A 57,671-nucleotide genomic window follows, 5' to 3' on the forward strand; every position below is an offset into this window, starting at 1 on the left:
CCATTTTGTAGAGAAATATGGTCCAAGAAAAGCAGGGTTACTTGCAGCTGTGTTCTTCGGAGTGGGCGTGACAGGTTCCGGACTCGCAGTAGGAATGTCTTCATTACCTATGCTGTATATTTTTTACGGTATGCTAGGTGGAATTGGCTTAGGGGTAGGATATATTGCACCCGTTTCTACACTCGTCAAATGGTTCCCCGATCGCAGAGGGCTAGCAACGGGACTAGCCATCATGGGATTTGGATTTGCTGCAGCCATCAGTAGTCCGATCATGGAATACTTGATCAGCAATGTCGGATTACAGAACACTTTTTATATTCTCGGTGTATCATATTTCTTAATTATGTTACTTTCTTCCCTGTATCTAGAAAAACCAGAAGAAGGATGGGCACCACCTGGATTTATTGAAAAAATTCGTTTAGGGAAAACGGAAGTTAAAGAAGATCTTTCTCAATTGACAGCAAATCAAGCAGTTAAAACAAAACGCTTTTATTATTTATGGCTAATGTTGTTTATTAATGTGACTTGCGGTATCGCCATTCTCTCGGCTGCCAAACCAATGGCGATTGATAGTATTGGCATGACGACTATTCAGGCAGCCGCATTAGTTGGTGTGCTAGGGATCTTTAACGGGGCCGGTAGACTTGGTTGGGCTGCGATTTCGGATTATATCGGTCGTCCCAATACGTATACCACGTTCTTTGTCATTCAACTTGTCCTATTTTCCATTTTACCATTCACCACGAACGCAATTATATTCCAAGTGATTCTAGCCGTAATCTATACATGTTATGGAGGGGGGTTCGCCTCAATCCCGGCATATATTGGTGATATTTTTGGAACGAGACAACTTGGGGCCATCCACGGTTATATTTTGACCGCATGGTCTGCGGCTGGAGTGGCTGGACCGATGTTTGCTGCATGGATGAAAGATACAACAGGCAGTTACGAAAGCAGCTTATTATTCTTCGCCGGCTTGTTCGCTGTGGCTCTAATAATTTCCTTGCTCATTCGAGTGGATATTAAAAGATTACGCAAGGAGAAAGAAGGAATTATTCCAGCTGAACCCGCTATAGCTGCAACAAAATAAAAACTCGCGAACGTCACTTCGAAAAGAATGACGTTCGCGAGTTTTATTTTTCCGTTTGATTAAACGTGTCTCCACCGTCAATAGTTCCTAATTCGAAACCACGTTCGAACCAGTACATTCGTTGTTTTGCTGTACCGTGTGTGAAACTCTCCGGTACAACATACCCTCTCGCGCGTTTTTGAATCGTATCGTCACCAACCGCACTCGCGGCAGTAATTGCTTCCTGTAAATCCCCTTGCTCCAAGTATCCTCGTCCTTTCGCATGATGTGCCCAGACTCCCGCAAAATAATCTGCTTGCAATTCAAATCTCACTAAATATTTATTAAATTCCTTTTCACTCATTTTTTGACGTAGTGGCATCACTTGATCTGAAATTCCAAGGAGCGTTTGCACATGATGCCCTACTTCATGGGCTACTACATAGGCCATGGCAAAATCACCTGGCGCTTTAAATGAACTCTGTAATTCATTATAAAATGCTAAGTCAATATACAGTTTTTGATCACCCGGGCAATAAAATGGCCCTGCAGCTGCACTTCCGTAGCCACAAGCTGTATCCACTTGTCCCGAATAAAGAACTAACTTAGGGTTCTCATATTGAATTCCTTGTTGAGCGAATAGCTCCGACCAAATATCTTCTGTATCTGCAAGCACTACCGAAACAAAATCCGCCAATTCTTTATCTTGTGCAGTTTCCACGTATGGTTGATCAGGGACTGCTGAACTATTATCTAATAAGTCTGTTGGATTTCCACCCAAAATGAGAAATAATATAATACCAATAATTCCAAGACCACCCCCGCCTAATGCAATCGCACCGCCTCCGCCACTCCTTCCTCTTCGATCCTCTACATTTGAACTTTTTCTGCGTCCATCTGTTTTCATACTATCTCCCTCGTTTCGGCTTTATGTGAGCTGAACTTTACATCACTATGTAGTAGCTACTTGATTTCAATTTACCCTATTTCTCACCGAAACAAACAAGACTACCCTCTTAATTGATTGGACGAATTGTTGCGAATTGGCAGTTAGCTATTCCCCATGTATGATTTTTCATATATACTTTACTTTAGAGTTGTAAACTAATGAAGGAGTGATTTTTTTGATTGAGCAAAAGTCTGTCTATAATTTTAACGCGGGTCCATCCGCACTTCCACGCGAAGTTCTTGAAAAAGCACAAGCTGAACTAGTGGATTTCAAAGAATCTGGAATGTCTATTATGGAAATGAGTCACCGCAGTGCTACCTATGAACAAGTACATAATCAAGCAATTGAGCGTTTACGTTCTTTATTCTCAATTCCTGAAAACTATGAAGTACTATTCTTGCAAGGCGGAGCTAGTCTACAATTTGCAATGGTGCCAATGAATTTCTTATCAGAAGGGAAAAAAGCTAGCTACATTATGTCTGGTGCATGGTCAGATAAAGCACTTAAAGAAGCAAAGACAATCGGTGAAGTATACGAAGCAGCTTCTACAAAAAATACAAATTATAATCGCGTCCCTTCTTCTGATGAAATTACATTTGAAGAGACGGATGCATACGTGCACATCACTTCAAATAACACGATTTTCGGCACCCAATTCCATGAGTTCCCTTCTACTGGAAATGTTCCGTTAATAGCAGATATGTCTAGTGATATTCTGTCAAGACCACTTGACGTCAGTCAATTCGGAATGATTTATGCAGGTGCACAAAAAAACCTCGGACCTTCGGGCGTTACAGTTGCGATTATCCGCAAAGACTTGTTGGACAAAGCGAATAGTGAAATTCCAACTATTTTGAAATACCAAACACATTCATCAAGTAACTCTTTATATAATACTCCCCCATCTTTCGGTATTTACATGTTGGGTGAAGTTCTTGGTTGGATGCAACAACAAGGCGGCATAGAGAAGATTGCAGAGCGCAATGAAGAAAAAGCGAATCTGATCTATGACGCGATCGATAACAGCAACGGTTTCTATACAGGACATGCTGAAAAAGGAAGTCGTTCATTAATGAACATCACGTTCCGTGTAGCGGATGAAGAGTTGGAAAAACAATTCTTAGAAGAGGCTAAAGAGGCGGGATTCGTTGGGCTGAATGGTCACCGTTCCGTAGGCGGATGTCGTGCTTCTACTTACAACGCAGTACCATTTGAAGCTTGTCAGGCTCTACAGAAATTCATGCTGGATTTTCAAGAAAAACATAAATAAAACCTAAAAAGCCAAGTCACTTTATAAGTGACTTGGTTTTTTACTGCTCTACAATTAAAAATTCTTTTTGAAATGCTAATTGTAAAGAACTAAATGTTTGAATATTTTTAAAGTCTAAACCAAGCTCTGTCGATGCTTGAGCAATTGCCGGTAAAATGCCCGTAATTGTACATCTCGTTCCTAATAGAGATAACACTTTTGTCACTTGAAAAATCTGCTGGGCTACATGTGTATCAATAACGGTCACACCTGATAAATCAATGAATAAGTGTTCAATACCAGACTCTAAACTTTTCTCTGGAATGCTTTCCAACATACTTTGTGCACGCAGTTCATCCAACTCTCCAATTAGCGGTACCACGCCAATTTCGTCAGTAATTTTGATGACGGGAGAGCTTAATTCATTAATTAAGCTTTGTTGGATATCGAACTTGCCACTAATATATTCATTGTAGGCTTCTGCGAAACTAATGTAGATCCGATCAAATGCATTATTAATGGTTTCACTCCAGCGCATATAATCATCAATTGTAATTTCGTCTTTATGGACCAAATAAAATTCTTTTACGAAGCGCCAATATGTTAAACGAACATTACTCAAAGCTTGAATTACATCTTCTATAGGTGTATTACTTTTCACTCTGCTACGAGCGACAACCGCTGCCCATTTTATTTTATTCTTCTCAAAGATTTCAGGATCATCAAGTAAACTACTGATGACTGTTAAATTTGTGAGTTTATTTTGTTCCCGAAGTGTTTCTTCCATTTCTGGATGTGCAGTTATCGAATAAATAGAGTTTTTTTCCACTTTTCTCATTGCTAGCCAAGAAGTTGTAATTTCAGGTAGCTTTGCTAGTAAATACTCATAAAGCTTAACATCGAGCTGTTTCATCTTACATCCCCCTGGATACATTCCTCTATGTTATCGAATGTATATAATTAATTGATTAGATTCAAAGTCAAATATATTTAATATGACCCCGAGAACCGTTATGTATTTGTATATAGATTCATAATACGTGATCCCGTATTCTTTTTCATATTGCGCAATCGGAAACATATACTGTTCGTCAGTTGGGTTCGGCAAAAATTTCCAGGGCCTTGGAGACTCCTTGGATTTTTCCGTATGCGCATCTAATAATGTAGTATAAAAACTTTCTACCATTTCTTTTGGTAAATCATAAGATATAATAGAATCTACTGTTTCAACAGTTTCTAGATTTTTTTGCAACCAATAAACAATTGCATGCTCAATAGGTGCTGAATGAACACGTTTCAAATGGCTTTCGGATATAAGTTCTATTTGAAGATGTAGTTTCTTATGATACGTAATATACAAAAACTTCATTTCTTCATCTCCTGTGTAAAAAACCTTTTTATCAAATATTTATATGACTAGTATACCTATTCCCACACCTACTGTTCTAGTATTCTCAATACTTTGTTCCGTCATATCCGTATTCCTTCAGTAATTCTTCAAAACTTTTATTTTTTTCACGTTCTTTTCGCTCTTGAATGCGTTTTTCTTTTTCTTGTTCTAGTTTTATTTCTTCTTCCACTTTCATCTCCCGTTTCATTCCTTTTAATTTAGCTAACATATCATCACTTACTAAATCTGAAAGTGAAGTTGCAGAATCATCTACGATATGGTTGCTCCGATTATTTGATACTTTTCGTTGTTTTTTTGACATACTAATCACTACTTTCTATTTGATAAAGAGTTGCATATTATTGTTATATCAAGTTAATTGACAAGGTTTTTACATTGCCCTTATTCACTTATTTTACGTACAATAGATTGAAGGAGGGATGTTTATGTATAGTTTACCAAAGAACGTAACGTTAATCGAGGTTGGACCACGCGATGGTTTACAAAATGAAAAAAACAGTATCCCAACTGATTAAAAATTAGCTTTTATACACGCTTTACAGCGGGCAGGTATACATGAAATGGAAGTTACATCTTTATTATCGCCTAAGTGGGTTCCTCAAATGTCAGACTCCGAAGAAATTATGAATCGGGTAAGCAAACAAGGCAGGCAACTTGTTCTCACACCGAATGCACATGGTGTGGAGAATGCCCTAAAAGCTGGTGCAGATAGTATGACGGTGTTTGTAGGCGTAAGTGATACATTCAACCAACATAATATCAATCAATCCACTACAGAAAGCACGGAGACGCTACGGCCAATTATCAATCGGCTCAAAAATAATCATCAGTTTGTGAGATCCTGTATTTCTCCAGCATTTCACTGTCCGTATAAAGGTTTCATTCCACTTGAAAAAACTCTAGCTCTTTGTAAGAAGTTTGTCGATATGGGTGTAGATGAATTAAGTGTGGTAGATACTGATGGTATGGCAAATCCTTTAGCCAGTTTTACTCTGTTTCATGAACTGAAAAAGCAATTTCCAGACATTTTGCTCACAGCACATTTCCATGATACCTATAAATTTGGGTTGGCTAATATTTACGCCTCTATGCAAACAGGGATTGATATGGACAAAATATGTGCAGCAGTGGATGAAGTTGCACCTTATCTATCACGTCCTATTGAAACAGCCATGTATAACTTATATAGGAGAAAATAGTAAATAGGAAGGAGGATTTTGTTGAGACGTAGAGTAATGTATATTTTCGGTATCACGTCAAGTGTTTTTACAGCGCTTCTAACATTTTTCGGGATACTTGTCACTAATCGTCTAATGTATTTAAAAACCAAAGACTCAGAAGTTATTTTGCAGCGCGAGATGATTGCTAAACGCTTTGATCGTCAGTGGTTTGAAACTATAAGAAAAGATGACATTTGGATCCCTTCACCTAACGGCTATAACTTACGCGCGATTTTCTTGCGGCCTTTGGATACAACGCGGACGGTTGTCATTTGCCATGGCGTAACAGAAAACAAAGTGAATTCCATCAAATATGCACGTCTGTTTGAACGTTTAGGATTTAATTCTGTTATTTTTGATCATCGGCGGCATGGTGACTCTGGTGGAAAAACAACAAGTTTTGGATTCTATGAAAAAATGGATCTGAAAGAAGTTGTAACAGCTGTTCGTAAACGTGTAGGTAAGCGCGCTTTAATTGGCATACACGGTGAATCCATGGGAGCCGCCACTACGCTTTTGTACGCAGGTACCTATGAAGATGAGGCAGATTTCTATATAGCCGATTGTCCATTCTCGGATTTCTCAGAGCAACTATTGCATATCATTCGTACGGAGATGCCGTTTAAGACTTCTATGAGTTTGCGAATCGCCAATTTATTTTTAAAAATTCGTGATGGCTATACTTCAGCGGCGGTTTCCCCCCGCGAAGTGATGAAGTTTATTGATAAACCCGTGTTATTCATCCACAGCATGGAAGACACGTTCATTTTGCCCCAAATGACGGAAGAGTTATACGAATTAAAAGAAGGCGATAAAATGATGAAGCTTTTTGCGAAAGGAGCACATGCCAAATCGTACAATGATAACCCCGATGAATATTTACAAACGGTTCAAAGGTTTTTGAATCGCTTCCGTTTATATTCATGACAATATAATAGAAAATAAAAAATCTCCGTGTTAGCGAATTTGCTAATCACGGAGTTTTACTTTATTTTTTTTTGGCTGGCTTGTCTTGAACCTTGTTCATTTGAGCCATCATTTGATTAATTTTCTTTTGAGAAGGTTTCTGTCCCATTTGCATCATCATCATACGTAACATTTGTTCATTAATTGGCGGATTGTCCTTCAAATAATTCATCATATATTTACGTGCTATGAAAAAGCCGAGAGCTACTCCGCCGATCAAAGCGACGACGATCAATAAAATTGCTATCCATAAAGTCATTACTGCCAAACCTCCCTCATAAAAATAGTTCGATTACATACTACCAAGAAGGATTATACAACATAGCAGCAGTGAATAGCAATGACTGTATGCAAATTGTGCGGAAGTTTTTACATCATCGAATTTTCTAGTATCATGCGTTCAGAGTGTTTAAGTGGTTTGAGCCACCCACATTCTTCCTGTTCATTCATCACGGCAAAAAAACGATCTGTTGAAGAGGATAGCGCTACAAATAAATCTAGATCCAACATCCGTGATCCTTGACAATACACTTGTATACTATGCGCACCCATTTTGATGAAGACTTCTCCTTTGATTAAGTGTGTCAAACGGTATTCATTATGATATGAATCCAGTTCATCAAAACTTTTCGCCAAGTTATTCTGAATGATATGATCTAGTTCTCTTTGATTTAATTGATCACATAAATATTCAATTTCATGATAGTTCGTAGAAGGACCTACTGTTAGTAGCTCAAATAATAAACGTTCACGCCCCATTATGAAGGATTGATACGCTGACTTAATTTTAAAAATTTCATACTTCCTCATAAAGAACACCTCCTACTATCTATCATAGAACTTGTCCTTTGTAAATCGTGTCAGTTTGCGGAAAACTTCCTCACTTTTATTGTCGTAAAGCTGCGCAAAAAAACACACGGCTCTTTAATAAAAGCCGTGCGTTAGGTCAGTTTATTTATTTACTAGATTTGTCATTTCCTTCACGACATTTTCAACCGTAAAGCCATACTTTTCAATGACTAAGTCGCCTGGTGCACTTGCACCGAATGTATCGATTGCCATGACAGTTCCTTCATCGCCTGAGTATTTATGCCACCCGAGAGAAGCGCCCATCTCAATCGCCACTCTTTTCTTGATGTTCTTTGGCAGAACAGAATCTTTATATGCTTGATCCTGCTTCTCAAATAGATCCCAAGAAGGCATGGAGATAACACTAACGTCGATACCTTGCTCTTTAAGAGCTTTCTGTGCCTCAACCGCAAGACTTACTTCCGAGCCACTTGCAAGTAGTAAACCGTCCGCTTGCTCTTTAGTAGCAGATGATATGACATACGCACCTTTTGGTACATATTCCATCGCAAGTTCTTGTGATTTAGGCAATACTTCAAGGTTTTGTCTAGACAATACTAGGACAGTTGGCGTGTCTTTTGAAGTGGTAGCAATATGCCATGCCGCAGATGTTTCATTTCCATCAGCAGGGCGGATGATAGACAATCCAGGCATCGCACGTAATGAAGCCAATTGCTCCACAGGTTCATGAGTAGGTCCGTCTTCACCGACCGCCACGCTGTCATGTGTGAAGACATAAGTCACAGGTAAGCCCATCAATGCGGACAGACGAATAGCAGGACGTACATAATCACTAAACACGAAGAATGTTCCGCCAAACACTTTCACCCCGCCATGGAGAGCCATGCCGTTTAAAGCCGTCCCCATCGCGAATTCACGAACGCCAAACCATATATTACGGCCCGCATAGTTGTCTACAGTAAAATCACCTGCATTCTTAATCGTCGTCTTGTTTGAACCTGCAAGGTCCGCACTACCGCCGAATAAAGCTGGAACTGCTTTCGCTAATGCATTGATTGACTCACCGGATGCTGAACGAGTCGCTACAGAAGCACCCGCTTCATAAACTGGCATTTGTTCTTTCAAATCAGTTGGCAGTTCATTTGCAATTGCTTGTTTAAACTGTGCCGCCAATTCCTTATGCTCGTTTTCGTAGCTTGCGAATAAATCATTCCATTGTTGCTCTGACTGAACACCCAGTTGATCCGTTGCTGAATTAAAACGGTCATAGACTTCTTCAGGAACGTGGAAGTCCTCTTCGAATGTCCACTTGTAATACTCTTTCGTAAGTGCCATTTCATCTTCACCTAATGGCGCACCGTGTGCATCTGCTTTACCAGATTTGTTTGGTGAACCATAGCCGATCACAGTTTTCACTTCAATGATTGTTGGCCCACCGGTATTGCCTTTTGCTTTTTCGATTGCATCAGATACTGATTTTGTATCATTGCCGTCTTCTACTCGTGCGTAGTTCCAGCCATATGATTCAAAGCGTTTTCTAATGTTCTCAGAGAATGACATATCCAAATCGCCATCTAAAGAAATATCGTTACTGTCATAAAGTACGATTAGTTTGTTTAACTGAAGGTGACCTGCCATCGAGATTGCCTCTGCTGCTACACCTTCCATCAAATCACCATCTCCACAAAGTGCATATGTGTAGTGATCTACAATATCGAAACCTGGCTTGTTATACGTTGCTGCAAGATGTTTTTCAGCCATTGCCATACCTACAGACATACCAATTCCTTGTCCAAGTGGTCCAGTAGTTGCTTCAACTCCCACTGTATGTCCATATTCCGGATGTCCTGGTGTCTTTGAATCCCATTGTCTGAAATTTTTCAAGTCATCAATCGTCAGACCATAGCCACTTAAATGCAACAAGCTATAGAGTAACATCGAGCCATGTCCTGCCGAAAGTACAAAGCGATCACGATTGAACCATTGTGGGTTTGATGGATTGTGGTGTAAATGTTGCGTCCATAGTGTATAAGCCATCGGTGCTGCGCCCATCGGTAATCCGGGGTGACCAGAATTTGCTTTTTCAATCGCATCGATTGATAATGTTCGGATTGTCGTTATTGCCAGTTGATCGATTTTTTCGGTCATGCTGTACATCCTTTCCGTCCTGTCTCATATGAGTGTTTTATAGTACATATTCCTTCTCTAGTGTAGTCAATTCCACGGTTAATTACAATGTTAATCCTTTACCTATCATCAATTTAGTGGTTTTTGATTCGCTCTAGCTTGTTTGACTTTTTCAGGTGTTACGTCATTTCCTTCTGGATCCATTACTTTGACCGATTCGATAGTTTCACGCATACTGGAACGGAATGTTTCCAAGTATTCCTTTCTGAGCTGGGTCTGTTCTTTTGCTTCCTCGATCGATAATCCTGTTGTTTTCTTTTTATTTGCCAATTCATTAATACGTTTTATTTTCTTTTCTGAGAGCATCTTTAAAAACCTCCATAAGTTAGTCGTTTAATAAAATGTAAACAACCTGGAGGAAAAGTGCAACCTATTAGTGTTCTTGTGCCATAAACTCTTTATATCTTCTATGAACCGTGGCCTTGCTGACAGCATGACCTAATCCATTTAACACGTTTGCAATTTCTTCATATGTAAGACCTTTGTTACGAAGCGAGACAATTTCTTCTATCGGAAGCTCAAGTCTTTCACGCCCCACTCCTTGGTCAATATTTCGCAAATTCTTCGATGGATCATAGCCCCTGTCAACAGCACGCTTCATCCCTCTACGTATTTTTGCATTATGTAGTTTGCGTTGGTATTCTTCTACGATTGCCAGAATTTCCAACAACATCGAGTCCATTTCATTCAATTCTATCGTACCGTTTGAATGATTGGTAATCACGATCGTTTCACTTTTGGCAATTACATGCAATATCGCGACTCTTGCATTGCCCCGCCCTAATCGTGTTTCGTCTTGAATGAATACTGCATCCACTGAACCGTTTTGAATTCGATCCAACATGGACAGAAGACCTTCACGATCCATGTCATATCCACTCTGACGATCTGTATAGATTCCAACGCAATCATATGATAATTCAGCAGCTAATTTTTCTAGTTCTTCTTGCTGCCTTACAATAGATTGTTCTTGTGTTTCTTTTTCCGTACTTACTCGGCAGTATATTACACATTTCTTTTCCATTATTTAGATCCCACTCCTATTTCAGCTACTCGAATATCTGTTTGTTTGTTAATTTTAACAGGCACACGCAGTAATTCACCTGAAACGATTTGATCCGTAGGTAATTCATTTAAAGAACGTACCTGTTCGATCCAGTGAGTAGTTGGTATATCTTCCGAATAATTAGAAGCCAACTGCCACAGTGTATCTCCTTCATTAATAACGATCTCCATATAGTGATCTTCCTCAGCCATTTTATCGAATTGAACCCAAGCAAATGATACACAAACTACTAATAATACTGCAAAATAATAATTATTTTTAATAAATTCTTTAATAATCTCCATCATAACTCCTCCTCTAATTTACGCTTTTAGAATACATGTTCGGAATACCTGTTCTTAATTATAAGAGAACATATGATTCTATGTCAAGTGAAATTAGAACCTTTGTTTGATTAGTAATCGAACACATGTTATACTATATTCAAAATAGTGGTTCAGTATTCCATTGCTTGCAAACTAGTAGAAGAGGTGAATCTGTTGAAGAAAATATCAAAGAGACAAGAAGAAATACTTGCGTTTATAAAAGAAGAAGTACGTTTAAAAGGGTATCCCCCTTCCGTTCGTGAAATTGGAGAAGCTGTCGGTCTTGCATCAAGTTCTACGGTCCACGGTCATTTATCACGACTCGAAAGTAAAGGTTTCATACGGAGAGACCCGACAAAACCTCGCGCCATTGAAATATTGGATCCAGAGGGATTGGACGAGTTAAAAAGTGGTGTTATGCATGTACCGTTGATCGGTAAAGTTACAGCAGGTAATCCAATTACGACGATTGAAAATATTGAAGAGTACTTTCCTTTGCCGGATACATTCGGTTCATCTGAGGATGAAGTCTTCATGTTGGAGATTGTAGGGGATAGCATGATCGAAGCGGGCATCCTAAACGGAGACCGCGTGATTGTCAGACAAACGCATTCCGCAAGTAATGGTGAAATTGTCGTGGCTATGACAGAAGAAGATGAGGCAACAGTCAAACGTTTCTTTAAAGAGAAAGATTATTTCCGACTCCAACCAGAAAACTCCTCTATGGAGCCAATCATTGTAGATCAAGTTTCTATACTAGGAAAAGTGATCGGTGTATTCCGTATGATTCATTAATGATCAAAAAAGTGTATCGAGAAACCTCAATAGGTTTTCGATACACTTTTTTCTTTATACCAATTTCTTTTCAAGTAATTGTTCCATAGAATCTAGTACTGCGGATTTTATATGCTCGTAAGTCAATCCTCCTTGAATATATGCCGTATATGGTGGCCTAATCGGACCGTCAGCTGTCAATTCAATACTAGAGCCTTGAATGAACGTTCCCGCGGCCATGATGACGTCATCAGCATAACCAGGCATATAGGAAGGCTCCGGTGCATATTGGGCATTGATTGGTGAATTTTGCTGAATCATTTGGCAGAATGCAATCATTTGTTTAGCGTTCTTAAAATTCACGGATTGAATTAAATCTGTTCGAAGCTCACTGTAATGCGGAGTCGTGTCCATACCAAAGCTGCCTAAAAATGCGGATGTGAATAGCGCACCTTTAACGGCCTGACTGACTACGTGTGGTGCCAAGAAGAAACCTTGATACATCTCCAGTAACGTATCGAGAGAGGCTCCTGCTTCAGCCCCAAGACCGGGAGATGTCATACGATATGCACACTTCTCAACCAAGTCTTTCTTACCGGCTATATAACCACCTGTTCTGGCAAGTCCACCACCTGGATTTTTAATGAGTGAGCCCGCCATAAGATCTGCTCCAACTTCAACAGGCTCTTTCATTTCCACGAATTCTCCATAGCAATTATCTACAAAGATTACAACGTCCTCTTTCATGTTGCGGATTTCCTTAATAATCGCTTCAATTTCATGGATTCTGAATGATGGATTGCTTGAATAGCCTTTAGAACGTTGAATCGCCACGATTTTCGTCTTCGATGAAATCATTTCTTTTGCTTTTTCAAAATCAACAGAGCCATCTTCTTTCAAATCAATATGCCGATAAGAAATTTGAAAATCCTCTAGTGAACCTGTGTCTTTGCCATTTCCCGAAACGATAGACTCCAACGTATCGTATGGTTTACCTGTGATATATAGAAGTTCATCACCCGGGCGCAATATTCCAAACAAGCTAATCGTAATTGCATGTGTGCCGGAGATGATTTGATTTCTTACGAGACAGTCTTCCGCACCGAATACATCTGAGTATACTTTTTCCAATACATCACGACCGCTGTCATCATAGCCATACCCAGTTGAGCCCGATAAATGAAAGTCGCTTACATGATTTTGTTTGAATGCTTGTAAGACTTTTCTTTGGTTAAAAAACGCAATTTCTTCTACCGTCTTCACATACGGAGCGATTAGTTCTTCCGCTTCTTGTGATCTAGTTAGTAATTCTTCATTAATGGGAGTAATTTGCATGTGTAGTACCTCATTTCATTTTGTCATATCCTATTTTAGCAGATGGAGTCTATATACCAAACGAAAGACAACAAAAAAACAGGCAAGCGCCTGTTTATAGTTCATCTTTTAAAATTACTGGTTTTGCAGGAGAATATGTGGAAATCGCATGCTTATAAATAAGTTGTTGCTTACCTTCAGTTTCCAGTAGAACCGTATAATTATCATACGACTTAATTAGACCTTTCAACTGAAAACCATTTAATAAAAAAATCGTAACAAATGTGTTATTCTTCCGTAAAGTATTTAAAAACGTATCTTGCATATTTCCTTGTGCCATTCAATTGCCTCCTTGTCACTGTTATGTAGTTATTCCATACTCACTTCTCAAAATCCTTTATTATCTTACAGGTTGTTTGAAAAATTTCTTCCTCTGACTGATTAGCATCTACCCACTGGACAGGCAACTTATTACGGAAGTATGTCAGCTGCCTCTTTGCGTAATTACGTGTGTTTTTCATTACCGCCTCTATTGCCTGCTCTTTTGTCAATTGTCCGTTAAAGTAGGAAATGAGTTCTTTATAACCTATCGCTTGTACTGATTGGGTTTGACGAATTCCTTTATTCCAGAGTTGCTTTACTTCATTGAACAATCCCGCCTGAACCATTTGTTCCACACGCAGATCGATTCGTTTATACAGTAATTCTCGCGGAAGATCTAATCCAATAATTAAAGAATGGTACATGGGTTGATTCCCTTGCTGCTGTTCATGATCTTGTTTTGTTTGACCTGTCACTTCAAGGATTTCTAGCGCACGTACTAGACGTCTATGGTTATTTGGGTGTATTTTTTCCGAACTTTTCGGATCCAATTCTGCAAGTCGTGCATGTAATACATCCGCGCCTTTTGATTCAAGTTCCTGTTCTAAGCGCGCTCGCACTGCAGGATCAGCCGCTTGTTCTGTAAATCGATAATCAAACAAAACGGACTGAACATACATACCACTACCACCGACAATAATAGGTAGTTTTCCGCGAGATTGAATATCCGCTATCCATTGTCTGACTGCTTGTTGATATTCCGCTACCGAAAACGATTCGGTTGGTTCTTTTACATCAAAGAAATGGTGCGGGATTCCTTGCATTTCAGAACGATGTATTTTTGCTGTACCGATATCTAATTCTTTGTATACTTGCATGGCATCTCCATTAATGATTTCCCCATTAAATGAATTTGCAAGTGCTATGCTAAGTGCTGTCTTCCCTGAAGCAGTCGGTCCTACGACTGCTAGTACATCAACGGGTAGGTTCATGTCGTTTCATCCATTCTACGATAGTCGTATACACATGTTTATAGTTGGTTTCCTGAAGCATTTCATGTCTTCCGCCTTCATAGAGCACGACAGTGACTTGCTGTTGATTCGCTTTATCAAATTGTTTGGCTACTTTCCAAACACCTTTCGCACGGTCTCCTACTAAATCATCTGTACCTGAGAGTAATAATATCGGCAGTTCATTTGGAATGTTCAATAAGAATTCGGGCGCTTCCAAAGAATTTAATCCTTCTAGCAATACACGAAACATTTGTGCAGTAGGCACGAATCCACATGCTTCGTCTGCTTGATATTCCGTTACACTTTCTACATTGCGTGATAACCATGCAAATTCCCCTTCATCAGGAAATTGTTTGGAGTAATTGCCAAAGACCAAACCATTCAAAAACTCATCCGGTTGCTCTTTAGGTAACGTATTTTCTCTGTACGTAGCTAATGCAATCGCAGCATGTGCCATGAGTTCGGAATTGGTCCCAGTACCCAATAAGACCACTTTACTAATCGTTGAACCGTATAGTTGGATATAACGTCTTGCAACGAACGAGCCCATACTATGTCCGATTAGTACTACCGGAAGCTCGGGGTATTGCTGTTTATAGGATTGATTCACTTCAAACGCATCGTCTACCAATTGATCGAAGGAAGCAGAGTCACCCAGATAGCCGTATACATAGCCGTTTTCTACAGCTGTCTTACCGTGACCCCTCTGGTCATGCAACGTCACGACATACCCTTGTGATCGCAAGTACTGTGCGAATCGTTCATAGCGACGGCTATGTTCAGCCAGTCCGTGAATGATATGCACACGGCCAATCGGATTTGTTTTAGGTATATAACTTATACTATACACTTTAGTGCCGTCACGCATTTCTATCCATTGATCTGTCATGAACTTGCACTTCCTTTCGCTTCCGCAACCGCATTTTTTAAATCATTTTCATAGATGGTTTTCTCGCTTTCCGTATAGTGCAGTAACTTTGCCATGTAGTTTGTTACTTGTGTCGCCAATGATTCCACCACATCAATTTGGAAATATAAATCCCCTTTTCTACGGATAAAGAAATCACTTGGCGATGTGACCATTTCGCAATGAATACTATATAAAATTTCTGCACGTAAACTTATTGGCAAGTTATTCTCTTCCGCTGAAATCGCATGGGCGAATTGGAACACTTGATCACTATTTCTTCCGTAAAATGAAGCCAAACGTGCTCCTTGCTGTGAAGTTAAGCCGAACAATGGTGCTCTTGTAGCTTGCAGATCAATAAATTGTTTTAAAGCTTCATCATCTATGAAATCGCTTCCTGAAACAGCGATATTCTTTGTTTCACATCGCTTGATAGATGGTTTTTCTAGCTGTTCATCAATTCGATCCACTACGACTTCCGCCATCTGTCGGTAGCCTGTTAACTTTCCTCCTGCAATCGTCAGCATTCCAGGAACTGTTTCCCACAATTCATCTCTTCGTGATATTTCAGATGCATTCTTGCCTTCTTGTGCAATCAATGGGCGGATTCCAGCCCATGTAGATTCCACATGTTGACGTTGCAAATGAATACTTGGGAAGGTTTCGCGAACCGCATCGATGATGTAGTGTATGTCATCTTCTGTCGCTATCGGATGCTGTTTATTATCCGTATAAAATGTATCCGTCGTACCAATATACGTTTTATTATCCCGTGGAATGGCGAATAACATCCGGCCATCTGAGTTATCAAAATATACTGCTTGCTGTAACGGGAAAATAGATTGATCTACTACGATATGGACGCCTTTTGTGCTATGCAATTGTTTCGTTTGCTTGCTGTTGATTTTCTTCTGCAACTCGTCAACCCATGGACCCGATGCGTTGATCACCATAGAAGCCGCTACGGAGAATCGTTCACCGGTTAGTTGATCACTTAAGACCGCTCCCACGACACGATCCTTCTCAAAGTTGAATTGTTCGCACTTCATATAATTCAGGCAAAGCGCACCTTTTTCTGCCGCTTTCTTTAGTACCTCAATCGTCAAACGCGCATCATCAGTCTGATACTCCACATAATGCCCGCCACCTTTTAACCGTTCCTTTTTCAGTAATGGTTCAAGTTCGGCCGTTTCTTCTTTCGTTAGCATTTCACGTCGTTCAGTGGGCTTAACACCTGCTAGTAAATCGTAAATGAGAAGTCCAGCAGAAGTAGAGTACTTGCCATACGTTCCTTTTTGATAGATCGGCAATAGCATCGGTCTGGACTTCGTGATATTACGAGAATTACGGAAGACGATTTCCCGTTCCCTTCCCGTTTCTGCTACTATTTTCACTTCTAGTTGTTTTAAATAACGCAAACCACCATGTATCAGCTTTGTTGAACGGCTAGATGTACCCGCCGCAAAATCTTGCATATCAATTAGGGCAACCGAAAATCCTCTAGCAGCCGCATCCAATGCGATACCCGCACCTGTAATTCCTCCACCGATAACTAATACATCGAATGAAAAGGTTCTCAAGTCCTGAATTCTGCTTGATCTTTCTAATGTAGAAAACATATAATCGCTCCTCTCTGATACGCACTGTTACATCACTCTTTTAAACATTTTCTCTAATTCATACGTTGTAAAATGAATCAATACCGGACGACCATGTGGACATGTATAGGGATTATGACAAGCCCCTAGATCAGTGAGCAGTCGTTCCATGTCTTCTTGTCTTAAGTAATAATTTGCTTTGATAGATTTTTTACAACTCATCATTATTGCACTTTCTTCACGCAATTTCTCGACATCTACTTTGCGTTTCTCGAGTACTTGCTCAATCATTTCTTCTATAATCGAAGTAGCTTGTCCTTCAGGGAACCATGAGGGATACTCTTTCACTGTATATGTCGCTGGACCGAACGCTTCCAAAAACACCCCGACTTCTTCTAGTACACTCTTACACTCTTCGATCTTCACTTGCTCATCAGCCGAGTAGTGAAAAACAAGTGGCAAAAGCAATTGCTGACGTTCACCCGCATCCACCTGACCGAGCTTCACTTTAAAATATTCATATTTGATTCGCTCTTGCGCTGCATGCTGATCAATCAAATAAAATCCATCTTCATTTTGTGCCACTATATATGTCCCATGAACTTGTCCTACAGGTACAATGGAAGGAAAATGATTCATCTCCTGCTGTTTCTGCTCAACGACAGGCTCTTCGGGCACTGATTCTTCCCGCGCCTCAAAAACGGCTTCAGGAAAGACAGGTGAAGGTTGTTCTATAATAGGTTCTTCCACAGGCGTAATGGTTGGCTGAGTTTCATGTTCATGTAACGGAATCGTTACTTCCGGCCGGCGATAAGGTGGCGTCCAAATTGTCTGCTGCTCTGAGTCTCTTTTTATAGGCTTTTCTTTTTTTACTGCGTCGGGAATAATAGTGACTCCTTGAATAGCCTCTTTGATGGCTTCCTTTATCAAAGAAAATAATTCGCCTTCTTTACTGATACGGATATGGCGCTTCGCAGGGTGAACGTTAACATCTGTTAAAATGGGATCTGCTGTAATATCAATGACTGCAATCGGAAACCTTCCAATCGGCAAATACGTGTGCATCGCATCGATAGCTGCCTGTGTCCCTGCATAGCTTTTAATCCAACGGCCATTCATTAGAAGTGAAATATAGTTTTTTGATGCGCGTGTCATCTCAGGAAGTGTAATAAAACCCTTCACTTTGAAATCAGCATCTTCTTTTTGAAACGGTATCATTTTACGTGCAACCGCGACACCATATATATCTGATAATACCCGTAATAAGTCTCCTGAACCCGATGTTCTAAGAATTTCATGATGATCGTGAGTTAATGTAAAGGATATAGTAGGATGACTTAGTGCTAATCGATTTAATAAATCTATCGTATGTCCAAGTTCCGTCTGAATTGTTTTCATATATTTCAAACGTGCCGGTGTATTAAAGAATACATGTTGTATGTGAAAGTCTGTACCTTTTCGTAATGCTCCTGGTTCATATTTCAGAACTTTACCGCCTTCAATTTCCACTACAGCCCCTTCAACACCATCCGAGGTCCATAACGATACTTTTGATACTGCAGCGATACTTGCTAATGCTTCTCCACGGAAGCCAAGTGTACGGATTCGAAATAGATCATGCTCATTAGATATTTTACTGGTAGCATGCCTTTCAAAACAGCGGATCGCGTCTTCTTCAGACATCCCTTTGCCGTTATCGGTCACACGAATCGAAGTTAAACCTGCCTCAATAAGAGATACTTCTATCTTGGTACTTTGCGCATCAATCGCATTCTCCACTAACTCCTTGACGATAGAAGCAGGACGTTCCACCACTTCCCCCGCCGCAATTTTATTGGCCAGTGTGTCTTCCATGATGTGAATTTGATTCATCCGCTTCACCCCTTCTTCTCTGTTGTCAAGCGTTCTTTCCATTCCATTATTTTTTGCATAGTTTGCATAGGTGTCATATTCATCAAATCGACTGCTTCAATTTCATCAAGTAATTTTTGAGTTTCCGCTGAAAGCGTCGGTTCACTATCTGTCTCAAACAAAGCCAACTGCTCCGAAACCGAAGACACACCTTTTGGTGAGCTGTCTTCCTCAAATCGTTGTAATAAGGTTTTTGCACGTCCAACCACTTCTGCAGGAAGGCCCGCAAGTTCAGCGACATGAATCCCGTAGCTTCGATCAGCTGCTCCTGGTAGTACTTTGTGCAAAAACACGACTTTACCATTTTGCTCTTTCGCCGCGACATGGACATTCAACAACCGATCCAAAACGTTTTCTAGTTGTGTCAGCTCATGATAATGCGTAGAAAACAATGTGTTAGCACCGATTTCTTCGTGAATATACTCCATCATCGCTTGTGCGAGTGCCATCCCGTCATACGTGGACGTTCCGCGCCCAATCTCGTCAAATAACAATAGGCTGTGGGACGAAGCATGGGCCAATGCATATTGAGACTCCATCATTTCCATCATGAATGTACTCTGTCCAGACGCCACATCATCTGCGGCTCCAATTCGTGTAAAGATTTGATCTGTAATAGGCAGTATAGCCTTTTCACAAGGGACGAAACAACCGATTTGAGCCATCACTACGGTCAAAGCGACTTGGCGCATATACGTACTTTTACCAGACATATTCGGACCGGTTATGAGTAACATATTTTCATCTTCAGCTAGCGTACAAGAATTCGGTGTATATAATGAATGGCTCATCATTTTCTCTACAACTGGATGTCGGCCATTTTGAATGTCAACAGCCTTTCCTGTATGAAATTCTGGTCGGACATATTGATTCTTTTCGGATACTTTAGCAAATGACAGCAAAACATCTAGTTCACTAATTACAGAGGCCAGTTGTTGAATTCTTTGCACATCGCCCTTCACTTGTTCACGAATCGACTGAAACAAGTCAAGTTCCAATGTCTGGCTATCTGCTTCCGCATTTAAAATCAGTTCCTCTTTTTCTTTTAGTTCCGTTGTTATATATCGCTCCGCATTCGCGAGTGTCTGCTTACGCTCATAGCGTGATAAGTCAGCTAAATGAATATTGGACTTGGTTATTTCAATATAATATCCAAAAATCCGATTATAACCGATCTTCAACGTTTTAATTCCTGTTAGCTGCCGCTCTTTTTGCTCCAGCTGCGCTAGCCATGTCTTTCCGTTACGAGATGCATTACGAAGTTCGTCCAGCTTTTCATGATAGCCGTCTAGAATGAGTCCACCTTCTTTACTGGATATCGGTGGGTTTACTGCAATAGCATCCGTCAACAATTGGTATGTTTCCCCGCAAGGATCCATTCGATCAGCAAATCGCTGTAACATCGGTCGCTTTGATTCTTCAAGCAATTGTTTTAGTTTCGGTATATGCGACAGTGAGTTTCGTAACTGTGCAAGATCACGTGCACTTGCACTGCCCATAGAAATTCTTCCCGCAAGACGTTCTACATCATATACATCCTGCAATTCTTCCAGTAATTCTTCACGCAAAAAATACTCATCCAGTAAGTTGTTTACCGTTTCTAGACGTTCTTCAATCGCTTGGCGCTGCGCCAGAGGCTGGTGAATCCACATCCGTAATTTCCTCGCACCCATCGCTGTAACGGTTTCATCAAGCACCCAGAACAACGTGCCTTCTTTTTTGCCCGAACGAATAGTTTGCACGAGTTCTAAATTCCGCATCGAGTTCGCATCAATCGATAACTTTGCATCTTTCTCTATATAGATGAAAGGTCGAATATGACCAAAAACCATCTTCTGCATACGGAGTAGATATGATTGTAATTTACGGCAAGATTCCTGCAACTCTTCTGGCAGATGCTCATATGTATCGTGAGCAATGGATCCTGAATGCTCCGTATCTTCTATTGAAAGCATGATTTCGCGGCTTTCAAACAGTTCCGCCAACATCACATGAAGTTGTTGATCCACAACAATTTCCTTCATGCTAAGAGCTTCTATTTCCGCTAGTAACGTGCGCTCGCTTCCTTTAATCAACTCTACTTTTCCTTCTCCAGTGCCAACATCAAGGTACGCCAATGCATAACATTGATTTCCCAAGCTATCGATAGCACCGATAAAATGATTGGCTTCAACATCAATTGTTTTACCTTCTGTTAATGTCCCAGGTGTAATCACTTTCACAACTTCACGTTTCACAATTCCCTTTACGTTGCGCGGATCCTCCATTTGTTCACATATTGCTACTTTATGACCTTTATGGATTAATGTTTCAATATATCCAGTTGCGGAGTGATAAGGTATGCCGCACATAGGTATCCGTTCCCTTGCGCCAGAATCCCTACTCGTTAACGTGATTTCTAATAATGCAGATGCGTTGACGGCATCCTCAAAAAACATTTCATAGAAGTCCCCTAAACGGAAGAATAAAAATGCGTCTGTATGTTGCTCTTTAATTTTCAAATATTGTTTCATCATTGGTGTATGTTCAGACATGGTAAACCCTCTTTTTCTCGCTCATTTTCTATACATTATACCAAACACCCTAGGAGTTAACGAATCAAAAGGGGTTGAAGTAATTGTAAAAGGAGAATAGACATAGGTAATCAACTAAATATCTCTCTTTATGAAAACTATCTTAGCTTTTGATTAGCTGAAATAGTTTATAATTATCTATATCTATCTACCGCAATCATTCTAATTCGTGTTTGGAAGTCACTATAAATGGCACAGCAAGTGTTACTGTATAATAGGGTGCGACAGGTTTCAAAAAGATTTTCACTAAGCGATACTGACCGGGGATGAGTGTCACTCCAATGGTTTCTACAGAAAAGGAATGTTGAGTATCTTTTCCTGGCGAAAGCAAATTACCCAAATTAGTAAATTTTGGATTTTCATAGAATACGGAATCAGAATGTGTCAGAGTGTACCATTTGTCATTTTTCCTTACTTCTATTTGATAGTATTCACCATATTCATAAACGGTTTGACTGTCATTCTTTAATATCGTGCGGAACAACGGCGTTCCTTCCTCGTATTGATGTTCTACCATTAGGAATGTCAGACCTTGCGCATTGGCCATTAATTTTTGTTCGGGTGAAGGAGCTGTAAGAGTTTGAATTTCATTTCCTGTCGCGCATCCTGTCAGTAGTGTCATTACAGATAGAAGTGTAAGCCATTTTATCTTTACCATAGGATCTCCTCCTATCTATAGACTACATTTATTATTGCAAAACTCACTTGACCTGCATCATATTCTTCTACTCAACGTAAAAAAAACAAATAAAAAAAGCCGGTGAATCCCGGCTTTTAGAATGGTGAATCTTTACGTTGTGGCGGTTGGTGTGGTCTTTCTTTATTCGGCACTTCATTATTCTTTTTTTCCTCCATCACAATAGACGAAGATTCTGATTCTAGTATCGGCCAATCTTCATCATATGGATGAGGATGGATGGTTACAGAGACTTTTGTTTCACCAATCATCTCAACCAATAATTCTCTCTCAATGGATATTGAGAAGTTTTGACCGCATTCAGAAATACTTGCCTCTGTACAGTTGGGATGCTGTAATACCGTGACAATCGTTTCTTCTTTAGCAGATGTCGGCTCATCGCGGTAATGCAATGCGATTTTATCCTTATAAGGAATCGATTCAGTAAAGACGGACGTTTTAGAATGATCATGATGTGAGTACCAAACATTCACGTCGAAACTACCTGTTACTTCCACATGCGAGCCGACTTTCTTTGCTTGTTGCGTGTGATTGATCACCCAGCAACCCAATATGCTGGAAGGACGATTAGGTGGCTTCAGCAGCTCAGTTGTTTCCGAACGATGCTTTCCTTTGGCAATAACAGCTTTCGTTACAATTTGTCGTAAGTTTTTCAGTTTTCTTCCTCCTTCTTTGGCTTCTATCCATCCTATGCAACAGCTGCCCAGAAATTGAAAAAAATCGGCAAGGAATTTTATCCTTAACCGATTTTTTATTTAAGAAAGTGATTTTTTTTGAGTATTCTCTACGTATGATCCTGTTTCACCACGTAATAGATCGCCGCCAGTAGACTCGATAATCTCATCCGTCACGCTGTTTGCAATCGTATTTGAAACCAATTGAAGCAAGTTATTCACTTCATCTTGTGACTGTTTAAATTCTTGAACCAATGGAATCGCATCAATTTCACCTTGAACTTGTTCAATTTTCTTTTCGATCGCTTTTAACGCTCGTTCTTTTTCGTAGTTTTGGAAATTCACTGCTTGGGTTTGAAGAGATTTCATACTAGCAATTTTCTCACGTACTTTTTGGTTTTCATTGATTTGTGCTTCTGCACGTTTATAAAACTCTACTTCTTCCGTGTTTGCCAACATATGTGCCAAATCGCGTGCTTTTTCTATAATTTCATCTTTCGTAAACTTCTTCTCCATTATCCCATCACCTTTTCTTGTTGGACTACTCCAATGAATTCACCATTGAGTGACCAAGATTTTGCTTCTTTAATACGAACTTCTACAATTTCACCAATTACAGAACGCGGCGCTACAAAATTCACTAGTTTACTTTTTTCTGTATAGCCCGCCAGTACATCGGGATTTCTTTTACTCTCCCCTTCAACTAGCACTTTAACAATTTGTCCTTCGTAAGGCTTCATTGCTGCAGCAGACATATCGTTCACTAGCTTGTTAAGACGTTGCAGGCGTTCCTTCTTCACTTCCATTGGTATATTATCTTGCATCTTAGCCGCTGGCGTACCTTCGCGTGGTGAATAAATGTATGTAAACGCCATATCAAAACCAACTTCACGATACAGAGACATCGTTTCCTGAAATTGTTCTTCTGTTTCATTTGGGAAGCCTACGATAATATCCGTTGTGAGTGATAGATTAGGTATTGCGGTTCTAATTTTATCCACCAGTTCTAAATAACTTTCTCGCGTGTATTTACGAGCCATAATCTTCAGCATTTCAGATGAGCCCGATTGTACAGGCAAATGAATATGATCTACCAAGTTCCCACCCTTTGCTAGGACTTCAATCAAATGGTCGTCGAAGTCGCGAGGATGACTTGTAGTAAAGCGAATTCTTGGGATATCAATTAACCGTAACTCATCCATCAGATCACCTAGACGATACGTAATATCACCGAAATCTTTTCCGTATGCATTTACATTTTGCCCTAGTAAGGTAACTTCTTTATACCCTTGTGCGGCTAATTGGCGAACTTCTTGAATGATATCTGCTGGGCGTCTGCTACGCTCTTTACCGCGCGTATATGGCACGATACAGTACGTACAGAACTTATCGCATCCATACATGATATTCACCCATGCTTTAATCTTACCGTGACGGACTTTTGGCAAATCCTCGATCACGTCGCCTTCTTTGGACCACACTTCAATGACCATCTCTTTAGACATATACGCTTCATGTAAGATATTTGGCAAGCGATGGATGTTATGTGTTCCGAAAATCAAATCCACTTGATCATACGTTTTTAAGATTTTATTTACAACAGATTCTTCTTGTGACATGCAGCCACATACTCCGATTAGTAAATCTGGGTTTGTCAGTTTGAGTGGTTTATAATGCCCTAATTCTCCAAACACTTTGTTTTCCGCATTTTCACGGATTGCACATGTATTGAGTAGTATGACATCAGCTTCTTTTACATTTTCAGTAGCATCATATCCTAATGCCATGAGAATACCAGCTATTACTTCCGTATCATGTTCGTTCATTTGACAACCAAATGTTCGAATAAAGAATTTACGACCTTGTCCCATTCCTTTAAAGCGCTGATCTATTTGAAAGTTATCGTGATATTCCACTTCTTCTTTCCCGCGTTTTTTTGCGTCTTTTAGAGAAGGCCCGCTATACACAGACTCGAAATATTTGCTATAGTCTTTTTCTATAATGTCTCGTTTCGATTTGTCATTTGTTACGAGTCCAGCTTGCAAGCGCTGTTCTTCATTCATTGCAGAAGCCCCTTTCTATTACTTATCGGGAAATAAGCATACCTAATGTTATTATACTGAACTTTTGTATGATATGACAGCAAAGCGGAAAAATGTCGCTGGTTTGTCATGAAAAAAAGACCACAAATGGAATCGTGGTCTTTTGTATTCTACTTACGTTCCTTTTTTTCAACGAAAAGTTTGAGCGCTGTTCTAGCTTCTCCGTTGATTTCGATATCGGTAAAGGCAGGTGCGCAAACTAGATCGCCTCCACTTGGTGCTACGAATCCTCTTGCGATAGCAATTGCTTTTACTGCTTGATTTAATGCACCAGCACCGACCGCTTGGATCTCGGCAAAGCCTTGTTCACGGATAACTGCAACCAATGCTCCTGCTACTGAGTTCGGATTTGAGCGAGATGATACTTTCAAGGGACTCACGATATTTCCTCCTTATTTTGCAATGTCTATGGAACGTGTATATTCCATACGACATCCTATGATAGGCAAGGAGGATTTAGACACCTGGATAATTAGTTTTTGAACGGATGATCTTCGTTAATTCGGATTCTTTCAATCTTATGCGCTTTACCGGTTTTGTCATCCAATTCCACAAACATGCCGTTTAGCTGTGGTCTTCCACTTTTCGGTACTTCAAAGCGGGTTGGCAAGTTGGTATAGAAGCGGTACAATACGTCCTCTTTTTTCATTCCTAAAATTTCATCATACGGGCCGGTCATCCCTGCATCTGTTAAATATGCAGTACCCCCTGGCAAAATTCGTTCGTCTGCAGTTTGGACATGTGTATGTGTCCCCACAACGACAGATACTTTTCCGTCCAAGTGCCATCCCATTGCAATCTTTTCACTTGTTGCTTCTGCATGAAAGTCTACAAAAACCAATGGTGATGTTTGCAAGGCTTCTTCTACTAGTTCATCTGCTTTAGCAAATGGGTCATCATGTGGCGGTAAAAATGTGCGACCATGTAAATTAATTACGGATAGTGTAACCCCATTTTTCGTAATGGACGTCATGCCTTTACCGGGGGCTTGTTCTGAGAAGTTGGCAGGACGAATCAAGTAATCCACTTCGTCAATGAAATCATAAATTTCACGTTGATCCCATGTATGGTTTCCCATCGTAATGACATCTACTCCCGCATGCAATAAATCATGGTAAATGGATTTTGTAATTCCTCTGCCTGAAGCTGCATTTTCACCATTCGCGATAATTACGTCCGCTTGATATTTTCGCTTCAAACGCGATACATAATCCATTACCATTTCTCTTCCCATCGATCCTACAATATCTCCAATAAATAGTACTTTCATTTGTAACAACCTCTTTCCAAAATGAAAACAGCTTCCAAACGAATCGGAAGCTGTTTTGTGTTAGGTATTATTTTGCATACTCTACTGCGCGGGTCTCCCGTATGACCGTCACTTTGATATGCCCTGGGTAGTTCAATTCTTCCTCGATTTGTTTTCGTATATCACGTGCTAAGCGATGTGCGGTAATATCATCAATCTGTTCAGGACGAACAATGATTCGTACTTCCCGTCCAGCCTGAATGGCAAATGATTTCTCCACACCTTCATATGATTCCGAAATTTCTTCGAGCTTTTGCAGACGTTTAATATAGTTTTCCAATGTTTCACTGCGAGCACCTGGTCTTGCTGCAGATAATGCATCTGCCGCAGCTACAAGCACTGCAATAACAGAGGTAGCCTCTTCATCACCGTGATGGGAAGCGATACTGTTAATAACAACTGGATGTTCCTTATATTTCACTGCCAACTCTTTACCGATCTGCACGTGACTGCCTTCCACTTCATGGTCAATCGCTTTACCGATATCATGTAGTAAACCAGCACGTCTAGCAAGTGTTACGTCTTCGCCAAGCTCTGCTGCCAGTAAACCTGTTAAATAGGCTACTTCAATAGAGTGTTTCAAGACGTTCTGTCCGTAACTCGTACGGAAGTGCAAACGACCAAGAATTTTAATCATATCCGGATGCAAGTTGTGGACACCTACATCGAACGTAGTTTGTTCTCCTTTTTCCCGGATTAACTCGTCCACTTCTCTTCTGGATTTGTCGACCATTTCTTCGATACGTGCAGGATGAATTCGTCCATCCTGAACCAATTTCTCCAATGCCAATCTTGCTGTCTCTCTCCGAACTGGATCAAAACCAGACAGAATAACAGCTTCTGGCGTATCGTCAATAATCAAATCAATGCCCGTTAGCGTCTCAAGTGTACGAATATTTCGTCCTTCACGACCAATGATGCGACCTTTCATCTCATCATTCGGCAAATTAACAACGGAAACTGTAGTTTCTGCCACATGATCTGCCGCAAATCGTTGCAATGCCAGTGATAGAATTTCACGTGCTTTACGCTCGGATTCCTCTTTAGCCCGTTGCTCAGATTCTTTTGTCATAACAGCAATATCCGTAGAAAGCTCTTCTTCTACATCTTCCAAGATGATTCGCTTTGCCTCATCTTTTGTTAAAGAAGAAATTCTTTCCAATTCGGTCTTCTGTGTAGTAACGAGTTGTTCCGCTTTGCGTTCCATCTCTTCAATATGCTGTTGTCTTTCTAATAGCGCATCTTCTTTGCGCTCTAGACCTGCTTCTCTTTTATTGAGCGCATCATCCTTGCGATCAAGGTTTTCTTCACGCTGTAAGAGACGGTTTTCCTGTTTCTGTAATTCCGTCCTTCTCTCACGGACTTCTGTTTCTGCTTCAATCCGCAGTTCGTGAGTTTCATCTTTCGCTTCTAACAGTGCCTCTTTCTTTACTGACTCCGCTTCACGCTTCGCCTCTTCGACGAGTTGGTTGGCAGTATGTTTGGCACCAGTTACTTTTGAATCATTCACATTTTTCAATATAAAAAAGCTAACAACTGCACCGACGATGAGACTTAGCAAAACGGAGATGAGTATTTCAATACCCATTGAGGTCACCTCCTCCTGCTTATTCTTTTCTTTTCAGTCGGCTCGTATAATCAATTTTGCCACGGCGAATACATTCACTTTACTAGTTACCGAAGCTTCCCGGTAATGTCCCGATGATCTGTGAAAACGCCTAAGGCTTAACTTAATCCAACGGGTAGTAGAAAACCTGCTGTTTCGGGACTAATTTTCTATTGATGTCACTACTTTTTACTTAACTTTTCATTTTGCTGAATTAAGTTAAAATCAACATACCGCCAAAAACAATTGATTGGTTTGTTAAATATAGGACGTATATAATACGCCACTTTAATTGTATAGTTGTATTTTTATTGTGTCAAGGAATGATGAAGGAAAATTCATTCCTATAGATACTTTTTGTTTTGTTTGCAAGAGTCTTTCCACTTTATATTTCACTTATTCATTCAAAAAATATTTTAGTTCCATAAAGGCAAAAAGTATGTCATTCCCAAGCTCATGATCTAAACAGGTCGACGAGAATAATTTTTATAAAAAAACCGCCATTAAATTGGCGGTTTTGCTAACATATACGACTTACTTCTCTTCTGAAAGTGTAAGTAAATCATCAAGCTCGTCTTCTTCATCATGGGCTGCAATCACATAGTTTGTTGCATTCAAACCGTATGATTCACGAATCTTGGACGCAATTTCATCACGCATTTTCAAGTTTTCCTTCAAGAATTGTTTTGCGTTTTCACGACCTTGACCTAAGCGCTCGCCTTCATAAGAATACCAAGCACCACTCTTTTGGACTACTTCCAATTCAGATCCCAAATCTAGAATTTCACCTTCTTTTGAAATCCCTTCACCATACATGATGTCTACTTCCGCTGTACGGAAAGGTGGAGCTACTTTGTTTTTGACGACGCGAATCCTTGTTTTATTCCCCATAATATCGTTGGCTTGCTTGATCGCCTCACCTCTACGTACTTCCAGACGAACAGACGCATAGAACTTCAATGCTCGTCCACCTGGCGTTACTTCCGGATTACCAAACATGACTCCTACTTTTTCACGAATCTGGTTAATGAAGACCGCAATCGTATTTGACTTATTAATAGCACCGGAAAGTTTACGCAATGCTTGAGACATCAAACGAGCTTGCAAACCAACGTGCGCGTCACCCATCTCGCCTTCGATTTCAGCTTTCGGTACAAGTGCTGCTACCGAGTCCACTACCACGATATCTACTGCACCTGAACGAACAAGTGCCTCTGCAATTTCCAATGCTTGCTCACCTGTATCCGGCTGTGATAGTAGCAACTCGTCAATATTGACACCTAGCTTTTGTGCATAGACAGGATCTAGTGCGTGTTCTGCATCAATAAATGCCGCAGTACCACCGCTTGCTTGCACTTCTGCAATTGCATGCAATGAAACGGTTGTTTTACCGGAACTTTCCGGTCCATATATTTCAATTACTCGTCCACGTGGATATCCGCCTATTCCTAGCGCCGCATCCAAAGCTAATGAACCTGATGATGATGTATCAATTTGAAGATCTGTTTTTTCTCCCATTTTCATGACAGAACCTTTACCGAATTGTTTCTCTATTTGTTTTAATGCCATATCTAATGCCGCTTTACGATTGCTCAATTACAATTCCTCCTCAAACTCTTTTTCTACTCTTATTATACCTTTTCCCAACAGAATACACAAGAATTAAACGAACGGGTATTCGATAAGTCTGTTATAGAAATTGAAAAACAAGCGTAAAAAGCTAGGAAGATTTGATTTTTGCTAGCTAATTCAATAGCAAAATTCAATACTTCAGTTCTTTTTTCTCTTTGATTGTCTGAATGAGATAATGTAAAGCAAATTGAACAGACCGTTTACGATTTACATTACGGGAACCTGACAGTTGAAGTTTATAAGACGTTGTCTTCATACCTTCTGCTGCAATGCCAATCCAAACTGTACCGGCTGGTTGACCATCATGTGGTTCAGGGCCTGCAGCGCCAGTCAGACTTACTCCAAATGTTGTGGTGAATCGCTCTCGAACACTTTCAGCCATCGATTCCGCACACTCTGCACTGACAATGCCATGGTAATCAAGTAATGATGGTAGAATACCCAATTGCTCAATTTTCATCTCTTTATTATACACCACAAGGCCGCCTTTAAGTGCATTGCCTATTCCCGCTTCTGAACCAAGTTCCGCCATAAACATTCCGGTTGTGAGACTTTCCGCAGCAGAAATAGTCCAGTCATTTTGAAGCAATAATTCGGTCGTTTTGGAAGCCAGCGTTTCATCATCCACACCATAGATAAACTCTCCTACAATAGAACGGATTTCTTGTTCAACAGGTGCTATCAATTTCTGTGCTTCTTCTTCTGTTTTGGCTTTTGCGGTAATACGAAGGTTAACCATGCCCGGTGAAGCAAGTGGTGCAATTGTTGGATTGGTCTGCTTTTCAAGAATAGACTGAATACGAACTTCTAATTCCGACTCGCCAATTCCTTGCAACTTCAACACCTTTGAAGAGATTACATCTTGTTTACCGTATACACCAAGTAAGTAGGGAATCGCCTCTTGTTCAAACATGGGCTCCATTTCGTGAGGTGGCCCCGGTAGCAAAATATACTGCTTACCGTCTTTGCCTATCGCTATACCTGGTGCCATACCATTTCGATTTGGCAATACTGTTGAACCTTTTAAAACAAGAGCTTGCTGTTTATTATTTTCGGTCATCACTTTTCCCACACGGGTAAAATAATCTTCGATCGTTTTCATCGCATCGTCATCAGATATAAGCGTACAACCCAATTCACTTGCAATAGTTTGCTTTGTTAAGTCATCCTTTGTCGGCCCGAGACCGCCACTAAAGATCAGGATGTCTGCACGTTGCTGAGCTAACTGAATGGCTTGTGACAAGCGTTTAGGATTATCCCCTACAACGGTGTGGCAATATACATCTATTCCGGCTTCAGCTAATTTAGCCGATATGAACCTAGCGTTGGTATTCGTGATTTGTCCCAGAAGAAGTTCAGATCCTACCGCAATAATTTCTGCTTTCATGAATACACTCCACTCCTCACATTGACTCCACTAAAATTTTACGATTTTTAACAAAGTAATCGACACCTGACCACACTGTAAATACTAATGCGATGTACAACATGATGGTTCCGAACGGAATACCAATCGCTTCGAAGAAAATATTATGCATTAAAAGAAATGATATCGCTAGTAGTTGCGTAACTGTTTTAATTTTACCTAACTGGTTTGCTGCTACTACTTCCCCACCACCCGCTAAAATCAAACGTAATCCTGTAACCGCAAATTCTCTACTAATGATAACGATGACGATCCATGCAGGAGCCGTCCCCATCTCCACTAATAAAATAAAAGCGGCCGAGACTAGTAGCTTATCTGCTAACGGATCCAAAAACTTACCCATATTTGTTACTAAGTTGTTTTTCCTTGCTAAGTATCCATCTAGCCAGTCAGTTGTAGAAGCTATGATGAAGATCATCGCGCCCACCAAATGTTCAACAGGCATTTCTACTCCACCTAGCCGAATCATTCCCCATCCAAAATCCACTGTAAGAAACAGGATGAAGACAGGGATCATAAATACTCTAGAGAGTGTAATTTTATTTGGTAAATTCATTACTTGTCCGCCTTTCTAACGGTAAAATCTATTTATAAAGAATAAAATAGCCACCTTTTTAGATGACTATTTTATTATGGTTTTTTTAACACAATGTTTTGTGGTACAAGGTCTGTTGGGTAATCTACGCGTTGTCCATTAACAGTCAGTTCCGCGTTTTCGTAATTACCAACTCGGATTCTCAAACTTTCTGCATCGTTCGCTTGTATTTCGATTGTTTCGCCTTCTTGTACTACTCGGGCACCACTTGGTTTCGGCATTCGTTCGTTGCCATCTTGATCCATTACTGAAATCCAAGATCTCCCCGTAGTCTTGATAACCACTGTAATATTTTCAGAGTCTGATAATTTGAATGTAGACGTTTCACCTACAGTAGAAGCATGTTCAAATGGTTGCTTAGATTGCCCAATTTCACCTGAATCACCTTGTGGATCAGCTATTACCGAAGAACCGGGCTCTGTTGATTCATGACCTATCTCCGACTCTGTTGCCTTGTCTCTTAGTAAAGTATAAACAATTACAAAAATCATAATAATTAATAGTGCTACAAGTATTTTTGGCATTGCTTCTTTTAATTGGTCACTCTGCTTTGAAACAGCACTACGTTGCATAGTTGCCGGCACAACTTTTTCCTGTTTTTCTTGCACTGCTGGTTCATACTCATCCTGATAAAGACTAAGAATTTCTTCCGCATCCAAGTCAACCGCTTCCGCATACTCTTTAATAAAAACACGTACGTAAAAAGCACCAGGAATAATTTGAAAATCCTCATTTTCAATTGCTGACAAATAACGTTGTTGGATTTTCGTACTGTCTTGCAGATCTTCTAGTGTCAATCCTTTTAAAATCCTCGCTTCTTTTAAACGAGCACCTATTCCGATCAAATTCAACACCCACCTAACTCATTTCAATCAATTAAACATATTAAAGCCGCCCATGGGATTGCGGTTGGATAGCGGATCATTTTTCTCTAAAATATCATAAGTGATTTCTTGATCTACAGTTGTCCGCAACTCTATAATAATATCAAAATCTTCAATTGTATATTCGGATTGTTTTACAAACATATCTGGATGCTCAACCACTTTAATGGTCGGCAAGCCCATAATTTCACGTACTAATTGCATATGACGTTCGTCGGAAGTTTTTCGTGTCACGATCCCATCAAGTATGAAGATGTTATCGTCCGAGAATTCATCCCCCATCATACTCGTCCTAATTGTTTGTTTAATCATCGTAGAAGATAAAAAGACCCATTTTTTATTGGCACAAACACTCGCCGCTACTACGGATTCTGTTTTTCCTACGCGCGGCATTCCACGGACACCGATTAGTTTATGACCATCTTGTTTGAAGATCTCTGCTAAAAAGTCCACTAAGATTCCAAGCTCACTTCTTATGAACTGATACGTTCTTCGATCATCGGTACCGCGCTGAATATAATGTCCATGCCGAACAGCCAATACATCCCGTAATTTAGGTTCTCTGATCTTATGGATGACAATCGCATCCATAGTAGAAGCGATCAACTCAAAACGTTTAATCTGCTGGTCATGATCGGTGTGAACGAGCATACCACGGTATCTGCCATCTACCCCATTAATCGTCACAATATCTACACGCAACATACCAAGTAAGGAAGCAATATCTCCTAGTAATCCAGGCCGATTGACTTGCAACTCATATTCGACATACCATTCTCCCATTCAACACACTCCTTCATAAAACTACTTTTTCCAGAATGCACAAGTATGCACTTAGTTCTATAATAGCGGATAGCCAAAGTGAATAAAAGAAAAAAAGAAAAGGACAACAGGCATTGTCCTTCTCCAAAGGCTTTACATATACCAACCACCATTGATTTGAATTATTTCACCTGTCATATAATCTGCTTTGCCACTTAACATAAATTCGACCATATTCGCTATTTCCTGCGGTGTCCCCACTGACAAAAGCGGAATCTGTTCAAGCACCATCTGACGTTCCTCCGCGGAAAACTCTTGATTCATGCGGGTGTCGATCCAACCTGGGGCAATTGCATTTACCCGTATGCCAGAAAAGGCGGATTCCTTTGCATATGCTTTGACAAAGGCATGCTGGGCACCTTTAACTGCAGAATACATTACTTCACCTGCTGCGCCTGTACTACCCCATATCGATCCGATAAATACTATATAGGAGACATCTTGCTTGCGCAGTTTTTCAGATAACAGTGCGATTAAACGAGCTGGATTCTGCACATGGACTTGCCATAATTCCGACATTTCCATTTCGCTTGTCTCCGATAACAGTTTGACAACTGCCTGACCGTTGGCTACAACAATTGCTTGAACGCTTTGAATGCTACCTGCCAATTTCTCTGCCGCTAATTCTACTCTAAAATCAGCTTGCACACTACGGAATTGCTGGTTGGGATAATTCTCTTCTAACTCATAACGCAATAGATCGAGCTGGTTTTTATTTGCATTATAGTGCATATACAAAGACCAGCCCGCTTTTGCTAGTTGTTTGCAGATCACTTCCCCAATCCCTCCGGAAGCCCCTAAAACGAGTGCGAAACGCGTCATACTCATTGCGTCTTCGGTGGTATGACTTTAAAGATTGTATAGCTATTGTCATCGGAAAACATTGCAAATGCTTCTTTTAGTTTATCCATCGATAACTTCTCTAAAGTCGGTACGACATCGAATAAATTCATTTCGTTAAATTCATATCGCGTGTATTGATTGGCGATAAATTCAATGGAATTCAATGAACGCATAAATTGACCAATTTTTTTCCTACGCATTCTATTCAAATCTTCTTCAAGCACAGGCCAATTTGATTTTGCGTCTTTAATCGTATGACGAATCAGTTTTTCTAAGCGCTCCGGCTCATCTGTATCGGAACCGACCATCGCAAAACCGTAGCCTTCTTCCATGGTAAATTCATATGAGAACGATTCATCAACTAAGCCTTCCGCATTTGCTTTTTCATAAAATGCAGACGTGCGACCGAATAGACTATCTAATACGAGGTTTGCTGACAATTCCGCTTCAAGCATCTCTTGCCCCTGTAAATCTACCTTGTTACATTTCATACCGATATTCAATTTTGGTTTTGAAACGTCCATCGTCAATGTACGTTCAGATACATCAACCTCTGTTGACTCGGTCGGAAATTGGCGTTCAATCGCCTCTGGTTTATCGAATGATTTTATTGCTTGATCCTCTTTGATAAATTCCATCATTTCTTCGGGCTTTACTGCTCCGACGATAAACAGTAACATGTTGGACGGATGGTAGAACGTCTCATAACATGTATATAAATGTTCCGCTGTGATGTCCTGAATCGACTCAACAGTTCCCGCAATGTCAATTTTCACTGGGTGGTTTTCATAGAGATTTTCAATTGTGCCGAAATATAGGCGCCAGTCAGGCTGGTCGTCATACATGGTAATTTCCTGGGCAATGATGCCTTTCTCTTTATCAACAGTTTGCTTGGTGAAATATGGTTGTTGAACAAAATCGAGTAATATTTTGGTGTTTTCTTTTAGTTTATTGGTTGCAGAAAAAAGATATGCCGTTCTTCCAAATGTTGTATAAGCATTGGCAGAAGCACCATTTAAACTAAACTTCTGAAAAACATCTCCATCTTCTTTCTCAAACATTTTGTGCTCTAGAAAATGGGCAATCCCATCAGGTACTGTAATAAGTTCATCTTTGCCATGTGGTTTGAACGTACGATCAATAGACCCGTATTTCGTCGTAAACGTTACAAATGTTTTAGAAAATCCACGTTTCGGTAATATAACCACTTTCAACCCATTATCAAGTGTTTCAGTATAAATCTTCTCTTGTAGTTGATCAAAATTTACTTCTTTCATTCGGAAACATCCTCCTTACCTGACAGCAAATACACAATTTCCAATTGAATTGTCTTTGCCATCTCCTTTACGTCTTCCAATGTGACCGATTCCCACTTTTCGATTAATCGTTCAGCCGTGAAGTTCTCGTCTAATTCTTTATATTGATCAAAAATTTCAATCTGACTGCGGGCCGAATCGTTTGCACTCAAGATACTGTTTTCTAGAAGTGCGACTGTCTGACTTAACTCGACTTCTGTACTTTCACCATTCTGTAATGCCGTAAGTTGCTCAAGAATTAGCTTGACAGCTTTTTCTTCCAAGTCCGCATCAATACCTGCTGTGACGTAGACGATACCGTAATGCGAAGCAAATGCACTATTCGCATAGTATGCCATACTTTCCTTTTCTCGCACATTCATGAATAGTTTACTGTGGGCAAAGCCTCCGAAAACCCCATTGGTTACTTGCATCTTATGGTAATCCGGATGATGGAAAGATACCGGTGTATCGAAACCAAGATGAAGTTTACCTTGTTTCATGTCTTGTTTTTCTCTCACTGTATTCACGGAATCTGACACTTTCACATCCGGTAATTCATTTTGTTTCACTGCATCTCTAGCCGCAAACGGTAGGAACTGCTTAATTTGCTTAATGATATCATTTTCATCTATATCGCCTACTACATAAATATCAATCAAATCATTATTCATCATATCTTCGTATGTAGCATAAAGACTTTCATTAGTAATTTCCGACACCGCAGTTTCTGTACCATAAGCCGAAATGGATGCTGGGTGATCTGGTCTCATGATTTCAAGCATACGTTTCTGTGCAAAACGTGTTTTGTCGTCATAAATAGAACGAATCCGATCACGGACATTACGTTTTTCCCTTTCTGTAACGTCAGGATCAAATGCTTTATTCGATACATTCGGATCAAACACTACAGAACGAATCAATTGCCATAACTGTTTAAAGATATCTTCCCCTGCAAAAAATTCATCATTTACACATTCCGTATAAAGTGAAACCATGTGTTGAGAACTTCTTTTGGAGACGTCCGTAAATAATACCGTACCGTATAACTCGTCAAGCGCCTTGCGCATGGAACCTACTGTTGGATACTGCTTCGTTGAATCCTCCATTACATTCGCCAACACCGCACGTTCAGAGGCTTTCTTTTGATCCAGTGGTGCTTTCCACTTAATTGTCACATTAACTGTTTTAAACTGTTCCGTTTTACGTATATACAAATGTACACCATTTTGTAATTTTGTTTTATTGAACATACAAACACCTCGTTTACCTTATTATATGTATTCCTAGTCTCACTATACATTTTAGCCTGTCATTTGGAAAATGATACAACTTTCGCGCGCTGAAGATCGTGTTTAGCTAAGACTGAAACGGAAGTTGAAAGAAATTCCGAGTAATATTGCTACAACCTTAGAAAAGCTACCTGAAGAATTCGTATCTCCAGATAGCTTTTCTAACATTTATCTATTTCCTTTAACGTAAGGTTTACCAAGTGCTTTTGGCGCTTTCGCTTTTCCAAGGAATCCAGCAAGAGCCAGGATAGTTAAAACGTAAGGGAATATATGGAAGTACACTGACGGGATATCTGCTAGTAACTTAATACTGGAAGAACTGATTGCTAGCGCCTGCGCAAATCCGAAGAATAGCGCAGCACCTAAAGCTCCCAGTGGATGCCATTTCCCAAAGATCATTGCTGCTAAAGCCATAAATCCTTGTCCATTAATTGTTGCATGCCCGAAATCATTCGTGATGGTCTGTGAATAAACTGCCCCACCAATTCCAGCAAGGCCACCAGAAATTAGTACTGCAATATAGCGGATTTTTGTTACTTTGATGCCCATTGTGTCTGCCGCCATCGGATGTTCTCCTACTGAGCGAAGACGCAAACCAAATGGTGTCTTATAAATAACAAACCATGCGATAAACGCTACGACGATCGCCATAATTGAAGAGCCATAAACTAACTTAAAGAACATGGGGCCAATGATTGGAATATCTTCCAAAAACGGCACGTTGAATCTCGGTATTTTTTGTTGAATAAAATCTGTTTGACCTTTGCCGAAAATCATTTTTACCGAAAATAATGCGATAGCCAGACCTAACATGTTAATTGCAACACCTGACACTACTTGATCCGCCCGGAACGAGATAGACGCTACAGCGTGAAGTGTTGCAAATAGAGCTGAAACGAGCATTGCCACAAGTAACGCAATCCAAGGTGTCCAGGCGCCAAAGGTATCCGCAAAAAACAAGTTGAATAAGATACCAATGAATGCCCCCATAATCATAAGGCCTTCCAATCCGATATTGATCACTCCGGATCGTTCAGAGAATACACCGCCAATTGCTGTAAAAATAAGAGGAGCTGCAGAAGCAATTGTTATAGGTATGATAAAGTATAATACATCTAACATGTTACTTCTCCTCCTTCTTATTACGCAAACGTATGAGTCCTACACGGATGATGTATCCACAGGCAACAAAGAAAATCACCAATGCTATAATAATTGAAACAATTTCTACTGGAATTCCTGCTTCGTTCGGCATATTATTCGCACCATATTTCAATGAGCCGAATAATGTGGCTCCGAAGATGACACCAAGTGGCGTATTCGCACCAAGCAAGGCTACGGCGATTCCATCAAAACCGATTCCTGTAAAGCCACCCATGGAGGACATATTACCAAACGTACCAAGCGCCTCCATTGCGCCTCCAAGTCCAGCAAAAGCACCCGAAATGACCATTGCAAGAACAATATTCTTGTTTGCGCTCATACCCGCATAGCGAGCAGCATTATCGTTATAACCAACAGACTTCAACTCAAATCCAGTCTTTGTTTTCTCTAAAATGAACCACATGACAACAACCATAGCCAATGCTACGAATATTCCGTAGTGCAATGTAGAATAGTCCGTTAGATTAGATAAGAACTCTGACCGAAGCGAAGCCGATTGATGGATACGCTCCAATTTGAATCCACCACCGGAGAGTGTTTTAATTAATGCGTTCACCACGTGTAAGGCAATATAGTTCATCATGATGGTGACAATAACCTCATGTACTTTCAATGTAGCCTTTAAAATACCCGGCACAAGCCCCCACAGTGCCCCAGCGGCAGCTGCTGCTATCAGTGCGAAAGGTAAATGAATAATTTTTGGTAGATCGAATGCCATCCCTACATAAGCTGCAGCAAACCAGCCAACGATCAATTGTCCTTCAACACCAATATTGAAAAGTCCAGTTCTGAATGCAAATGCCACTGCAAGCCCGGCAAGTATGTATGGACTAATTTGACGAATGGTTTCACCAATTGCATAAGAATCACCAAAAATACCATTCCATAATGCTATATAGCCTGTGATTGGATTATAGTCACTGATCAACATCACGACAGCGCCTACTAAGAGTCCTAGAAGAATCGAAATTATGGGGACGAGTATATTGATCATTCTATTCGACATGATGTTCATCACCATCTTTCTCAGCGGCTAGCACCTTTTTCTCAGCAACATCTTTTGAATGACCTGCCATCATTAATCCTAGGGCTTGTTCCGTTGTCTCTTGAGGTATTACGGTACCTACAATAGTCCCATCATAAATAACGGCGATTTTATCAGAAACGTTCATGACTTCATCTAACTCAAACGTAATGAGTAAAACTGCTTTTCCCTTATCACGTTGTTCAATTAGACGGCGATGAATAAACTCGATTGCTCCCACATCTAAACCACGTGTAGGTAATGCCGCAATCAGTAAATCCGGATTTCTCATAATTTCCCGTCCGATTATGAGCTTTTGCTGATTTCCTCCGGATAACGCCCTCGCTAATTCGTGTGCTCCTTGGGTTCTAACATCGTACTCTTTGATTAGTTCTCCTGCTCTTTCATTGATCTCTTTATAGTTCATGATTCCACCTTTAGATAATGGTTCATGATAATACGATTGCAACGCGCTATTATACGCCACTGAAAAGTCTAATATAAGTCCATGCTTGTGGCGGTCTTGCGGAATATGTCCAATACCGGTTTCGGTGATTTTTCGCGGTTTTTTGTTTGTGACATCTTCATCATTGATAAAAATCTTACCGCTCTTCACTTTAGTTAAGCCCGTGATTGCTTCGATTAATTCCGATTGACCGTTACCATCAATGCCAGCAATCCCAACAATTTCACCGCGTCGTACTGAAAGGTTAAGGCCTTTTAATTTAGCAACACCACGATAGTCATTCACTTGTAGATTTTCTATCTTTAATACTTCTTCAGTCGGTTGGGATGGGCCTTTTTCTGTTTTAAATGTTACTTGACGTCCTACCATCAACGTTGCTAACTCTTCGGGATTCGTTTCCGATGTAATAACAGTACCAATTCCTTTACCTTTGCGGATGACAGTAACTTTGTCTGAGACGTTCATGATTTCCGCCAGTTTATGGGTGATCAAGATGATGGATTTTCCTTCTGCAACGAGCTTTTTCATGATATTCAATAATTCATCAATTTCCTGAGGCGTTAGTGATGCAGTAGGTTCATCAAATATTAGAATATCTGCTCCACGATAAAGTGTCTTAAGAATTTCGACACGTTGTTGCATACCAACTGAAATATCCTCGATTTTGGCGTAAGGATCCACATCGAGACCATACATCCTAGAAATTTCTGCAACTTTTTTTGCAGAATCCTTAATGTTAATAACTCCAGATTTCGTTGGCTCACTACCTAAAATAATGTTTTCGGTTACAGTTAAATTCTCCACCAACATAAAGTGTTGATGCACCATCCCGATTCCGAGATCGTTCGCCACGTTCGGATCAGTGATTGCTACATTTTCGCCACGGACACGGATTTCTCCACCATCCGGTTGATACAAACCAAATAACACATTCATTAAGGTAGATTTCCCCGCACCGTTTTCACCCAGCAATGCGTGAATTTCGCCTTTCTCCAGTTGTAATGTAATATGATCATTTGCATAGAAATTTCCAAACCTTTTTGAAACATCTAGCATCTCAATTACATAATTCATCCCCATCACTTCCTTGCCTATAATTGAATTCAATAGAATTAAATAGCACAACTCTTATCTTCAATAATACGTGATAAAGCCCCTATATGAAAAGTTGAAAGCTTTGCCATTTTTTATAAGTAGCCTGCCAATATTTTTTATTATTAATCTTAAAAATTAATAAAATAAAAGTTCCAGAACAAATATCAAGGAAACTTTATTTTATTAACTTAATGAAATGAAGGCCGGATATAAAACCGGCCTTCAGTTGTTTAATGACCTTATTTCTTCTTTTCTACAAACTCTGGTACTTCAATTTCACCATTTGCAATCTTTTGTGCATGTTCATCAATTTGATCTAAAACGTCTTGTGGAATAGCGCCACGTGAATCAGCAAGACCTAAACCATTATCTGAAAGGCCGTAGACTTTTGTTTCCCCACCAGGGAAATTACCAGCCATCGATAAATCAGCAATGTCTTTAACTGCTACGTCTACACGCTTCAACATAGATGTAAGTGTAACGTTGGCATCTCCCACTTTACCTTCTTCATACTGGTCAGAGTCAACACCGATTACCCAAACGTATGCATCTTTATCTGCTTGCTTACGTTCTTTCGCTTCTGAGAATACACCGTTACCTGTTCCGCCTGCAGCGTGGAAAATAATGTCTACGCCTGAAGAATACATACGGCCCGCCTCAGCTTTACCAAGTTCTGCTTTATCAAATGCACCTACATATTTTGAATCTACTTTGATTTCAGGCTTAACTGATTTGACACCTTCAAGGAATCCAGCTTCAAAACGCTCGATTACAGGATTGTCCATGCCACCAATGAAACCAACCTTATTTGATTTTGTCATTAATCCAGCTGCGACACCAGCTAAGTATCCGCCTTCTTGTTCTTTAAAGAGGATGCTAGCTACGTTTGGAGCATCTACTTCACCATCAATAATTGAGAACTGAGTATCTTTTTGTTGCGCTGCAATATCTTCAATTGCATCTTCCATCAAGAAACCTACTCCGTAAATTAGGTTAAAGTCACGACGAGCCAAGTTGTTAAGGTTTGTTGTATAATCTTCTGGGCCAGTTGACTGAAGGTAATCGTATCCGCCAGTTCCCTTTTCCCATCCTTGTTCTTCTCCAAACTCTTTAACGCCTTTCCATGCAGATTGGTTGAATGATTTATCATCAATTCCTCCAACATCAGTTACCATAGCAATTGAAAATTCGCTTTTCTCACCGCTGTCCCCTGTTGCCGGCTTTTCACCCGCATTGTTTTTGCCTTTATCGTCAGAGCCACATGCTGCTAACATTGTACCTGCGGCTAACACTAAAGACATCGCTAGACCCAATTTTCTTTTTTTCATCAATAATGACCTCCCTTGGCTAATTTTGGTATTATGTTAGGACGTTGTACGTCTTATACCCCTATCGACATTACTTTTTACTTAAAAACTGAATATGAAAAGAATATTGTTAGTAAAATATTCGGGAACTGTTTACCCGGCTCGTAGATGATGTTCATGATAACAGTGATGAAGTTACATTACATGGTAGCGCTTTCGGTTCTACTAAATATCGGATGACGGACTCTATTTCAATAGCCTGCAATGATAATTTCCTTCTACCTTCACTATAACATTTACTTAGGTAGAAGGAAATATCTAGCCAAAATCACGAATAACTTCGACTTATCAAAATAAGAACGAAAGAAGACTTACATTTCCAGCTCAGATTTATTGAGTAGTACATGTCTTGGCTTACTGCCTTCAGGCGGCCCAACCACACCCCGCGCTTCCATTTGATCCACTATACGTGCAGCTCTAGCATAACCGACTCGGAAACGACGCTGGATCATCGATACGGACGCGGTTTGCATCTCCACTACCATTTGTACGGCTTCATCATATAACTCATCGGTTTCTTCATGCGGTGCTAATACTTCAACCTCCGTCGGAATCATCTCTTCTTGATACTGAGCTTTTTGCTGTTCGATAACAAAATCTACTACAGCTTCGACCTCTTCATCCGAGACAAACGCACCTTGAATCCGCGTAGGTTTTGAAGCGCCCGCAGGCAGGAATAACATATCTCCCCGTCCCAATAACTTCTCGGCACCGCCACCGTCCAAAATAGTTCGAGAATCGATTGCTGAAGAGACAGCAAATGCAATTCGTGACGGAATGTTTGCCTTAATGATTCCTGTAATGACATCAACACTTGGTCGTTGAGTAGCGATAATTAAGTGAATCCCGGCGGCCCTCGCCATCTGTGCGAGACGTGTGATGGAATCTTCTACGTCACTTGATGCCACCATCATTAAGTCTGCCAGTTCATCAACGATAACAACAATATACGGCATGCGTGGATGTTTCTCATCGTGTTCTTCATTCCACTGTTCAATATGGTTATTATACCCTTCAATGTTCCGTGTGCCGGTATGGGAGAATAACTCATATCTGCGCTCCATCTCCGATACAACACGTTGCAACGCTTGCGCCGCTTTTCTCGGATCCGTAACGACAGGCGCCAACAAATGTGGAATACCATTAAATACGTTCAACTCTACCATTTTCGGATCGATCATCATCATTTTCACTTCATGTGGTTTCGCCCGCATGATAATACTCATAATGATACCGTTGACACAAACACTTTTACCACTGCCCGTGGCACCCGCGATTAATACGTGGGGCATTTTATTGAGTTCTGTCATCATGGCTTGTCCTGTCACATCACGGCCTAAACCTACTAGCAACTTGGATTCATGAGAACTATTCTCTTTAGATTCCAACACTTCACGTAAACTTACCATCGCCACTGCATTGTTCGGTACTTCGATTCCAACTGCTGACTTACCAGGGATTGGTGCTTCAATACGAATACCACTAGCTGCCAATGCCAATGCAATATCATCCGCCAAACTAACAATGCGACTTACTTTTACACCTGTATCAGGTAGGATTTCATATTTAGTGACTGCTGGTCCTAAGTGGACTTGTGTCACTCGTGCTTTGACACCAAAGCTTAGGAACGTTTTCTCTAATTTCTTGGCGTTTGCCTGAATTAAATTATATTCTCCAGACTGATCACTTGCTACAGGTGGTTCCAATAGATTGGTGGATGGCAAAATATACGATTCGTTTTCTTGTTCTCCGCCCATTACTGGATAATCAACCGCAGGATCTTTAGGATCAAGGGTTGTGTCTACTTTATCTATCGATTTCCTTTCTTGTACAACTTCTGGTTGTACAGCCTGTTCGATTTTTGCCGTGAAGCTAGAGATAATTGGTTCACTGGCCGGTTCTGGATGTTCTTGTACTGATTCCATTTCAGCAGTGTTTACCAGTTTTGGCTTACTCTTTCTATTACTGCGCGCACTTTCTTTACGTTTTTCTTCAGGTGACTTGACAGGTTTCTTTTCTCTCGCCATCCATTTGTTCTTGATACTATTCATCAAGATAGGTGTTTGTTCGACCAAGATCGGAATCAAAGCCTTTCCCGTCAACAAGATCATGCCAATGAGCAGTAACAGTACACCAGCCACTGTAGCGCCTGATGAATCAACCAGTGAATAAAACATCGCGAATAGTACAGCGCCTATCATACCACCACCTAGCGTCCCTGTTTGGTCATGTATACCATCATTGGTGATGAGAACTTTCCATGTTTCCTTCAGTGCAGAATTTGACATCAGAACCTTGCTTTCATACAATGTCTGAAATAAATGAACATGACTGAACAACAACATACTACCTAAAATGAATAAACAACCGATGACAATTCGGTGCTTATATCCGCCGATTTGTCTCTTGATCATGAAAATCAATGCTTGCACAATAATCAAAAATGGCAATGCAACATACCAATTACCTAATAAGAATCTAGAGAAAGCCGATAAACCTCGACCGATTACGCCGTATTCAAAGATCATGATAATTGCGATACCGATTAAAATGACACCTAAAATTTCAAACCAGAGCGGTTGCATTTGACTTTGCTGTTTTTTCTGTTGTCTTTTCTTCGCTGGTGCTCTCTTTTTAGCACGTTTCTTCGCCATTTGCTAACCCCCTTTCTGAAAAAAAGATTTCCAGCCATAAAGGCATGGAAATCCAATTGTTCTTTAATTAGTCAACAAACAATATGGATCAGTATTCCATGATAATTGGGATAATCATCGGGCGACGTTTTGTTTGCTGATATAAATACGAACTCAATGTCTCACGGATCTCTTGTTTAATGTTTGTCCATTCAAATGTTTCTTTATTCACGTACTTCTCGACAATTTTAGTAATCAGTTTTGTCGCTTCTTCAAATAATTCCTCTGATTCACGTACATAGACAAACCCTCGTGAGACGACTTCAGGACCTGCAGCGATTCGTTTTTGCTTTCTGTTCAATGTCACAACGACTGTAAAGATCCCGTCCTGCGATAACAGCTTACGGTCACGCAACACGATGTTTCCTACATCTCCTACACCAATACCATCGATCAAGACGTTACCAGCCTGGACTCTACCCGCCATGCGAAGCTTTTCATTCTTGAATTCAACAATGTCGCCTTTATCCGCAATGAAGATACGGCTTTTAGGTAGACCAACTTCTTGAGCGAGCTTGGAGTGTGCAATCAGCATACGATATTCCCCTTGAATCGGAATAAAATATTGAGGTCGCATTAAGTTTAACATCATTTTCAAATCTTCAGCAGAACCGTGACCGGAGACGTGTACATTTCGTGTGGACGTCAGTACAGTCGCTCCAGCCTTAGCTAGTTCATTCATCATCTTGTACATGGAAATTTCCATAACGGGTGACGGCGTGAATGTAATCAAAACCGTATCTGAACTTTTGATATTAATTTCTCTATGATGTTTACGGACGATTTTTTCCAATGCTTCTAGTGGCTCACCTTGGTTACCCGTTACAATGATTACGATATCCTGATCATCATAACGCTCCATGTCTTTAACTGGGATTACAATATCTTCATCCACTTGTAAATAACCTAATTTTAACCCGACCTCAAAGTAGCTCTCTAAACTTTTACCAACAACTGCAACTTTCTTTTTCTGTGCTGCTGCCTGATCTAATACTTGCTGAATACGAATGAAGTTTGATGCATACAACGCTACTAAAATTCTTCCTTGTGCTTCGTGGAAAGTTTTAAAAAGACGTTTTTCGATGACAGACTCAGATGTCGTATAGCCTGGACGCTCTGCTTCTGTAGAGTCGGACATCAAGATAAAGACTCCTTCTTCACCAAGTGTAGCCATTTTCGCAATATCAGGGCGATATTTGCCTTTTGCTGCTTGGTCGAATTTGAACTCTCCTGTATTGACGATTGCACCTTCACTTGTATGGAAGACAATTCCTAAAGAATCCGGAATACTATGCGTGGTGTAAAAGAATGTCACATGCGTACGCTTGAAGTTCATCCGGCTTTTGCTTGTCACTTCGAAGAAGCGGACATTAGATGGTGCCGGCATTTTTTTCAAATGTTCTTTCGCCAAAGCCAATGTCAACTTTGTACCGTAGACAGGCGCTTGTACTTTCTGTAATAAATACGCAATAGACCCAATTGCATCCTCATGACCATGAGTTAAGAATATCCCTTTGATCCGATCTTTATTCTCTTCAAGATACGTCATGTCAGGTATGACAAAGTCAATACCTAGCATTTCCGTTTCTGGGAACATTAACCCCGAATCCATAACAAATAGTTCGTCGTCGATTTCAACGACATACATAGACTTTCCAATTTCTCCTACTCCACCTAGTGGAATCACTCTAATTAATTCATTTTGTATTTTCGTCACATTGTTTCCTCCTATATTCTATTCCCGCCCACAACGACTAAACACCATTATACGAGATAGTAGGCGTTCAGTACAAACAAAAAAAGCCGGAATGGTCGTCCGGCTTTTGTTTATTACAGAATCCGTGTTCTTTTTTCAAATTTTTCAAGCGCTTCGTCGATGATCAAGGCTTCATTTTCATCCATTTCCACAAGGGGTAAACGAACGCCGCCTGTTGGTACGCCTGCTTTTTCCAGCGCATATTTCACAGGCACAGGATTCGGCTTAGAGAACAATGCTCTGAATACCGGTAATAATGAACGATGAAGATCAGCGGCTTCTTTTATGTTGCCATTTTGGAAAGCTTGAATCATTTCTTGCATTTCATTTCCTACGATGTGTGCAGAAACTGAAATAATTCCTCTACCGCCAATTGCAAGCAATGGCAAAGTCAACCCGTCGTCACCACTGTACACTTCAAAATCGTCCGCGGTTCCTTCAATGATTTCTGCCATCTGCTCCAAATTTCCACTTGCTTCTTTGATTGCTTTAATATTATCGATTTTCGATAATGCAATAACGGTTTCTGGAAGCAAATTGACGATGGAACGACTTGGAATATTATATAACAATACAGGCAATGTTGTAACGTTAGCAATTTTTGAAAAGTGTGCATACATACCTTTTTGGTCTGGCTTATTATAATAAGGTGTCACGAGCATGATTCCGTCAGCCCCTGATCGCTCGGCAGCCTTAGTCAGCTCTATGGATTCCGCAGTATTGTTTGTCCCTGTACCTGCAATCACTGGAATACGCTTATTCACAACCTTTACTACAAAATCCAGTAATTCCTTCTTCTCCGTAACAGTTAGCGTCGGTGATTCACCAGTTGTACCGCTTACGATGACAGAATCTGTCCCATTTGCGATCAAATGCTCAAGCAAGCTGGTTGTTTGGGCGTAATCAATCGTACCGTCAGGAGAAAAAGGAGTGACCATTGCTGTCCCTACATTTCCAAGTTGCACATTGACCATTCCTTTTCTTTATCATTCTTAATTCTACTTACACAATTTATTTGATAAGTGCCTCGGCGATTTGCACGGAGTTTAATGCAGCACCTTTTAATAAGTTATCCGATACAATCCATAGGTGGAATCCTTTGCTGTTATCTAAATCTTTACGGATTCTTCCTACAAATACTTCATCTTTATCTTCTGCATAAAGTGGCATTGGATAGAGCTGTGAAGCCGGATCATCTTGCAAGACAATTCCTGGGGCATTTTCGATCAATGCCTGGATATCTTTCACTGTGACGTCGTCTTGATCAATTTCAATGTAAACGGATTCTGAATGTCCGGATACAACTGGTAATCTGACACACGTTGCTGCTACTGCCATGTTTTGATCACCGAATATTTTCTTTGTTTCATTGATCATTTTCAATTCTTCCAATGTATAGCCTGACTCATCAAATGAATCAATTTGTGGAATCGCATTGAATGCGATCGGATAATGACGTTTTGCAGAAGCGGATGGTAATACTTCTGCTTCTATTTCACTACGATCCGTGAATTGCTTACTTTGTTCTGCTAGTTCATCAATCGCTTCCACACCGGCCCCTGAGACTGCCTGGTAAGTAGATACGATGAGCTTGCTCAGTCCATATTGATCTTTAATAGGCTTAAGTGCTGCTACCATCTGAATGGTAGAACAATTTGGGTTCGCAATGATTCCTGAATGGTTCTCTAATTCCTGTGGATTCACTTCTGGAACGACAAGTGGTGTGTTAGGGTCCATGCGGAACGCGCTTGTGTTATCAATTACAACCGCTCCGCTTCTCACTGCGTCTTGTGCAAACTTCTCGGAAATACTTCCACCGGCACTAAAGAATGCAATGTCGATACCTTCAAAAGCTTCCGGCGTTGTTTCTTGTACAACGTACGTTTTTCCACCCGCTATGATTTCATTGCCCGCTGAACGTTTAGATGCTAGTAACTTAATGGAAGTGGCAGGGAAATTACGTTCCACCAATTTCTCAAGTATTTTTGTACCTACCGCTCCGGTCGCGCCAACAATTGCAACAGTAACACTCTTCATCTATATCTTCCTTTCAATTATTAACAAGCAATAGTAGGGACAGATTGTCATGTCCTCGTCTCGTTAATTGTGATTGAACGAATTATAACATATATTGAAGAATTTAAAAATCTATTTTCATGCATTATTATGAATTATTAGTAATGGTTGTAATTGTTTACTTTCTATCGCGGATGCAACAGTAGCAGGTAATAATGAGAAATCCGATATTAAGGAGTTCGGTTTTTTTATGCAATCATCCTGACCGAATGGAATAAAAAAGACGTGTTTCATATTCAATAACTTCATGAGATTCATTCCGTTAAGTCCTAGTGCGTCATTTGTAGAAATACCAAGTACTACCGGTTTACCATTACGCAATGTTGCTTTAGCTGCCATCAAAACAGGTGAATCAGTAGCGGCATTTGCGAACCTACTCATGGAATTACCCGTAAGCGGTGAAATTACCATGCAGTCAAGCGGATTGGATGGTCCGAATGGTTCTGCTTCAACAATACTTGTCACTACCTTCTCGCCTGTCGCTTCTTCTATTCGTTTAATCCACTCTTCACCCGTACCAAAACGCGTTGCAGCATGAAGAACTGAATGTGTTATAATTGGAACGACAATCGCTCCCTCTTTTTGCAACGAAGCGATCATCGGAAGCAGTTGGTCGTATGTGCAGTGTGAAGCAGTGATGCCTAATCCGATTCGTTTTCCTTTGAGCATTTAGTTCCCCTTTCGTCTATACTTATTCTCAAAATCACGTCAACTAATACAGCAGCCGCATCCTCAGGAAAATGCTTCCCGGGCAATTTGAGGTGTATCGTATAGTATTCAGCGGGATTGGAATGCTTTAGGCACCCAGGTGTTGAAGAGACATCAAATACATGTACAGTACCGCTTTGATTTGTATCTAGCCATGGAGCTGGAATAGTGTTAACTAAGTATCCATGTGTGAATGTTGTGGCATCATGGAGTTTTAGAGTGTTATATCCAAACACCTCTGCTTCCGCCAATTGTCCGTCAGCACGTGCAACGATGGTGACAGTGGCCTGCAATTGATACAATGTATGGGCAATTGCTTTTCCTACTCTGCCAAATCCAGCAATATAAAAATGCTTACCTGCAATCTGTCGTTTGGTATGTTCATAAAAGACATGAACGAATGCTTCTGCAGTCAATTGAGCATTTCTCCAAATGAATTGCTCATTTTCTAGATAATTCGTATGCGTTATACCTTTCTCAGCAAGCTCTTGTCTCCATTTCGCTGAAGTATTACCGGAATAAACAGAAGAGCCTTTTTTCAAATAGTCTACGGGTATGCTTTGTTCCATCATCAACAAAGGAAGTAGAAAATGATCAGGCTTTGTATCTAACAAAGTTTGCTTTAACTGTTCATCAAACGTATCAGAACATATATATTCACTGTCAATTCCTGATTTTACCAATAGTTCATTCGCAATGCGTAAACGTTGATCGGTGCCTACTACAAGCCATTTAGTCATATTCTTCCACTTCCTTTCTATTCAGTTCATGCGTTTTGCCAAATAAAATCCGATCTTCGCCCACCAACACAATTTCATGCCAAGGAATATATTCAATTATGTCTTGGTCTTTTTGCCTAAAAAGAGTCTTCCCTAATTTTTTCCGTATTTCAAATCCGATGATTGCTCCTGTTTTCCGGTCGAACAATAAATCTGTTTCTGCTAAGAAGCCATACCTCATGCCTTCTTCTACTTGAATCAGCTCTTTTTGTGCCAGTTCTGATAATTTCATGAAAGCCCTCCCCTATAAAGATCTCTTTCATCATATGTATCAGAGGCGAGAAGTCGACTAGTTCTGCAATTTTTTTAATTGCTGAATACTTGATTTAGGCGCGATAATGGATAGTGCACGATCACTTTCTAACATTTGCTGTCCTAGCCGATAGACATTTCGTTTTTCAACATTCTCAATATGTTCAACGACATCATCGATCATCTGATGTTTGCCGTGTACTAATTCATTGCGTCCGTTCCTATACATACGCGATTCAGAGCTTTCCAAACCAAGAACAAAACTACCTTTAAGTTGCTCTTTGGCATTTCGCAATTCTTTATCTGTTAGACCATCATGAAGTACTTCCGCAATCACCTGATCAATTGTACGATACGTCTCTAAAAAGTTTTCCGGAGAGGTTCCGCAATAAATCACAAAGGAGCCAGCATTTTTATATGCGGCATAATATGTGTGAATCGAATAGGCTAGACCGCGATTCTCTCGAACTTCCTGAAATAACCTAGAAGACATCGTTCCGCCGAGGATACTATCGAATAAGCTTAACTCGTAAATTTTATCGTGAGTCGAAGGCAGAGAAGGATAACCAAAGCATACATGAGCTTGTTCAATGTTTTTTGCTTTGATGATTTGTTGTGCTGTAAAATTCGGTACTTTTTCGTCTTTTATCGAAACAGAAGCCTGGTCTTTACTTTGATAGCTTCCGAAGTTTGCTTCAATCAGCTTGATTAAACGCTCATCATAATTTCCTGCAATGGAAATAACCAAGTTTTCGGGACGATAATGTTTCACCATGAATTCTTCAACCATTTCTTTCGTAAATGACTTGATTGTTTCAATCCTTCCACCTACAGGTTTTCCAATTGCATCCTCTGAGAACATTCCGGCCCATAATCTTTCGTCCACATCTTCATCGGGCATGTCTTCAACAGAAGATATTTCATCCAGAATGACAGATTTTTCTTTTTCCATCTCTTCTTCTTTAAATTGGGAATGGAAAAACATATCAGATAAAACAGTTAATGCGTATGAGGCATGATGACTTAAGACTGTAGTGTAATAGCAAGTCATTTCTTTAGAAGTAAAGGCATTTAGATCGCCCCCAATCTGATCAAACTGCTCAGCTATCATTCGTGCACTTCTTGTGTCCGTTCCCTTGAACAACATATGTTCAATAAAATGGGCAATACCCTCTTGCTCTTTTGTTTCATTGGCTGAACCTGCATGCACCCAGACACCGATTGCTACGGACTGTAAATGAGGCATTTTTTCATGGATAATGCGTACACCATTTGAACATTTATATTTTTGAATCACAGACTTCACTCCTTATTGTAAGAACAAAAAGCCTCCTTCGCCGCAACTTGTGCAGGAAGAGGCTTTTTTCACGAATTAATTACTCTTTGTTAGCTTGTTCTTGTTCTTGTTCTTTTTCTTCCTGAATGACTACTTTTCGTGAAAGATTCACTCGACCTTGTCTGTCGATTTCAATTACCTTTACAAATAGTTCATCATCCAATTTTAATACATCTTCTACTTCTTTCGTACGTGCTTCCTGAATCTCAGAAATATGAAGTAAGCCGTCTTTGCCCGGGAAGATTTCCAAGAATGCACCGAACTTCTCAATACGCTTAACTTTCGCCAAGTAGTACTCGCCTACTTTTGCTTCACGTACGATATTTTCGATCATATTCTTAGCTTTTTCATTCATTTCAGAGTTTGGCGACGAGATATAAATCGTTCCATCTTGCTCTGTATCGATTTTCACTTGAGTTTCTTCAATAATTTTATTAATGACTTTTCCACCTGGTCCGATCACATCACGAATCTTATCCGGTTTGATATGGATGACTATAATCTTTGGTGCGTATTCAGATAATTCTTCACGAGTTGAAGATATTGTCGTCAACATATGATCAAGAATTTTGATACGACCAATTTTCGCTTGCTCAAGAGATTCTTCTAAAATCTGACGGGATAAACCATCAATTTTGATATCCATTTGAAGAGCAGTAATACCATTATTAGTACCTGCTACTTTAAAGTCCATATCGCCTAAATGGTCTTCCATTCCTTGAATATCTGACAGAATGGAATAGTCTTCTTCTTTTTTGATCAATCCCATAGCAATTCCAGCTACAGGTGCTTTGAGTGGTACACCAGCGTCCATCATAGCCATTGTAGAGGCACAAATTGATGCTTGTGAAGAGGAACCATTAGACTCCAATACTTCTGCAACTAGACGCATTGTGTAAGGGAATTCCACTTCATCGGGAAGCATAGGCTGTAATGCCCGCTCTCCCAATGCACCGTGACCAATTTCACGACGACCCGGAGCACGAATCGGACCTGTTTCACCGACACTGAAGTTCGGGAAATTATAATGATGCATGAAGCGCTTAGACTCATCTGAACCTAGACCATCAATAATCTGATTTTCACCAAGCGCGCCTAATGTACATACACTTAGTACTTGTGTTTGTCCACGTGTGAATAATGCAGAACCATGAGTGCGAGGTAAGATCCCAGTTTCGGATGATAGTGGACGGATTTCGTCAAGCGAACGGCCATCTGGACGAACTTTGTCGACTGTAATTAGACGACGTACTTCATCTTTCACCATTTGCTCAAGAACCGCTTTCACTTGCTTGATAGTCTCTTCGTCAGCTTCAGCTTCTGTGTAATGCTCAAGTACAGCTGCCTTCACTTCGTTGATCGCTTCCTCACGTGCATGCTTTTCTTCAGTTTGGATTGCTGTCATTAGTTCGTTTTCACAACGACCTTTTACTTCTTTACTTATGTCTGCATCCAATGTAAACAATTCGATTTCGAACTTTGGTTTGCCAATTTCAGCTACAATTTTCTCTTGGAATTCGACTAATTTCTTAATTTGATCGTGACCAAACATAATTGCTTCTAACATGATCTCTTCAGAAACTTCTTTAGCTCCTGCTTCGACCATATTGATTGCATGTTTTGTTCCCGCAACGACTAAATCAAGTTCTGATGTTTCAAGCTGACTCGGTGTAGGATTGATGATGAATTCTCCATCTATACGACCTATTTGAACGCCTGCGATTGGCCCATCAAATGGAATATCTGAGATAGATAAAGCCAAAGAAGAACCAATCATAGCTGAAATTTCAGATGAACAATCCTGATCCACTGACATAACAAGTGAAATTACTTGGACGTCGTTACGGAAGCCTTCAGGGAATAATGGTCTTATCGGACGGTCAATCAACCGACTAGTCAATACTGCATTTTCTGAAGGACGTCCTTCGCGCTTGATAAATCCTCCTGGGATTTTACCAACCGAGTACATGCGTTCTTCATAATTCACTGTAAGTGGGAAGAAATCTAGAGGTTTTGGTTTCTTAGAAGCTGTCACCGTGGAAAGTACTGTTGTTTCGCCATAGCGAACAAGCACCGCACCGTTAGCTTGCTTTGCAAGTTGGCCGGCTTCGATTGTAAGCGTACGTCCTGCCCAATCGAGTGTATAAACTTTTTTCTGTTCTGACATTGTAGAACTCCTCTCTATTGTAAAACTGTATACATCTTGTATGTAATTATTCATAGTGTATCAAACGTGATACATATATGCGAAATATTTCATCTTAATTCCATAGAAAAAAGCGGGCAAAGCCCGCTTCTCAGTCTTATTAACGGCGTAAGCCAAGTGATGCAATAAGATCACGGTAACGTTGAACGTTAGTTTCACGTAGATATCTCAATAGACGACGACGTGTACCAACCATTTTGTACAAACCACGACGTGAGTGGTGATCTTTCTTGTGAGTACGTAAGTGGCTGTTCAGGTTATTGATCTCTTCAGTAAGGATAGCAATCTGAACATCAGCAGATCCAGTATCATTTTCATGAGTCTTGAATTCGTTAATCAATTCAGCTTTGCGCTCTTGTGTAATAGCCATCCTTTTCACCTCCTAAATAAAAGTATCCCCGTCCCCCGAGCAAACGTTGGTGACTCGTGTTGCCAAGAAGAGGTTCGTGTAATGAACACTATTGTATCATATCACGGCATTATGTCAGTTGCAACAACCAACTAGTCGGTTAATAAGTCGTTTGCCGTTTGCTTGTCTTTTCCAATTTGCATTTTTAATGCATCAAGTGAATCGAATTTTTGTTCCGAACGTATACGGTACAACCATTCTATTGCCATTTTTTGTCCGTACAGATCCATATTGACGTCCAGCAGATGTACTTCAGCTGTAGGAATTCGATGTTCTGGATCATGAAATGTTGGCTTTACACCCATATTGCAGACACCGCGGTACCATGTATCTCCTATCAGGCAACGCACGGCATACACACCACTAGCGGGAACTACATGTTCTTCGGCAGTTTGGATATTAGCTGTAGGGAAACCTAACTGACGTCCCCGTTTTTCTCCATGTATTACTTCACCCATTGTACGGAATGGACGACCGAGAAGTACCGCTGCCGCTTCTACATCACCATTAGATAATAGTTGGCGAATTTCCGTGGAAGATACTTTGTTCGCTTGATTGAAAGTCACTTTAGAGATGACTGTTGTCCCAAACTCACCTTCCGATAGCTCCTGCATCTCTTTCATCGTCCCAGAACCCTTTGAACCAAATGTAAAATCGAAGCCAGCCGTAACATGTTTAACACCAAGTCCTTTGATAAAGATATCGATAAATTTTTGCGGTGAAAGACTAGCCAATTCCCAATCAAAACTGACGATGAATAGAGTATCCACACCAAGAGATTCAAGCACCCTGATTTTTTCTTCAATCGGTGTAATATATCCAACATTTTTTCCTGAAAACAACTGTGATGGATGGGGGTCGAATGTCATGACAGCTGTCTCGATCGATAAATCATCTGCAACTTTTTTTGCACTGCGAATGACTTCCTGATGTCCTTTATGTACACCATCAAAAAATCCAATAGCTAACGAAGAAGCAAGATGTTGTCGAATATTTATCGAATCCGGATACCGTAATCTATAGATTTTCATTTCTATCTCTCCTTACTCACTAGCTAGCAGCATTTTTTCCGGTTTCATTAAACCGGGCTTTGTTGGATGTTTTTGATAGATTGCCAACACACGACCTTCGAACATCATCATGATAGAAGGGTGATTAGTTAGCAGTGGTACTGCGGGAAGCACTTGACCATTTCGTATAGATTCCAATGATGCTGCATCGATTTCAAGTTGTGGAAAATCAGTCAATACATCTTCGATAGGACGCAAAATTGTCTGTACTTGATCTAACTCCATCACTTGTGCTACTTCTTCGAGAGTTTTACAATGTGATTCGTCAAAATTACCCGAAACAGTTCGGACTAAGGAATCCATATGTGCTGGATATCCAAGTAGTTCGCCAATTTGCACAGCTAACGTTCGGATATAAGTTCCTTTACCACAACGTACTCTAATGGAAAACATTACTTCTTCGCCACTAAAAAGTTGATCTTCATTCAATAAATCCATTTGATAGATCTGCACTTTACGAACAGGACGTTCTACATCAATGCCTTTCCTCGCATATTCATACAGACGTCTGCCGTTTACTTTTACCGCAGAATACATAGGTGGGATTTGAGTGATTTCACCTGTTAGTTGCTCTAATGCTTCTACAATTTGATTCCTTGTGAATTCTTTCCGTGTTAAATCACTTATTACAGTCTCGCCTTGCGCGTCTTCGGTTTCCGTTGAGCGCCCTATAGAAACGGTTGCGATATACTCTTTACCTGCATCTGTAATATATGAAGCGACTTTTGTAGCTCTTCCTATACATATAGGCAAGACACCTTCTACTTCAGGATCCAAGGTGCCTGTATGTCCGACTTTTTTTGTCCGTAATATCTTTCGTAACTTAAAGACACAGTCATGCGACGTCATACCTTTCTCTTTCCATAAAGGTAGAATACCGTTCATCTTACCCCTTCTTCCTAAATTCATTCAGAAAAACTTGCTCTATGTAAGAAGGGAGGAAGTCATGCCGCCTAAGCGACTATGAACTTCCTCCTCGTGTTTATTGTTCATTTTCGTCTTTTACTTTGCGGATCAAACTTTCAATCCGATTACCGTAAGCGACTGATTCATCGATTTCGAATTCAATTTCGGGTGTTTTGCGAAGGCGGATTCTCTGACCAATTTCTGATCGAATGAAACCTTTTGCTTTGGAAAGCCCAAGTAACGAATCTTCCTTTTCTTTATCCGTTCCTAGAACAGAAATAAAGATTTTCGCTTGTTGTAAATCTCCAGTTACATCAACACCGGTCACCGTCACAAATCCGATACGTGGATCTTTTAGTTTTTGGCCGATAATATCGCCCAATTCCTTCTTCATTTGCTCTGCTATACGATTAGCACGCACTGACATGGCAATTCACCTCGTTCTTTGCTCATAAGTAGTCAACTGTACATGTAGTCATTTCCCAATCAGGATTGGATTCAAACAGACGAATCGCACGTCTCACTTCCCGTTCCGCGGCGTCTTTGGAAGATGCCACGGCAACTAATGCGAATGTAGTACGTTGCCATAGATCTTGATGATCGATTTCAGCAACCGATACATTATAGGAGTTTTTCACCCGATCCCTCATCCTATTCAAAACGGCTCGCTTTTCTTTTAAAGAAGCCGCTGCTGGGATGTAGAAAGAACATTCCGCGTAAACAATCATACTCTTTTAATTTCTTCCATAACGTACGCTTCGATGATATCTCCTTCTTTGACATCATTGAATTTTTTAATTGTAATACCACATTCATAGCCTTTTGCAACTTCTTTTGCATCATCTTTGAAACGCTTCAATGTATCCAATTCGCCTTCAAAGACTACAATGTTATCGCGCAAAACACGAACGCCAGCATCTCTTGTGATTTTGCCATCGATTACATAGCTTCCTGCAATCGTTCCGATCTTAGATACTTTAAATGTTTCACGAACTTCTGCCTGACCTATTACTTTCTCTTCATACTCCGGATCAAGTAGGCCTGTCATAGCTGATTCGATTTCTTCAATTACTTTATAAATAACACGGTGCAGGCGAATATCTACACCTTCTGCTTCAGCGGCACGTTTTGCATTGGTATCAGGACGTACGTTAAATCCAATAACGATTGCGTTAGATGCAGCTGCCAAAGATATATCGGACTCATTGATCGCCCCTGCGCCAGTGTGGATAATTTTTACATTAACGCCTTCTACTTCAATCTTCATTAGAGAAGCCGCCATTGCCTCAACCGCACCTTGTACGTCTGCTTTAACAATTAAGTTCAATTCTTTCATTTCGCCTTGTTTCATTTGATCAAACAAGTTATCGAGTGTTACACGTGTTTTCTCCACACGCTGTTCTTGAAGCGCTTCTCCAGCACGTGATTCAGCAATTTGACGAGCCGTTTTTTCATCCTTAAATACGACGAAACGGTCTCCTGCAAATGGAACATCACTCAACCCAGTAATTTCTACTGGTGTTGAAGGACCTGCCTCTTTTACG

The 57,671-nt window shown here is 40.3% G+C and carries 56 protein-coding genes (2 of these 56 only partly in view); 5 read left to right on the plus strand and 51 right to left on the minus strand.

The genetic code is table 11. From position 1 onward, the window contains the following. Positions 1 to 1,090, plus strand: partial view of an L-lactate MFS transporter gene (locus tag CSV75_RS05885; RefSeq protein ID WP_099675086.1) — the 3' portion only. 191 nt of this gene lie to the left of the window's left edge; 1,090 of the gene's 1,281 nt are visible here — the last part of the coding sequence; its start codon lies off the left edge, out of view; its stop codon occupies positions 1,088 to 1,090. Between the two features lie 43 nt (positions 1,091 to 1,133). Here CSV75_RS05885 and ypfJ read toward each other — a convergent pair whose 3' ends face one another. Beyond that, positions 1,134 to 1,976: a KPN_02809 family neutral zinc metallopeptidase gene (gene ypfJ / locus CSV75_RS05890; protein ID WP_099675087.1), complete on the minus strand. Its 843-nt coding sequence runs from the start codon at positions 1,974 to 1,976 to the stop codon at positions 1,134 to 1,136. Between the two features lie 217 nt (positions 1,977 to 2,193). On the opposite strand from ypfJ, the gene serC reads away from it, so the two are divergent. Beyond that, positions 2,194 to 3,288, plus strand: a complete 1,095-nt coding sequence (gene serC, locus CSV75_RS05895) for a 3-phosphoserine/phosphohydroxythreonine transaminase (protein ID WP_099675088.1) — start codon at positions 2,194 to 2,196, stop codon at positions 3,286 to 3,288. A gap of 40 nt (positions 3,289 to 3,328) precedes the next feature. Here serC and CSV75_RS05900 read toward each other — a convergent pair whose 3' ends face one another. The 3 genes from CSV75_RS05900 to CSV75_RS05910 all read right to left on the minus strand — a co-directional run bounded on the left by CSV75_RS05900 (position 3,329) and on the right by CSV75_RS05910 (position 4,979). Next, entirely contained in the window at positions 3,329 to 4,180 is an 852-nt protein-coding gene (locus CSV75_RS05900; RefSeq protein WP_099675089.1) for an STAS domain-containing protein, read from the minus strand. A gap of 30 nt (positions 4,181 to 4,210) precedes the next feature. Beyond that, entirely contained in the window at positions 4,211 to 4,636 is a 426-nt protein-coding gene (locus CSV75_RS05905; protein WP_099675090.1) for a hypothetical protein, read from the minus strand. Between the two features lie 85 nt (positions 4,637 to 4,721). Continuing rightward, on the minus strand, positions 4,722 to 4,979 hold the full coding sequence (locus tag CSV75_RS05910; protein ID WP_099675091.1) for a YqkE family protein: 258 nt from the start codon (positions 4,977 to 4,979) through the stop codon (positions 4,722 to 4,724). A gap of 226 nt (positions 4,980 to 5,205) precedes the next feature. Here CSV75_RS05910 and CSV75_RS05915 point away from each other — a divergent pair, with 226 nt between their 5' ends. Further along, positions 5,206 to 5,877 carry a beta/alpha barrel domain-containing protein gene (locus CSV75_RS05915; RefSeq protein ID WP_369825353.1) on the plus strand — a complete coding sequence of 224 codons (672 nt, stop codon included), beginning with the start codon at positions 5,206 to 5,208 and terminating at the stop codon, positions 5,875 to 5,877. Positions 5,878 to 5,898: 21 nt separating this feature from the next. Beyond that, positions 5,899 to 6,825 (plus strand): alpha/beta hydrolase, encoded by a 927-nt coding sequence (locus tag CSV75_RS05920; protein WP_099630996.1) that lies wholly within the window; start codon positions 5,899 to 5,901, stop codon positions 6,823 to 6,825. 61 nt (positions 6,826 to 6,886) lie between these two features. Here CSV75_RS05920 and CSV75_RS05925 read toward each other — a convergent pair whose 3' ends face one another. From CSV75_RS05925 to yneA, 6 genes are all read right to left on the minus strand, one after another. Then, positions 6,887 to 7,123, minus strand: coding sequence for a YneF family protein (locus CSV75_RS05925; RefSeq protein WP_029053123.1), 237 nt, complete (start codon positions 7,121 to 7,123; stop codon positions 6,887 to 6,889). Positions 7,124 to 7,233: 110 nt separating this feature from the next. Further along, positions 7,234 to 7,674 carry a sporulation inhibitor of replication protein SirA gene (sirA, locus tag CSV75_RS05930; protein ID WP_099675092.1) on the minus strand — a complete coding sequence of 147 codons (441 nt, stop codon included), beginning with the start codon at positions 7,672 to 7,674 and terminating at the stop codon, positions 7,234 to 7,236. Between the two features lie 141 nt (positions 7,675 to 7,815). Beyond that, entirely contained in the window at positions 7,816 to 9,822 is a 2,007-nt protein-coding gene (gene tkt, locus CSV75_RS05935) for a transketolase (protein WP_099635981.1), read from the minus strand. A 108-nt stretch (positions 9,823 to 9,930) separates the two neighbouring features. Then, on the minus strand, positions 9,931 to 10,167 hold the full coding sequence (locus tag CSV75_RS05940; protein ID WP_099630993.1) for a DUF896 domain-containing protein: 237 nt from the start codon (positions 10,165 to 10,167) through the stop codon (positions 9,931 to 9,933). Between the two features lie 67 nt (positions 10,168 to 10,234). After that, positions 10,235 to 10,885 carry a YneB family resolvase-like protein gene (locus CSV75_RS05945; protein WP_099672234.1) on the minus strand — a complete coding sequence of 217 codons (651 nt, stop codon included), beginning with the start codon at positions 10,883 to 10,885 and terminating at the stop codon, positions 10,235 to 10,237. Continuing rightward, a complete protein-coding gene (gene yneA, locus CSV75_RS05950; protein ID WP_099630992.1) occupies positions 10,885 to 11,211 on the minus strand; it encodes a cell division suppressor protein YneA in 327 nt (108 codons plus the stop codon). The genes CSV75_RS05945 and yneA overlap by 1 nt, the downstream gene beginning before the upstream one ends. A 195-nt stretch (positions 11,212 to 11,406) precedes the next feature. On the opposite strand from yneA, the gene lexA reads away from it, so the two are divergent. Further along, on the plus strand, positions 11,407 to 12,027 hold the full coding sequence (gene lexA, locus CSV75_RS05955; protein ID WP_099630991.1) for a transcriptional repressor LexA: 621 nt from the start codon (positions 11,407 to 11,409) through the stop codon (positions 12,025 to 12,027). 54 nt (positions 12,028 to 12,081) lie between these two features. Here the strand turns inward: lexA and CSV75_RS05960 are convergent, their stop codons facing one another. From CSV75_RS05960 to infB, 41 genes are all read right to left on the minus strand, one after another. Further along, entirely contained in the window at positions 12,082 to 13,341 is a 1,260-nt protein-coding gene (locus CSV75_RS05960) for a methionine gamma-lyase family protein (RefSeq protein ID WP_099630990.1), read from the minus strand. 94 nt (positions 13,342 to 13,435) lie between these two features. Beyond that, entirely contained in the window at positions 13,436 to 13,660 is a 225-nt protein-coding gene (hfq, locus tag CSV75_RS05965) for an RNA chaperone Hfq (protein ID WP_099630989.1), read from the minus strand. Positions 13,661 to 13,700: 40 nt separating this feature from the next. Next, on the minus strand, positions 13,701 to 14,633 hold the full coding sequence (gene miaA, locus CSV75_RS05970; protein ID WP_099675093.1) for a tRNA (adenosine(37)-N6)-dimethylallyltransferase MiaA: 933 nt from the start codon (positions 14,631 to 14,633) through the stop codon (positions 13,701 to 13,703). After that, positions 14,617 to 15,543 (minus strand): alpha/beta hydrolase, encoded by a 927-nt coding sequence (locus CSV75_RS05975; RefSeq protein ID WP_099675094.1) that lies wholly within the window; start codon positions 15,541 to 15,543, stop codon positions 14,617 to 14,619. Before CSV75_RS05975 ends, miaA begins: the two co-directional genes overlap by 17 nt. Then, entirely contained in the window at positions 15,540 to 17,180 is a 1,641-nt protein-coding gene (locus tag CSV75_RS05980; protein ID WP_099675095.1) for a glycerol-3-phosphate dehydrogenase/oxidase, read from the minus strand. Before CSV75_RS05980 ends, CSV75_RS05975 begins: the two co-directional genes overlap by 4 nt. Before the next feature lie 27 nt (positions 17,181 to 17,207). Then, complete coding sequence (mutL, locus tag CSV75_RS05985) at positions 17,208 to 19,031, minus strand: DNA mismatch repair endonuclease MutL (protein ID WP_099675096.1); 1,824 nt, start codon at positions 19,029 to 19,031, stop codon at positions 17,208 to 17,210. Positions 19,032 to 19,036: 5 nt separating this feature from the next. Next, a complete protein-coding gene (gene mutS, locus CSV75_RS05990; protein ID WP_099675097.1) occupies positions 19,037 to 21,604 on the minus strand; it encodes a DNA mismatch repair protein MutS in 2,568 nt (855 codons plus the stop codon). 196 nt (positions 21,605 to 21,800) lie between these two features. Beyond that, positions 21,801 to 22,301, minus strand: coding sequence for an immunoglobulin-like domain-containing protein (locus CSV75_RS05995; protein ID WP_099675098.1), 501 nt, complete (start codon positions 22,299 to 22,301; stop codon positions 21,801 to 21,803). A gap of 116 nt (positions 22,302 to 22,417) precedes the next feature. Continuing rightward, positions 22,418 to 23,047: an outer spore coat protein CotE gene (cotE, locus tag CSV75_RS06000; RefSeq protein ID WP_369825354.1), complete on the minus strand. Its 630-nt coding sequence runs from the start codon at positions 23,045 to 23,047 to the stop codon at positions 22,418 to 22,420. Between the two features lie 48 nt (positions 23,048 to 23,095). Further along, complete coding sequence (locus CSV75_RS06005) at positions 23,096 to 23,530, minus strand: YlbF/YmcA family competence regulator (RefSeq protein WP_029053137.1); 435 nt, start codon at positions 23,528 to 23,530, stop codon at positions 23,096 to 23,098. Continuing rightward, positions 23,530 to 25,077 carry a tRNA (N6-isopentenyl adenosine(37)-C2)-methylthiotransferase MiaB gene (gene miaB, locus CSV75_RS06010; RefSeq protein WP_099675099.1) on the minus strand — a complete coding sequence of 516 codons (1,548 nt, stop codon included), beginning with the start codon at positions 25,075 to 25,077 and terminating at the stop codon, positions 23,530 to 23,532. The genes CSV75_RS06005 and miaB overlap by 1 nt, the downstream gene beginning before the upstream one ends. 149 nt (positions 25,078 to 25,226) lie before the next feature. Beyond that, positions 25,227 to 25,496, minus strand: a complete 270-nt coding sequence (locus tag CSV75_RS06015) for a stage V sporulation protein S (protein WP_099630978.1) — start codon at positions 25,494 to 25,496, stop codon at positions 25,227 to 25,229. Between the two features lie 92 nt (positions 25,497 to 25,588). Beyond that, positions 25,589 to 26,386, minus strand: coding sequence for a TIGR00282 family metallophosphoesterase (locus CSV75_RS06020; RefSeq protein ID WP_099675100.1), 798 nt, complete (start codon positions 26,384 to 26,386; stop codon positions 25,589 to 25,591). A 67-nt stretch (positions 26,387 to 26,453) separates the two neighbouring features. Next, positions 26,454 to 28,013, minus strand: a complete 1,560-nt coding sequence (gene rny / locus CSV75_RS06025) for a ribonuclease Y (RefSeq protein ID WP_099630976.1) — start codon at positions 28,011 to 28,013, stop codon at positions 26,454 to 26,456. A 552-nt stretch (positions 28,014 to 28,565) separates the two neighbouring features. Further along, entirely contained in the window at positions 28,566 to 29,627 is a 1,062-nt protein-coding gene (gene recA, locus CSV75_RS06030; RefSeq protein WP_085133293.1) for a recombinase RecA, read from the minus strand. Between the two features lie 166 nt (positions 29,628 to 29,793). Further along, the gene (locus tag CSV75_RS06035) at positions 29,794 to 31,050 is read right to left on the minus strand and encodes a competence/damage-inducible protein A (RefSeq protein ID WP_099675101.1); all 1,257 of its coding nucleotides are present in this window, start codon (positions 31,048 to 31,050) and stop codon (positions 29,794 to 29,796) included. Between the two features lie 16 nt (positions 31,051 to 31,066). After that, on the minus strand, positions 31,067 to 31,645 hold the full coding sequence (gene pgsA, locus CSV75_RS06040; protein WP_099675102.1) for a CDP-diacylglycerol--glycerol-3-phosphate 3-phosphatidyltransferase: 579 nt from the start codon (positions 31,643 to 31,645) through the stop codon (positions 31,067 to 31,069). 74 nt (positions 31,646 to 31,719) lie between these two features. Continuing rightward, complete coding sequence (locus tag CSV75_RS06045; RefSeq protein ID WP_158231609.1) at positions 31,720 to 32,529, minus strand: helix-turn-helix domain-containing protein; 810 nt, start codon at positions 32,527 to 32,529, stop codon at positions 31,720 to 31,722. Between the two features lie 27 nt (positions 32,530 to 32,556). Continuing rightward, complete coding sequence (locus tag CSV75_RS06050) at positions 32,557 to 33,351, minus strand: DUF3388 domain-containing protein (RefSeq protein ID WP_099675104.1); 795 nt, start codon at positions 33,349 to 33,351, stop codon at positions 32,557 to 32,559. Positions 33,352 to 33,483: 132 nt separating this feature from the next. Beyond that, positions 33,484 to 34,212 carry an elongation factor P 5-aminopentanone reductase gene (ymfI, locus tag CSV75_RS06055; protein ID WP_099675105.1) on the minus strand — a complete coding sequence of 243 codons (729 nt, stop codon included), beginning with the start codon at positions 34,210 to 34,212 and terminating at the stop codon, positions 33,484 to 33,486. A gap of 2 nt (positions 34,213 to 34,214) precedes the next feature. Further along, complete coding sequence (gene yfmH / locus CSV75_RS06060; RefSeq protein ID WP_099675106.1) at positions 34,215 to 35,510, minus strand: EF-P 5-aminopentanol modification-associated protein YfmH; 1,296 nt, start codon at positions 35,508 to 35,510, stop codon at positions 34,215 to 34,217. Continuing rightward, positions 35,507 to 36,781, minus strand: a complete 1,275-nt coding sequence (yfmF, locus tag CSV75_RS06065; RefSeq protein WP_099675107.1) for an EF-P 5-aminopentanol modification-associated protein YfmF — start codon at positions 36,779 to 36,781, stop codon at positions 35,507 to 35,509. Before yfmF ends, yfmH begins: the two co-directional genes overlap by 4 nt. Positions 36,782 to 36,988: 207 nt before the next feature. Beyond that, positions 36,989 to 37,942 (minus strand): ABC transporter permease, encoded by a 954-nt coding sequence (locus CSV75_RS06070; protein ID WP_099630968.1) that lies wholly within the window; start codon positions 37,940 to 37,942, stop codon positions 36,989 to 36,991. Between the two features lies 1 nt (position 37,943). Then, on the minus strand, positions 37,944 to 38,990 hold the full coding sequence (locus tag CSV75_RS06075) for an ABC transporter permease (RefSeq protein ID WP_099630967.1): 1,047 nt from the start codon (positions 38,988 to 38,990) through the stop codon (positions 37,944 to 37,946). Next, entirely contained in the window at positions 38,980 to 40,548 is a 1,569-nt protein-coding gene (locus CSV75_RS06080; RefSeq protein ID WP_099635969.1) for an ABC transporter ATP-binding protein, read from the minus strand. Before CSV75_RS06080 ends, CSV75_RS06075 begins: the two co-directional genes overlap by 11 nt. Before the next feature lie 260 nt (positions 40,549 to 40,808). After that, on the minus strand, positions 40,809 to 41,897 hold the full coding sequence (locus CSV75_RS06085) for a BMP family lipoprotein (RefSeq protein WP_099675108.1): 1,089 nt from the start codon (positions 41,895 to 41,897) through the stop codon (positions 40,809 to 40,811). Between the two features lie 350 nt (positions 41,898 to 42,247). After that, complete coding sequence (locus CSV75_RS06090; protein ID WP_099675109.1) at positions 42,248 to 44,590, minus strand: DNA translocase FtsK; 2,343 nt, start codon at positions 44,588 to 44,590, stop codon at positions 42,248 to 42,250. Between the two features lie 88 nt (positions 44,591 to 44,678). After that, positions 44,679 to 46,346, minus strand: coding sequence for a ribonuclease J (locus CSV75_RS06095; RefSeq protein ID WP_099630963.1), 1,668 nt, complete (start codon positions 46,344 to 46,346; stop codon positions 44,679 to 44,681). 113 nt (positions 46,347 to 46,459) lie between these two features. Continuing rightward, the gene (gene dapA, locus CSV75_RS06100) at positions 46,460 to 47,359 is read right to left on the minus strand and encodes a 4-hydroxy-tetrahydrodipicolinate synthase (protein WP_099675110.1); all 900 of its coding nucleotides are present in this window, start codon (positions 47,357 to 47,359) and stop codon (positions 46,460 to 46,462) included. 37 nt (positions 47,360 to 47,396) lie between these two features. Continuing rightward, on the minus strand, positions 47,397 to 48,422 hold the full coding sequence (gene asd, locus CSV75_RS06105; protein ID WP_099675111.1) for an aspartate-semialdehyde dehydrogenase: 1,026 nt from the start codon (positions 48,420 to 48,422) through the stop codon (positions 47,397 to 47,399). 117 nt (positions 48,423 to 48,539) lie between these two features. Further along, a complete protein-coding gene (locus tag CSV75_RS06110; RefSeq protein ID WP_099630960.1) occupies positions 48,540 to 49,130 on the minus strand; it encodes a dipicolinate synthase subunit B in 591 nt (196 codons plus the stop codon). Beyond that, a complete protein-coding gene (locus CSV75_RS06115) occupies positions 49,103 to 49,909 on the minus strand; it encodes a dipicolinate synthase subunit A (RefSeq protein ID WP_099675112.1) in 807 nt (268 codons plus the stop codon). Before CSV75_RS06115 ends, CSV75_RS06110 begins: the two co-directional genes overlap by 28 nt. Next, positions 49,902 to 50,180 (minus strand): YlmC/YmxH family sporulation protein, encoded by a 279-nt coding sequence (locus tag CSV75_RS06120; RefSeq protein ID WP_099630958.1) that lies wholly within the window; start codon positions 50,178 to 50,180, stop codon positions 49,902 to 49,904. The genes CSV75_RS06115 and CSV75_RS06120 overlap by 8 nt, the downstream gene beginning before the upstream one ends. A 57-nt stretch (positions 50,181 to 50,237) precedes the next feature. Further along, positions 50,238 to 51,497 carry a M16 family metallopeptidase gene (locus CSV75_RS06125; RefSeq protein ID WP_099675113.1) on the minus strand — a complete coding sequence of 420 codons (1,260 nt, stop codon included), beginning with the start codon at positions 51,495 to 51,497 and terminating at the stop codon, positions 50,238 to 50,240. A 79-nt stretch (positions 51,498 to 51,576) separates the two neighbouring features. Further along, positions 51,577 to 53,703 carry a polyribonucleotide nucleotidyltransferase gene (gene pnp, locus CSV75_RS06130; RefSeq protein WP_099675114.1) on the minus strand — a complete coding sequence of 709 codons (2,127 nt, stop codon included), beginning with the start codon at positions 53,701 to 53,703 and terminating at the stop codon, positions 51,577 to 51,579. Positions 53,704 to 53,842: 139 nt separating this feature from the next. Beyond that, positions 53,843 to 54,112, minus strand: coding sequence for a 30S ribosomal protein S15 (rpsO, locus tag CSV75_RS06135; RefSeq protein ID WP_083035469.1), 270 nt, complete (start codon positions 54,110 to 54,112; stop codon positions 53,843 to 53,845). A 131-nt stretch (positions 54,113 to 54,243) separates the two neighbouring features. Continuing rightward, on the minus strand, positions 54,244 to 55,182 hold the full coding sequence (ribF, locus tag CSV75_RS06140) for a riboflavin biosynthesis protein RibF (RefSeq protein WP_099675115.1): 939 nt from the start codon (positions 55,180 to 55,182) through the stop codon (positions 54,244 to 54,246). Between the two features lie 12 nt (positions 55,183 to 55,194). Beyond that, positions 55,195 to 56,106: a tRNA pseudouridine(55) synthase TruB gene (gene truB / locus CSV75_RS06145; RefSeq protein WP_099675116.1), complete on the minus strand. Its 912-nt coding sequence runs from the start codon at positions 56,104 to 56,106 to the stop codon at positions 55,195 to 55,197. Between the two features lie 97 nt (positions 56,107 to 56,203). Continuing rightward, the gene (gene rbfA / locus CSV75_RS06150; RefSeq protein WP_099630953.1) at positions 56,204 to 56,554 is read right to left on the minus strand and encodes a 30S ribosome-binding factor RbfA; all 351 of its coding nucleotides are present in this window, start codon (positions 56,552 to 56,554) and stop codon (positions 56,204 to 56,206) included. 22 nt (positions 56,555 to 56,576) lie between these two features. Next, positions 56,577 to 56,855 (minus strand): DUF503 domain-containing protein, encoded by a 279-nt coding sequence (locus tag CSV75_RS06155; protein ID WP_099630952.1) that lies wholly within the window; start codon positions 56,853 to 56,855, stop codon positions 56,577 to 56,579. Beyond that, positions 56,852 to 57,671, minus strand: the 3' portion of a protein-coding gene (gene infB, locus CSV75_RS06160) for a translation initiation factor IF-2 (RefSeq protein WP_099675117.1). 1,466 nt of this gene lie beyond the right edge of the window; the window shows 820 of its 2,286 coding nt (coding positions 1,467-2,286); its start codon lies beyond the right edge, outside the window; it ends in the stop codon at positions 56,852 to 56,854. Before infB ends, CSV75_RS06155 begins: the two co-directional genes overlap by 4 nt.

It is taken from the genome of Sporosarcina sp. P18a (genome assembly GCF_002743135.1).
Lineage (GTDB): Bacteria > Bacillota > Bacilli > Bacillales_A > Planococcaceae > Sporosarcina.

What these genes read in the sequence shown, in the direction of transcription:
- ypfJ (WP_099675087.1), bottom strand. Translation starts at nt 1,976, where the DNA reads ATGAAAACAGATGGACGCAGAAAAAGTTCAAATGTAGAGGATCGAAGA.
- CSV75_RS05900 (WP_099675089.1), bottom strand. Translation starts at nt 4,180, where the DNA reads ATGAAACAGCTCGATGTTAAGCTTTATGAGTATTTACTAGCAAAGCTA.
- CSV75_RS05905 (WP_099675090.1), bottom strand. Translation starts at nt 4,636, where the DNA reads ATGAAGTTTTTGTATATTACGTATCATAAGAAACTACATCTTCAAATA.
- CSV75_RS05910 (WP_099675091.1), bottom strand. Translation starts at nt 4,979, where the DNA reads ATGTCAAAAAAACAACGAAAAGTATCAAATAATCGGAGCAACCATATC.
- CSV75_RS05925 (WP_029053123.1), bottom strand. Translation starts at nt 7,123, where the DNA reads ATGACTTTATGGATAGCAATTTTATTGATCGTCGTCGCTTTGATCGGC.
- sirA (WP_099675092.1), bottom strand. Translation starts at nt 7,674, where the DNA reads ATGAGGAAGTATGAAATTTTTAAAATTAAGTCAGCGTATCAATCCTTC.
- tkt (WP_099635981.1), bottom strand. Translation starts at nt 9,822, where the DNA reads ATGACCGAAAAAATCGATCAACTGGCAATAACGACAATCCGAACATTA.
- CSV75_RS05940 (WP_099630993.1), bottom strand. Translation starts at nt 10,167, where the DNA reads ATGCTCTCAGAAAAGAAAATAAAACGTATTAATGAATTGGCAAATAAA.
- CSV75_RS05945 (WP_099672234.1), bottom strand. Translation starts at nt 10,885, where the DNA reads ATGGAAAAGAAATGTGTAATATACTGCCGAGTAAGTACGGAAAAAGAA.
- yneA (WP_099630992.1), bottom strand. Translation starts at nt 11,211, where the DNA reads ATGGAGATTATTAAAGAATTTATTAAAAATAATTATTATTTTGCAGTA.
- CSV75_RS05960 (WP_099630990.1), bottom strand. Translation starts at nt 13,341, where the DNA reads ATGCAAATTACTCCCATTAATGAAGAATTACTAACTAGATCACAAGAA.
- hfq (WP_099630989.1), bottom strand. Translation starts at nt 13,660, where the DNA reads ATGGCACAAGGAAATATGCAAGATACGTTTTTAAATACTTTACGGAAG.
- miaA (WP_099675093.1), bottom strand. Translation starts at nt 14,633, where the DNA reads ATGAACCTACCCGTTGATGTACTAGCAGTCGTAGGACCGACTGCTTCA.
- CSV75_RS05975 (WP_099675094.1), bottom strand. Translation starts at nt 15,543, where the DNA reads ATGACAGATCAATGGATAGAAATGCGTGACGGCACTAAAGTGTATAGT.
- CSV75_RS05980 (WP_099675095.1), bottom strand. Translation starts at nt 17,180, where the DNA reads ATGTTTTCTACATTAGAAAGATCAAGCAGAATTCAGGACTTGAGAACC.
- mutL (WP_099675096.1), bottom strand. Translation starts at nt 19,031, where the DNA reads ATGAATCAAATTCACATCATGGAAGACACACTGGCCAATAAAATTGCG.
- mutS (WP_099675097.1), bottom strand. Translation starts at nt 21,604, where the DNA reads ATGTCTGAACATACACCAATGATGAAACAATATTTGAAAATTAAAGAG.
- CSV75_RS05995 (WP_099675098.1), bottom strand. Translation starts at nt 22,301, where the DNA reads ATGGTAAAGATAAAATGGCTTACACTTCTATCTGTAATGACACTACTG.
- CSV75_RS06005 (WP_029053137.1), bottom strand. Translation starts at nt 23,530, where the DNA reads ATGGAGAAGAAGTTTACGAAAGATGAAATTATAGAAAAAGCACGCGAT.
- miaB (WP_099675099.1), bottom strand. Translation starts at nt 25,077, where the DNA reads ATGAATGAAGAACAGCGCTTGCAAGCTGGACTCGTAACAAATGACAAA.
- CSV75_RS06020 (WP_099675100.1), bottom strand. Translation starts at nt 26,386, where the DNA reads ATGAAAGTACTATTTATTGGAGATATTGTAGGATCGATGGGAAGAGAA.
- rny (WP_099630976.1), bottom strand. Translation starts at nt 28,013, where the DNA reads ATGGGTATTGAAATACTCATCTCCGTTTTGCTAAGTCTCATCGTCGGT.
- CSV75_RS06035 (WP_099675101.1), bottom strand. Translation starts at nt 31,050, where the DNA reads ATGAAAGCAGAAATTATTGCGGTAGGATCTGAACTTCTTCTGGGACAA.
- pgsA (WP_099675102.1), bottom strand. Translation starts at nt 31,645, where the DNA reads ATGAATTTACCAAATAAAATTACACTCTCTAGAGTATTTATGATCCCT.
- CSV75_RS06050 (WP_099675104.1), bottom strand. Translation starts at nt 33,351, where the DNA reads ATGGGAGAATGGTATGTCGAATATGAGTTGCAAGTCAATCGGCCTGGA.
- ymfI (WP_099675105.1), bottom strand. Translation starts at nt 34,212, where the DNA reads ATGACGCGTTTCGCACTCGTTTTAGGGGCTTCCGGAGGGATTGGGGAA.
- yfmH (WP_099675106.1), bottom strand. Translation starts at nt 35,510, where the DNA reads ATGAAAGAAGTAAATTTTGATCAACTACAAGAGAAGATTTATACTGAA.
- yfmF (WP_099675107.1), bottom strand. Translation starts at nt 36,781, where the DNA reads ATGTTCAATAAAACAAAATTACAAAATGGTGTACATTTGTATATACGT.
- CSV75_RS06070 (WP_099630968.1), bottom strand. Translation starts at nt 37,942, where the DNA reads ATGTTAGATGTATTATACTTTATCATACCTATAACAATTGCTTCTGCA.
- CSV75_RS06075 (WP_099630967.1), bottom strand. Translation starts at nt 38,990, where the DNA reads ATGTCGAATAGAATGATCAATATACTCGTCCCCATAATTTCGATTCTT.
- CSV75_RS06080 (WP_099635969.1), bottom strand. Translation starts at nt 40,548, where the DNA reads ATGAATTATGTAATTGAGATGCTAGATGTTTCAAAAAGGTTTGGAAAT.
- CSV75_RS06085 (WP_099675108.1), bottom strand. Translation starts at nt 41,897, where the DNA reads ATGAAAAAAAGAAAATTGGGTCTAGCGATGTCTTTAGTGTTAGCCGCA.
- CSV75_RS06090 (WP_099675109.1), bottom strand. Translation starts at nt 44,590, where the DNA reads ATGGCGAAGAAACGTGCTAAAAAGAGAGCACCAGCGAAGAAAAGACAA.
- dapA (WP_099675110.1), bottom strand. Translation starts at nt 47,359, where the DNA reads ATGGTCAATGTGCAACTTGGAAATGTAGGGACAGCAATGGTCACTCCT.
- asd (WP_099675111.1), bottom strand. Translation starts at nt 48,422, where the DNA reads ATGAAGAGTGTTACTGTTGCAATTGTTGGCGCGACCGGAGCGGTAGGT.
- CSV75_RS06110 (WP_099630960.1), bottom strand. Translation starts at nt 49,130, where the DNA reads ATGCTCAAAGGAAAACGAATCGGATTAGGCATCACTGCTTCACACTGC.
- CSV75_RS06115 (WP_099675112.1), bottom strand. Translation starts at nt 49,909, where the DNA reads ATGACTAAATGGCTTGTAGTAGGCACCGATCAACGTTTACGCATTGCG.
- CSV75_RS06120 (WP_099630958.1), bottom strand. Translation starts at nt 50,180, where the DNA reads ATGAAATTATCAGAACTGGCACAAAAAGAGCTGATTCAAGTAGAAGAA.
- pnp (WP_099675114.1), bottom strand. Translation starts at nt 53,703, where the DNA reads ATGTCAGAACAGAAAAAAGTTTATACACTCGATTGGGCAGGACGTACG.
- rpsO (WP_083035469.1), bottom strand. Translation starts at nt 54,112, where the DNA reads ATGGCTATTACACAAGAGCGCAAAGCTGAATTGATTAACGAATTCAAG.
- ribF (WP_099675115.1), bottom strand. Translation starts at nt 55,182, where the DNA reads ATGAAAATCTATAGATTACGGTATCCGGATTCGATAAATATTCGACAA.
- truB (WP_099675116.1), bottom strand. Translation starts at nt 56,106, where the DNA reads ATGAACGGTATTCTACCTTTATGGAAAGAGAAAGGTATGACGTCGCAT.
- rbfA (WP_099630953.1), bottom strand. Translation starts at nt 56,554, where the DNA reads ATGTCAGTGCGTGCTAATCGTATAGCAGAGCAAATGAAGAAGGAATTG.
- CSV75_RS06155 (WP_099630952.1), bottom strand. Translation starts at nt 56,855, where the DNA reads ATGATTGTTTACGCGGAATGTTCTTTCTACATCCCAGCAGCGGCTTCT.